The sequence below is a fragment of the Myroides sp. C4067 genome (assembly GCF_038039665.1).
GTDB classification, from domain to species: domain Bacteria; phylum Bacteroidota; class Bacteroidia; order Flavobacteriales; family Flavobacteriaceae; genus Flavobacterium; species Flavobacterium odoratimimum.
In genome coordinates this window covers 1-57,671 of the sequence record NZ_JBBPHJ010000018.1, presented here as the reverse complement: position 1 = coordinate 57,671, position 57,671 = coordinate 1, and the positions used below count along the sequence as shown (strand labels likewise).

The following is a 57,671-nucleotide window of genomic DNA, read 5'->3' as shown; positions in this document are numbered from 1 at the left end:
ATCTGTTTGAATTAGATAAATTAATTATAAACCAATCTAGTGTAGAATATACTACAACTAGCTCTGAAAATCAGTTTAAGGAGTTTAAAAAGATAGGACAAACTGCCGCAACATTAGCCAGTATATCATTGCTACAGGATATGAGGGTCTGTGAGAAAACCTTTTTTTTAGCTGAAAAAATTCGAATAAGAAAGATTAGTAATACAACAATGGATCAAGAGTTAAGATACTGCGCTAGAACTGTTTGTTTTTCAGAGCGAAAAGGCAAAGTATTATTAGATATTTTTGATAATCAGTCACAATTGGTTTATACCTCTGAGCTGGAATATGTAATTTTTAATCAGAATGCTTTTCAGCAAGTTTTCAGTGGTTTTTATACCCAGAGGATCCCTGTTAAAAATGACCTAGTATATCAAGAAGTGGAAATTGATTTAGGTAAGCCAGCGCATTTTAGTATTGATATTCCAGCATTTACCATAGAGCATTGTAAAGGTCACTTTGATAATTACCCTATAGTACCTGGGATTTTTATAGTAGGTAGATTGTTAGAAGGCATTGAAAAGTTCTTCAAACTTCATGATAAAGAGTTTCAAAATAAAACCTTAGTGGTAGATAACCTGGAAACATTTTTAAAAACAGCTACCCCTATTAATATACCCTTGCAATCTTTGGTTACTTATTATCAAGTATCAAGAGATAGTTACTTGTTTATTTGTCCTGTTGGTGATAAAAACACAGAGTATGGTTATTATATCATTACTATAAAGCTTTATTAAGTAAGCTACAATGTAGCCTTTAAAAAAGAAGATTATTTTAAGGTAAACTCAATGTTGATATTCTAAGGTATTTACCTTTTTAGATTGGAGAGGTGGTTTTAGGTATTAATTTTTATTATTATAAGATTGTTATAAGATTGTTATAAGATTGTTATAAGATTGTTATAATTGGTTTTGGAAAAAGTGTTTTTCTAAAACCAATTATTTTTTAAAAACAAAAAACACATCAATTATTACTAATGATGTGTTTAAAAACACTAATATTTGCAAATTTAAAGCGAACTTAGATGTGAAAATTACTTCTAATACTATGCTCTTTTTACATTTACGGCATTGAAACCTTTTTGTCCTTTCTCTACGTTATATGTTACATTATCACCTTGTCTAATGTCATCTTCTAAACCTGTAGCGTGAACAAAAATATCTTCATTTCCATTTGTTATAAATCCGAATCCTTTTGTTTCATTGAAAAATTTTACTGTACCTTCTTGCATAATCTTAATTATTAATTTAATATTTTAATTGTCCCCTAATAAAGTATTTACCTAGGGATTTTATCTTAGATAATTTATTTTATAGCCCTCTTAATTTATAAACTAGAAGGCTTTTTTTTAAATAGTTGAAGGTATAGTTGTAATATCCATCCATTCATACTTTTTGATATAATCATTTCTTCTAAGGTAAGATCATTTCTATGATCTTGGTGTTGTATTTCTATTCTATTCATATATATTGTTATTGGCTTGAAATTCTTTGTGAAATTCATAACCTATTTGTTTTTTATAATAAGATACTTTGGCTATTTAGTATAACTAAATGAATCTTTTTGTGTAAATATTTATTCTATTAACTGGATTTGTATTACTTACTTTAGTTAGATATAATCTTCTTAAATGCGTTGTGTAATCTAAACTCAATATTATAAATAAAGTATTAACTATCTAACTTTTTAATATGTTTGTTAAAAATAATATTAGTGGTTAGATTTAAGTCTTTTATAAGTTGTAAGACATAAAAACACCTAATAAATGGTTGTTTTTTTATTCCTATTATATAGAAGGAGTATTTTTTAGATACTTTAAAAGATGTTGATTAAATTGAAAAAGAACAACTTATTTAAATCATCAATTACTTTTATTAAAAGAGGATAAATATTTAAAATCATACAATGTCTATTTTTTTATTTACTTTAATACAGTAGAGGTGTTGTATAAAAGATAACCATGTTTTGAGTACATGAAATTTTGCTTTAAAAAATAAAAAAATGATTTTTTTAAAAGTGCTATTAAATAATAGAATTTATTTTATACTGAAGTTTAAAGAGTAATAAATTCTTAATATAGTGTAGAACTACTAAAATACATAATAAGCTATTATTTTGATTAAAAATTTCGCCTATTCATATTTACATCGGCAAATGTAAGTATATTATTTGTAATAAAAAAATAATTTTCATTATTTTACCTAAATATACTTTACCTATAAACAATAAGAACGTTATAATTGGTTTTGGAAAAGTACTTTTCTAAAACCAATTATTTTTAAAATCAAAAGCGTTATTTTGCTTACGATAATGCATTCTTTAGTAGAATCATAGATCATAGAAGACACTTGATGAAAAATAAAATTATAATAGGGCTTATAATAGCGTTGAATCTTTTTGTTATTGGTTATTATACTAATTTGCAACAAGAAGAAAAAGTACTAAGCAATTACACTACAGGGTTTAATGGAGTAGTTGTAGAGAAATTTAATCCTCGTGAAAAACTACCTCATACCTTTTTAAAAATTAGAATTCAAGATGATAAATTAATCAATGTATATCCCACTACTATCATTGGAAGCTATGCTGTAGTGGGGGATAGTATTATAAAAATGGAGAACTCAAATAAGTGTATTGTCAAGAAAAGTAATGGAGAGATAGAGCATTTTTCTTTTGAAGGTCAGTATATTGAATTTCTAAATGAGTAAGGAGAAAATCAACAATTAGAAATAAACATTACACAGATGAAAACAACAAAACCACTTGTAAGTAAAAGCTTTAAAAAGATAACACTCTTAGTTTTTACTTTGCTTACTTGTCTGCTGGCTTTTGGTCAAAACAACCAGATTAAAGATGTTATTTTAGTGGATGCGACACAGCTTAAAAATAAAGATAAAATTGCACAGCCTGTTCTGTTTAATAAGAAGGCAAATGAATGGATCATAGAGCTAAACCAGCATGATGTATTTATTTTTAAAGTAATTAAAGAAATAAAATTAGAAGATATTCCATCTGATTATAAAATTATTGCTCTTGATTCTTTTATTGATGATTCTATATCTAGATATGAGAAACTTAATGGGAAAAAACCAGAACCTCCATATTTTGGAGGAACGCATATAGAGACTATGATTTATAAAAACTTATATTTAAAGGTTAAAGATACTGAAGAACGATATTATAAGGTGTCGATACGATATGAGTGGAAGATTGCGTAATTAAAAATATGCCTTTTAATTGGAGTTTATCTTTTATAGCATGGTTGTGAAACCTTTACTGTAAGAACTCTTTTACTTGCTTCACAAAAGAATTAAATGACAACTATAAAGAAATCACTAAATAACAAGATAGAATGCAAATAAATATCAAATACATTATACTTTTATTATTTACACTTCAAGGCAGTATAGCTCAAATTAAAGATCCAATAATTCTGAATATAGACAATAATACTAGACTTAATGTCGATAAAAATAATAATTATAATTATGTCAGAATAATTATAGAAGAGGAAAATAGTCTGATTTCAAAAGTAACTTTAAACCATTTTAATTACAGTACTAGAATACAATATGATTTTAAAATTGTAGAAAAACTAAGTTCATTAGATACTGATATAAAATATAAAGAAATGGATATTCTTCTTTTTATTAGTTATAGTGATTGTAAATATCAAGAATTAATGGAATATCAAAAGAACAACAACCTGCCTCCTATATTACAAGGGGCATTTACATTTGATAATGTAATTATTAAAGACAGTAGAGATAAAAACAATATTAAATTGTATAGAACAATAAATAATAATATTCAAGGCTATTTAAATAAGCGTTTTGATTAGTACTTAATATAATTAATTATTATTAAAACCCCTATTATTGTACAACATCCACCTGAATATATAGAACGAATGACAAAACAATTGAATGTCAATAATATGAGAAACTATATTTTATCAATTACCCTATGTCTTATTGCTAATCTTTCATTAGCCCAAGTTAATATTACTGATACAATTGTTGTAAGCATAACTAAAGACAAAAGCTACATACTAGTAGAAGAAGAAAATAAAATCTCAAGTATTTTTTTGCCTTCAAATGATGGAGGAGCTCGTTTAGACACTTATGAATTTACATTTCTTGAAGAAGTACCTACTCATGCTTTTACAAAAGAATACTCTATAAATGATTTTGATAAGTTTATGTTAGACTACTACTATAATAATATCTATAATAAAAAATTTTTAGATCTTGGCAGAATGTATTTTGGTAATTATAATTTTACAAATCTTTTTGTTAGAGTAAAATCAGATAACGCAGAGAAACTATACAAGGTTAGATTTAACTACATATCCGTCTCATATTAATATAACCCTAATTTTATAGACTTATCTCTTATAATACAGTTTTGGAATCCTAAACTACTGTAAATCTTTTACTTGTTTTAAAAAAGCATTAGAATACAACTTAAAAGAATATAAAAATGCAAAAAACAAAACCACTTGTAAATAAACACTACTTTAAATTTATACTACTGCTATTAATACTAATTGCTTTCAAACCTTTATATGGCCAAAAAATAACAGTAAGAGAGGATCTTGTTTTAGATACTGATAAAGAGTTACTAAATAGTTCTACCGAGTGGTTTTCTTTCAATAAAAATAAAGAAAAATGGCAATATAAAAATAGTTCAGATAATTTCTATTTTGACTTAATCCAAGAAGTTAACTTAGATGAAATACCGAAAAATCATAAAGTAATATCTTTAAATCAGTTTAATCTTGATATTGAAGAACAATATAGACAAATTCATAAAGAAAATTACCAAGAAGAACTTTGGAAAAATATGTTTTCTTATAAAAGAAATTTCAGATATAGTAACCTATATATAAAATTGAATAAAGAAAACTCAATAAAGTATTACAAAGTAAATTTTAATTATCAGTGGAGTTCTCATTAGAAGTGTGTACTAAGCATAAAAAGGTTGAGTCAGGCTTTTTTTATTTTATCAGTTTAACATTGATTTACTGTAATAAGTAGTGTACTTTCATCAGAATATACATGTAGTATCCAAAAGCAAAATAGCCTCTGTTTAAGGGCTTTTTATTTCACCAACCTTTGATACTCAACCATTATTTTTTATATTAAAAGCTTTAGTTTACTTGTTTTGAGTTAGATATGTGCTTGTAATAAAGTAAAAAACAGAGTGATTGTTGTTTTATTATAGAAAAAGATAAGTTATGTTCAAATTTTTAATATTGTATTTAGCTGTTTATGGCTAAAAAAGTAAAAAAATAAAAAAATAATCTGTTTTTAATGATTTTTGACTTTATTGCAGAATTTAGTGTTTTTAAAATGTTTTAGTGAAAGATGTTTATTTTAAACAAGCTTAAGCTAAAGGTGCAATGCGAATACTTCAATAAAACAAAACCGCTTATATAGACATTCTGTTCCAAAATAGGACACACTACGTAGAAATACGTATTGAATTGAAAAATAGTGATTTGTAGCTTTGTTTTTCCCAAAATGCAATCATTATGAAAACTAAGTTTATTTTATTTGTTCGTTATTTTCTTGTTTTACTTTTTGTCTACGCAGCAATAAGTAAGCTTGTTGTCTTTGAAGAGTTTAAAGTACAACTCACTCAGTCCCCACTTCTAAGCGTTTATGCAAACACTATAGCCTACATGGTTATAATTGTTGAGATAAGTATCTCTTTGCTACTTGTCTTAGAAAAGACAAAGTTATCGGCTCTTTATCTAAGCTATGGTTTAATGGTTGCATTTTCCATTTACATCTACTTAATTCTAAACTACAGTGATTTTATTCCCTGCTCATGTGGAGGAGTACTTGAGAGGTTAAGCTGGAATGAACATTTATGGTTTAATATAATAATAAGTGTTGTAATTCTACTTGCCCTTTTCTTTGAAGAAGATAAACCAAAACGATTCTATTTTTTATCTATCGCAACCACACTTGTAAGTAGTAGTGTTATTATACTTGTTTTTTTATCCTCAGAACATATCATAAAAAAAGAAAATCCTTTTATAAGAAGATACCTGCCTCATGGGGTAGTACATGATGATACTTTAGATTTAAAAGTAAATACTTTTTATTTCTCAGGATATTACAAAGACAAACTTTACTTAGGTAATACTAAATCTCCACTTGTATTTATTAGTGTGGATTCTCTTTTGCAAAGACAAGACTACTTCATTAAAATAGATTCAACACATTTTCCTTATAGGTACTTAAGATTAAAAACAGTCTATCCTTATTTTTTCTTAGCAGATGGATCAATTCCAATTGTTTATAAAGGAGAGTTAAACTCTAATGAGAAAATAAAACAAACAGAAATATTTAGTTTTAAAGAAGCTTACTTTAACGATTTTATTGCAATTGATTCCACATCTATTGCAATCAAAAGTCAAAGTAGTCAGGACTACAAAAATGTATTAGGAATTATTAATTCTGAAAACACCCCAAGAGCGTTTATTGATGCTAGTATATTGGAGAGTGATTCCGATGGAGTCTTTGACAGTGATGGGAGTTTTAGCCTAAGTAAACAAAACAAAACTTTAATCTATACTTACTTTTATAAAAACCAGTACGTACTGACAAGTTCTGCTTTAGAATTATTAAAAAGGCAAAACACAATAGATACTACAAAATCACTTCATATAACCGCAGCAAAATTAGCCTCAGGAGAAAACAAGATGACAACTCCTGTTAGCCCTATAAATAAAAAAGTAGTAGTTAAAAACAATCTGCTGTTTATTGTATCAAACTCTCTTGGACAAAATGAGTCTAAGGCAATCTGGAGACAAGCTAGTATTGTTGACATCTACGACTTTGTAAAAGACAGTTATATCGCAAGCTTTTATATCTATCACCTAGGGCAAGAGAAGCTATCTGATTTAATTGTTACAGATCATTACATATATGGTCTATTTGATCAAAAACTTGTGCGTTATAGACTGGCCAAATCCCTGACAGACAAGTTTGATTAAAGTTTAGCTTGATCTTTAAAAACAAGCTACTAACCAATTTAAATTTTATTAAGATGAAAAAGTTTTTAAAATCAGCAGGATTGCCAATCGGTGTATTTGCTCTTGCTATCGGAAGTGCGTTTGCAACAAACGCAGTGAAAAACGCCCAAACAATTGTGCCTGCATATCAGAAAATGGATAATGATGGACTTGTTTGTGAGTTACGTGAAGCGACCTGTGATATCAATGGAACAGTTACTTGTACATGGATAGATGGTTCAAATACTTATGAGTTATATGCTGAGAAATTTGATGAGGAGTTAAATACTACAGTATGTACATTACCATTGTATCAAATAATAGAGCCATAATAATTAAGTTTTAATTATAGTAAAAGGGACTGTCTTTATGAGACAGTCCCTTGTTTATTTAAGATTTTTGTAAAATAAAAGATTGATAGTACTAATTTTTTAAAAACATTATAGTATTGTGAAGTGAGCACTTTGTTTAGTTATAAGTCATTTTTTCTTTTTCAAATGTAGTGTTGTATTTGATCCAATAGATTTCTTTGTTTTTTAAAAAATAATCAAACCAATTAATTAATTTTTTAGTAATATCTATTTGATTTTCTTTTTTAGATAATCCATGACCTTCATTTTTATAGAATAATGCCACATGGGGTACATTATAGCGTAATAAGGCTATGAAAAACTCTCTTTGTTGTTCCCAGTGAATATTTTCATCTTTTTTACCTGTGAAAGTAAGTATAGGAGTTTTAATTTGATCGACAAATAATATAGGGGAGTTTTTTAAATATAATTCTTTGTCTTCTTTAAAAGTTTTAGGCATCTTGTATTGCCCATTTTCAAATTGAAAGTAGAAGGGGGATATAAAATTCTCATTATAAGAAAAATAAGAACGGATAATATCAGAATTTCCTGATCCACTTACAGCACATTTAAATAGATCTGTTTGAGTTATAATAAAATTAGTTTCATATCCTCCATGAGAGAAACCAAATAATCCTAGGTTGTTTTTATCAATTGTTTTTTCCTTATGAAGCACTGCTTTTATTCCTTCTTCTACACAGTGAAGAGCAGATAATCCAGTACCTTGCTTAGTATCTAAAATATCTGGTAAGAAAATAAAATAGTCGTTTTCTTGTAGTAATGTAATATTAAAACCATCACTATTTAAATAAGTAGGATAAGTGAAAAAATTAGCTAATTGACTTTGAATTTCATAAATACGAGTAATCATTGGGTATTTTTCGTTTGGATTGAAGTTTTTTGGATAAAATAGGACACCTTTTAAATCATTGCCATATTTGTCCTTATAAGAAACAATCTTTTGTTTTTGCCAAGAGAAAAGTTCTTTAGGCATAGTATTTTTAAGAACTAGTTTAGTCTTGCCATTTTGATACATATAAATAGACTTAGGCATATCAAAGTTTTCTAAAGAATAAGTAATGGATTTAAAGTCATCACTGTACTTTATATTTGATATGCGATTTTTCGTATTATCAACCACTATATTTAGAGTTTCGTTGTCCAAAACTAAAAGTGATTGAGTATTTTCTTTAATATTCCATTTTTGAACAAGAATTAATTTGTCATTATTTGTAATAATGTTATAATGCAATTCACTGTTTTTTTTAAAACTAGGGTTGTTTGAAGAATTAACTATACTATAGTGAGTATCTATGTTGTTACTATTTATAAGTATTTTAAAGATTTTATTTTTAGTGTCATATCTGATAAGATTTGAATCAGCAGTAAAATAGAAATACCTTTCATCTTTAGACCAAATTCTAATTTGTGTCTTTCTAAATTCAAGATTGTTATTTTTTAGTTTATAAGTACTTTCAATCTCCTTACGATTAATATTATAGAAATTTAACGTATTTGCTTTAATGTATATGAAAAAATTTCCTTTAGATGATAAACTAGTTGTGGTAAAAGGTGATGTTTGTTGTTTTGTAATTATTGTAAGTTTATCATCTTTAATATTGTAAAGGCTAATATCTCGTGGTCTTGCTGACCATGAAAAAGTATAATCTAGATATTGGTTTGAATTAAATACAAGTAAATCGCTTTGCTTTAAAGAAATAGACTCATGATTATTTAGTTTTTGGGGTTGGGAAATTTTTTTATTAGTGTAATTAAAAATAACATGTGAATTTGTTCTTTTTTTTTGAGTAGTAGCATTGGATTTATTCAAAGCATCTCTTAAATAAAGATCATTAGTACTCCACATTTCAATTTCTTTTGAACTATAAGGAAGATAGTTTGATTTAGATGTTTGTATTAATTTAAAGCTATTATTACTAATTGCTTCTAAATTGTTATAATAAAAATTTTTATTTAGTAGTTGCTTTTTAGCATGATTGCTTTTGTAGTTGTAAAATGTTATAAAAGGATATTTATTATCATTTTTTGAGGTTGGTAAAAGAAAAACAATAGGGTATTTATTACTCCATCTAGCTTGTTTAATAGAGTATATTATCTCTGTGTTTATAGTTCTTTTTAAATCTGATAAATTAATAATTTCAACCCCTTTTTCTCGATTAGTATATTGGATAAGAAGATTTTGTTTGTCATCACTTACACTTGTAAAAGAAACTTGATCTTTTGGGCTTGTCCAAATTACTTTACTTTTATTTTGAAGTATTTTAATAAGGTTATAGGTTTTAGTGCTTGAATTTAAGTAAAATAAAAGCCCATAATCATCTATGATAATTGGTTCAGTTATATTAGAAATAATTTGACTCTGTAATGTATGTCCATCAAGTATTTCTATTTCTTTTTTATTGTTATTATAAGAAATTATTGAATTGTTATTGAATTGTTTGTAAATAGAATTTGATTGTTTACTTTTTATTAACTCCCCCTTGTTAAATATAAATACGCTATCTCTTGCAGAGTCAAATTTATAGTATTTATGTATAACAGCTATTTGACCATTTCTAGAAAGCATACTATTTCTAAGTTCACTATATTTTAAACTATCATTAATTGTTTGTGCAGAAAGAGATATAATACCTAATAGAAGAAGTAAAAAAGAGTATAATGCTTTAATATTAGTATTCATTTTGAGGATTTAGATTAGGGTTAATAAGGATTTCTTTTTCAGGATAGGGAAGAAGTGCGTGTTTGTCTTGCCAATTAGGTTTAGTGGCTTTTAATAGAGATAACTTATTATTTCTTTTTAAATCCAAAAAGCGTCTTCCATGTTCAAGGAAAAATTCTTTTTGACTTTCTTCAAGCATGACAATTAGAATTTGTTCTTTAGTTAAAGTATTAGTTAAAGGTGATAGACCCGCTTTTTGTCGTATAATGTTTAAATATGGAATAGCTTCTTTTTCTTTGTTTTGATAAATTAGAGCTTCGCATAATACAAAATAAGCTTCTTCTATTCTAAAAAGAATAGAACATTCGTCAGTATTATTAAGATGGTTTTTATATTTAAAGGCATAGAATCTATTTGAATTCAAGTATTCTTTCGTCCAATTTTTTTTTCTTAAATCATGATTGTCAAAAGAATTAAGTAGAGCTTTACTAAGTTTATAAGGTGCGTTATTTGAAAGCATTACGTAATTTCTTGCTTCGTAAGTAGCGGCTATTGACGAACTATTACTTAGTTGCCAAAGTGTACTTTTTGATGTGCTTTTGAAGGTTTTTGATAAATCAGTTTCTATACTATATAATGGATTACTTAGTATAGTTTTGGCTAGAGATTCTGTTTGATCATATTTTTTTTGAAGTAAATAGTTTTTAGCTAGTATAAGTTCTACAACCGCCTTGTTTGGGTAGTATTTGTTTGATGATCTATAACTATATGAAGTGATTTCATTTGCATGTAGTAAATCCTGTTCAATATGATCTAAAACTTCTTTATAACGCGTTTTTTTAATTGATGTATTTTCTTTATAATTTGTTGTAACTGTATAAGGAATATCTCCAAATATTTGAGTAAGTATTTGATAGTATATTGCTCTTAATATATAAGCATCAGCTAATAATTGATCTTTATCATTGGAATCTATACCATTAGAGTTTGATACTCTATTTATAAAATCATTAATTCCATATATATGAGCATAAGAGGTATTCCAAAGGGATAGAAGTACATTTTTAGTAGGATCTAATGTGTTGTTAAAAAGTAGAAAATTGTCTGATGTTACAGAAGAAGATATTGGCTCTAGTTCATCAGTGTAAAGACTTAATAATGTTCCTATTCCTTGATTTTTAGCAGTTAAAAAAGAATTTTCTCTAAGGTTAATGTATAGGTTAGTTAATACTGATGAAGCACTTTTTTTGTCTTTGAATACTTTCTCAGAATTTATTTGATCTGTTGGTAAATCTATTTCAATCATATGCTCACATGATTGAAACATTAGCATAAATGCCAATAATAAACTTATTTTTTTCATAATAAATAGTTTTAAAAAATTAGTTGAACGCCAAAAGCGTATGTTTTAAGAGGAGGTAAGTAACCAATTGTTGTAAATTCAGGGTCTAAACCAAAATAGTTAGTTAGTGTCCATAAATTTTGACCTTGAAAGTAAAGGTTTAATGATTCAATTTTAGTTTTAGGTAATTTAAGTAAATAGGATAAGGATACATTTTTAAGCCTTATATACGATGCATCCCCAACTATCATATTACTGTTTTTATAAGTTGTTAAGTTATTAGTAATGATAGGATCTAATCCACTGCTTAAATTTCCATAATCACTGTTAGGGTTAGTAGGAGACCAGCTATTGAGTATTTCAATAGGTTGGTTAAACATACTCCCTGGCAGGATTAAATTAAGGTTGTGATTGTAATTTACTTGCTTTACAAATTGAAATAAAAAGTCGAGTCTAAGACTCTTATAAGCAATTGTATTTTGTATACCACCATGATAGTTTACTTTTATTTCTTTTAAATGTTGTCTATCTGCTGGAGAACTAATTTTACCATCTTCATTATAATCTGTAAAAGTATAATTCCCTGTTAATGGGTCAATTCCCTTAAAATTGTAAAGTTTTAATATATTAGTACTTTTACCTATAAATAATCTCCCTGAATAAGTAGATCCTTCTAGATTTGGAAAGGAAAGTAGAGTGTTTTTAGGGAATGATATATTAAAACTAGTTGTCCAACTAAAGTCACTAGTTTTTATATTTTCTGAATTTAAACTAAACTCCCAACCTTTATTTTCAACTGTAGCTGGTAAATTATCTTGGATAGAAGAAAAACCAGTAGTTCCAGGAAGTGGTATTCCTACAAGTTGATTAGAAGAAGTATTTCTATAATAAGCAAGATCAAACTGCAATTTGTCATTAAATAAGGCAACTTCTAGAGCAGCCTCTAGCTTTTTAGTTTTCTCCCAACTAAAATTAGGATTGTAAAGTCTTGATGGGCTTAGTCCTGTTAATTCATCATATCTATTAGGATTAAGAGTATAAGTATCTAAATACTGGTAGTCGCCAATATTATCATTACCTGAAGTTCCATAACTAGCCCGAAGTTTTCCAAAACTAAGCCATGACAAGGTTTTTAAAAAATCTTCTTTAGAAAATATCCATGCTGCTCCAATAGCTCCGAAATTTCCAAATTTATTATTATCTCCAAATCTAGATGATCCATCACGTCTAGCGGTAAGGTTAAATAAGTATTTACTGTTGTAATTTAAGTTTAACCTTCCAAAAAGTGCTATATATTTATATTCTAAATTAGCTGATTGAATTATAGCTGTTGTTTTGGCTGCTGAAATATTAGAAATAAAATCATTGGTTTGAAAACCAGACCCAGATAGATGTAAAGCCTTAGTATTATTTTCTTGATAAGTCATACCAATTAAAGTATTTATAGATAGTTTATCTATATTAACAATATTGGTAAGTTGAGGTTCTAGAATGTAAGATTTATTATCTCTAATAGTATTTTCTGCTTTAGATTGTTCAGAAGTATAATTCTTACTAGGGCTATAGATTGTATGTGGAGTTAATCTTTTTTCTTCTGTGTTAGATTTATTATATCCTGCGTTTAGTTTTATGTGTGTATTTTTAAATAACTCATAGTTTAAGTTAATATTTAAAACAAGATTATTATTATCGTTTTCATAGGTCTCATGCATAGATGATACTGGATTTGTATCACCTGCAAACCCCCAGTTTAAACTTCCATCTGGATTGTAAAGACTTGGAGCATTTGGAGGTAGAGTAAGAGCATTTTTAGTTAAATCTGTAGCTATTAAATTGTTGTTCTGTAAAGAATAGTTGGTTGATGAGTTTAGTTGAAATCTTCCATCTTTACTGTTGTGATTAATATTGATTAAAAAGGTATTTCGTTTATAGCCTTTATCTGTTGGAAATACAGTTGTTTGCGTGCTTTGACTAGCAGATGCTGAAAAATGCGTTGTTTCACTTCCTGAGCTTACTCCTAATTGTATACTTTGATTTCTGGCTGTTCCACCAATAAGCTCTTTTTGCCAATCAGTATATCTATTTCTATCCCAAGTACCGTTTATGTCTAGTGCATCATCAGGATAGACTGTAATGCCATCATTTAAAAATGCTTGATCACGCATTTTATTAAACTCCTGTGTATTTAATAATTTCATTTTACTAGCTACTTTACTAAATGAAGTAGAAGAGGAAAGAGAGAAAGAGAGTTTATCTGATTTATTTTTCTTTGTTGTTATAAGAACTACCCCATTAGCCCCTCGAGAACCGTATATAGCTGTTGCATCAGCGTCTTTTAAAATCTCTATGCTCTGTATATCAGAAGGATTGATAGAATTTAAAACGTTGGTGTCACTCATAGGCAGTATAGAGGTAGATAATGTAGAGTTAACTAAGTTACTATTAGGAATTACAACTCCATCTATTACATATAATGGAGCATTTCCATTTATAGCATTGTTTTGATAAGGACGTAAACTATTTCTACCACGGATTTGTATATCAAAACCTCCACCAGGGACACCTGTGTTTTGAGTTATGTTTACACCAGCCATTCTTCCCTGAATAGCTTGTAAAGGATTGATAACAGGTTGAAGTTCGATATCCTTGGCAGTAACTCGAGCGATACTTCCTGTACGCTCGCGGTCTTTAACCGAGTAGTATCCTGCGTTTATAACTACTTCATCAAGCATGTCTTGATCCTGTAAAAGGGTAATGTTATAAACAGACTCACTAGTTATTGTGATTTCTTTAGGTTTGTATCCGATATAAGAAACAAGTAGAGTATCTCCTTTAGAGACCTGTAGAGAGTATTTTCCCTGAAGATCTGTACTTGTGGCTATATCTGTTCCTTTTATCTGTATAACTGCTCCTATAAGCACTGTAGTATTGTCTTTAACTACTCCGTGAATAGACTTTTTTTGATAATCTACATTAAATAGACTATCTTTAGGTACGGCATAGCCACAGGTAAAGGTAAGGCTAGTTAAAAGCAGTACAATCCCGTAACTGGTATTGGTTAAAAATTGAGTTTTCATAATTGTTATAGTTGAAAATGATACAAGAAGACTTTAAATCCTTAAGATTTTTATTGCCGTAGTACTTAAATAGGCCTTTGTATCAAAGGTTAGTTAATTGGTTTTTATATTTTGTTTTAATAGAACTATCTCCCTTTGCTCTTTAACATGTCTCCCAAAATGCATAACAAGAGCTCAGGGAGAATAGTCATGGACTTTTAGTATGACTTAAAATCCCTTTAAGCCATACAATGTGTTGTTTGTGTTTTGTGCCTACAGACTTAGCTACTTTTAAAACCTTCTTACTAGTTAATTTCAAACAAACCCAACTAATTAAGCAGTAGCCTGTAGACGTTTTTTCCATAATGTGATAGTGTTTTATTTGGTTAATAAATAGAACAGTGGAAAGTCTGTCATAGCGACATTTTCTTACTAACTAATCATTATTATGTCTACTAGTATACAAGGCATATTGTAACTAATAGGCAATAGAGGTCCTGTACGCATCCAAGAACTGTTCTTGGATCTAGCGTAAAATGTAATTTTACTTGGTAAACTATATGTGAATCCCTTAGAGTTAGGGCTAAGTTGTTTATGAAATCAAAGTCTTAAAAAAACATAACTCTAAGGGTAGTTACACAAGAGTCTAATCATAGGCTAAATGTGAATTTGGTTACTACTAATTGTTGTTTGTTGTAATAAATAATTGAAAAAATTTCGAATTGAATCATTCGATAAGTCCATTAAGGATAAGGTATTGTTAAAGTATTCAAAGTAAAGAATACTAAACAAGTTCACCTTGTTTGTTTTAAACCTTTATAGCCTAATTGGGAGACGGCTAAAAATTAAAGGTTTATGCAGTATGTTGAGGTATAGAACACTTGTTTCTAATACCTTAATTCTCTTGGATAGTCTAACACCTAGATGTTAGACTATCGCATTTTGTCATCTTTTATTTAAAAATTACTAGTTAGAGTAAGTTTTCTTTTTGGAAAACATTAAGAAAGGGTTTACTTTTAGAGTGCGAATCATTTAAAGAAAAACCAATCTTGCTTAAAAAACTAGTGTTTTTAAGTAAAGATGTAGTGTAAATAAATCAAGGAATCACGGCCTTTTTTTATCACACTATTTGTATGAGAACAATTTAGAGTTTAAACCTTGTACTGTTTTTTTTCTTTTTAAGAATCACAACAGTGAGTGGTTAAAACAAAAAATCGCTCACATAGATTATAATTTATAGGTCTTATGATGCAAAAGAAAAGGGAGAGCCCCTAACTGTACTAATCATAACACTTGATAAAACGACCACTGTTACAATTTTCCAGTAAGGAGCCCTCCCTTAAATGAGAAAGCAAATATATTACTTTTTCTTGAAAGGGCTATTCTTACTGTGCTCGAAGTGGTCGTTACTCAAGATTCGAGACTTATAAATATTTTTTATAAGCAGAGTTTACATAGTAGAGCTCTGTTTAAGATTTAAGGTAAAGATATGAATAATATTCCTAATTCCAAAAAATATTAAATAAAGAATATTCGGTATGCATAAAATAGGTGATTATATTGATATAAGAATGAATAAGTTAGGCTTTACAGAAGAAGTTGTAGCTACGAAGATGGATATGTCTCAAAGCAAGATTAATAAATTGAGAAATGGAAAAGTATCTAAATTAAGTGCTTTTACTTTTTATAAAGCTGTTATTGCTTTAGGTGGTGATTTTAATGAAGCGATAAGAATTGTTTTTCCAAATTTTCAAAAAGTAAAGCTTAAGAGAGTACCAGAGAAGAAAAGGAATCAATTCGGAGCTTTTATGTTAAAATTTGAGAATGTAAAAAACACACCTAAAATTATATCGATAAAGACTGGGATTTCTGAAGCAAGAATTTCGGATTTGTTCTTTAGAAAGGGGAGTCTTGACGCTTTAGAATTGCTTTTAATTGAAAAAGCAATAGATAAAGAACCAGGGGAGCTTTTTATGAATTATTTTCAAAACCAATAAATCTAATTATGTATGTACTATCAAAGAACTTTAAAGAGTTCATTCAGAGTCAAAAATCAGAGAATAATTCTGTAAATGAAATTATCTCTATTGTTGTATCAAAAGATGCTACAATTGATAAGCTAAAAAAATATTTAGTGGAACATGATGGTGTTTTAGAACGTATAAGAAATTCAGCTCTAGATTATTTGTTACTGTATGCTTATGATACCTTAAAGGATGATTGTATAACAGTAGAGGAGTTGAATGATTTTATTGCTTTAAAGAAAATATTTTCAATTAAACAAGGAAATTTCATAAGGTATAAAGAGTTTGAAATACAAGAGATTTTAAAACAACAATTCATTAGAATGTATTCTGATAAGTTTATAGATAACAAGGAGGCTATAACTCAAGTAAACCTTCAAATTATGTTTGACCTTAGTTATGATAAGTTTGAAGAGTTTAAAAAAGAAGAGGTGATATCAGCTCTTATTGGTGGAGCAGATCCTAGAAATCTAGACATATCAACCTTGCCTAAAGGTTTTGTTTTATAGTGAAATAGATTAATTATAACACTATCTCAAAAGCCATAATAAGCCAAATAATTCCCCTAGCTTCCTATTTGTCTATAGTAGCTTATTTAAAGTGTTTTTTGATGTAGTTTATTATAGTAATTAAAGAAAAAGAAAATTGACACAACAACACAACATACTAAAGTATTGGAGAGACATTGAGGTATTTAATTTACCTGGTTTTAATAAAGATGCTGTTTTATTAGATTTAAATCAGATCCTACCTTGGATGCTTGACCAAACAAAGACTAAAGATAATTATAAGTGGAGATACACACTTTATTTTGGTAAAATTGGCAATAGTAATATTATTAACTATTTAAATACATTACTTAAATCAGAACAGATTCAAGATTGGCAAGAACCAGTAACTGGTTTTAGCTGTTTATCTGCCTTAATACTTAATGAGAATGGATCAATAGAGCAAGATAGTTATATACTGGCTAGTTATATACTTGGAATTAAAGCTCTTAAAAGTGGTAAAGACTTATCTACTATATCTGAAGAACTAGAAAAGGTTAAGCAGGATTTTATAGAAAGACATAATATACTTGATAACTCTAGTGACTCACATCAAAAAGGTGATAAGCCTTTTTGTTTAACACAAATCCAAAACGAGATTGCATATCTTTCTTGGCTAGCTCCTTGGCTTAATTCTGATATTAAAGTGTTTGTTTTAAAAGAGCAAGTATATAAAGATAGTGAGGCTGTAATTAGTTTTTTAAATAGTTTTTTCCTTGATGATCTTAACTATTTAACTAGTATAAAAACTAGTGAATTCAGCCCTAGTTTAAAACAATATCTTACCCTTAAACCTAGTATTGATAAAAGAAGAGACTTAATAAAAGACAAACAGCATTTATTTAAGGCTCTTAATCCTTGCTATCTTACAATGGGAAGATGGCCTTCTAAAATTGAATATGGACTTTACTCGGCTCAAAGCGCGGCGGTAAACACAATCTTTAAAGACCTTAAAGACTCTGAGGGGATTCAAGGAGTAAACGGACCTCCTGGTACGGGTAAAACTACGCTATTGTTAGATGTTATTGCTGAGGTAGTTGTAAAAAGAGCTCTTGTGATATCAGATCTAGGTTGTGATTATATTTTTAATCAAGGACATAATGTTATACCTAAAGAAAACAGCTTTGATTTATATACTTACCCTCTTAATCCAAAACTTCAAAGAGATTTTGGAATTGTTGTGGCAAGTAACAACAATGCAGCGGTTGAGAATATAACTAAAGAGCTACCTTGTAAATCAAAAATAGATAATGAAACATTTTCAAAGGCTAGTTATTTTTCAAACTATTCCCAAAGACTTATACATCAGCCTAGTTGGGGAGTTTTAGCAGCAGCACTTGGAAATAGTGAAAATAGAACACTTTTTAAACAAGCCTTTTGGGAATCTAATGAAAAAGAAAGCCATTTTGGCTTTGAAGCTTTGCTTTATAGTGTTTATAAAAAGACAGATAATACTAATCTTTACGCTAGAGAATTTGAAAAGCAAAATCAAAAATTCAAATCCTTGATAAGCGAGTTTACTCAGTTTCAGAGCCTTTCTAGTGAGTTTCATGATTTACTGCCTCAGTGTATTGAAAATCAGAATCAAAAAGATAAACACCTGTCTGCGATAGCGTTAATTGATACAAAAATTAAGGATTGTGTAGATAAAGAAAAGATGTTATTAAATCAAAAACAGGAATTAGAAAATGATTTTAGTAAAATGGAATCTACTCTAGGGGTTTTATCACTTAGAAAACCTTCTTTTTTGTTTTTTCATAAACTTTTTAAAACCAGTGATTTTACAAGTTGGGATGCTCAAGCTAGTGAAATACTACAAGATTTTAATAAAATAAATAAACAAATATCTGATTTAAAAAATCAGATAGACAGCTGTTTAAAAAGCATAAAGGATTATCAATTAGAAAAAAAAGCACTAGGTCTTGAGATTGAAAAACTCGATGAGTTTTTTATCTATTATAATAATATTAAAAGAGAATTAAACCACAAATATGGCATTGATACTAATGATATTTGTGATTTTAAATTTTTAGACAAATCAATCAAGCAGATACATCTTTTAAACCCATATCACTCAAAGAAGATAGCGCATTTAAGAAGTGAGATATTTTTAACAGCTTTAAAATTGCATGAAAATGCGATTTTAGTTAATGCAAAGAAAATTAGAAATAATCTAAATGCATACTTTCAGCTAATACAAAACACGATAAAGACAGATGATAAAATCTATCAGAATCTTTGGGATACATTTTTTCTCTGCGTTCCTGTTGTATCAACCACACTAGCCTCTGTGGGGAGGTTATTCTCTAGTTATAGTAAGCAGCAAATAGGTTGGTTGTTACTCGATGAGGCAGGTCAGGCTACAGCTCAATCCGTTGTAGGGGTGATTCAAAGATCTAAAAGATGCGTAGTGGTAGGAGATCCATTACAGGTAGAACCTGTAGTTACAATGCCTGTAGAGCTTGTAAAAAGACTAAGACAGGAGTACAGGGTTGATATTGACTGGTCTTATTCTAAAACATCAGTACAACAATTAGCCGATAGAATCTCAAGATATGGAACTTATATGGATGTAAGTGGAACTGATAAGAAAATATGGACTGGTTTTCCACTTCGCACACACAGGCGTTGTGATGATCCAATGTTTAGAATTGCCAATGATATTGCCTATAACGGGCAAATGGTTAAGGCCACTAATCTAACTCCTGAGACGCAATCATTAGCAGTATCACAGTGGTATAATGTCAGTGATCAAGTAATACTTCAAGACAGACATGTTGTTATTGATGAGATAAGGCTATTAAAAGAAAAGATTTTTCAATTAAGAAGCTCAGGGTTTAATAAGCAGATTTATGTAATCTCTCCTTTTAAATCAATAGCTCGTTATTGTCACAATGAATTTTTATATGACAAAAAGATAGAATGTGGAACCATACACAGATTCCAAGGAAAGGAGGCAGATGTTGTGTTTTTAGTTTTAGGTGGTGATCCTAGATCACAAGGAGTAAGAAACTGGGTTAGTCAGAAACCCAATATGCTAAATGTAGCCTTAACAAGAGCAAAGAAAAGGTTTTATGTAGTTGGTAATAAAAATCTATGGGGTAATTGTGATTATTTTAATGTAATGGCTAAGGAGTTAAAATAGCTTTAGAGTATCTGTAATAAAAAATAAAAAACACAGTAGTATTTAACTTCTGTGTTTTTGTTTTTTTACTAGCCTAGTGCCTTGTAATTGTAAAGCTGTTTAAATACTGGTCTTATCCCTGTTTTTTCTTTTATATGTTTGCTTAACTTTTAAAAATTCTAATGACCTAAAATACAAACAATCGTCAATCTAAGCCTAATTACGCCCATAAATACCATAATGCTTTAACTGTTAGTTTTTATTATTAGTTTGCCCATATCTAATATTTATGGTCATGGAAAAAAATACTAATAATAAAATAATAGAGAAGAAAAAGACGGTATGGCACAGACATACTTTTTATTTAACTAATCAGCAACAAAAAGAGTTTAGTAGATTGCTTTTAAAATACAATATTAGTAATAAAACTAAATTTATTGCTTCTTGTATTTTAAATGAGTCTACTAAAGTTGTATTAGTGGATCAGGCCTCATTTGAATATCATGCAAGTCTTACAGGTTTAATTAATCATTTTAAAGCTTTTGGTATAAATTATAATACCCTTGTAAATAGACCTGACTTACCTTTAGATTCACAACCAATTTTAAAAGATATTGAAAAGACAACTTTAGAGTTTTCAAAAGTTTGCCAAGAGATTATAAAACTTACTTTAGAATTTGAGAGTAAGGTCTTACAGAAAATTAGGGATTATGGTAGTTAGAATAGTAAAGAGTAAAGATATTATAAAGGCTTTGGTTTATAATCAAAATAAACTAGATAATATGTGTGCTTGTATATTAGGAGTTAATAAAATAGCACTTCCTTTATATGAAATTCAGAATCCTAGCAGGTATTTTTATAGTTATTTTGAACCCTATTTACTCAATAATATTAAAACTGTCACTCCTATTAGACATACATCACTTAATCCCAACCCAGTGGATAAATTAGATGATCTAATGCTTTTAAAAATAGCCAAGGCTTATATGACAAAAATAGGCTATAGCGAGCAGCCCTATATTATTTATAAACACTTTGATCTTAAAAGAATACACCTTCATATTGTATCTATATCGGTAAATAGAAATGGATATCTAATTAATTGTGATTTTGATTTTTTAGTTGCTCAAAATGCGTGTAAGGAAATAATTAAAGAGTTTCAATTAACAGATTATGATAAAAGATATAAAAAAAAGAATGATTTAGATCTTAAGGTGGTAGATCATAGAGAGTCAAATCTAACCCAGCAAATAGATAGCGTTGTTAGTAGTTTACCTAAGTACTATAGTTTTGAGGATTTAAAGAGTTATAACGCGATTTTACAACTCTTTAAAGTAAAAGCTTTACGAGGAAAGGACTTATCTGATGATAAGTCTGAGCCTGTTATGTATTGCGCTTTGGATCATAACAATAAAACAGTTAGTAATATAGTAAGCTCAAGTAAACTTTCTTTAAAAGTAGATATAGGCTTTTTAGAAAAACACTTTAAAAAGTCCATTAAAACTAAAGACTTAAATATTGAAAACAAGGTTAGTGATCAAATACGATCATATCTTTCTCAAAGTAAAGATTACAAGCACTTTAAAAAACTACTCACTAACCAAGGAATTAATCTAGTTACTGATAATAAAGATAAAAGCAAGTTCTATTTTGTTAGTCATAAATATAGACGAGTTTTTTCTTTTTCTCATATTGATATTCAGCTGTCTAATAAATTAGATAACAATCCTTTTTTTAATACCCTTTTAAACAACTCTAAAAAGAAACAAGATCCTATTGAGAGACTTGTAAAACATAGATTTATTGAGTTAAATAAAGAGTTTGATAGCTTAAAGGTTCATCCTTGTTTTGAGTTTGTGGATAATTATTACAACTCTTATAATAAAGCAGAGTTTGTTAGTTTTTTTAATTTTCTATTTACTGGCCCAGTAGATGATTTAGATCAGAAACAGTTTATGAATCTTAAAAAGAAAAAACGCAAAAAGAAAAGACATACTCTTTAAAAGAGTGAAATACTTTATATGGGCATAATAGATATATGTAAGGGAAGTATTTAAAAAATAGGAGTGTTTATTTAAAATAAAAAGGTATGATAAGTATGTTCTTAGGTCTTTATTTTTTTGTTTACTTTTCAATTAAAAGTTTTGTTTCTTTTCTTTTAGGCAGTAAGTCTAAAGAGGGGTATACTGTATTAACTACTGATATTATTGGTAAAAGCACAACTAAAATAAACTACAAAAAGCTAAATAAAATTAGAAGATCCTCAGAGAGCCTAACGGATTTACTAGAAAAAAAACAGGGTGACTCTTTTAAAGAAATAGCAAAAAGACTCAAATAGTATGGTTTGTGTTTAGGCTTTGTTTTAAACAAAAAAAGAATAACTGTGTTTTTACCCAATTATAAAAACAAGTGTTTCTTATCGTTGTTATTTCTCGTTTTGTGTGTTTCTTGATTTGAAAAAAAAGATTAATCCAATAATTAGATTAAGTAAACTGATAAATATTTCTTTGTTTAACTCATCAAAGGGTTCATTTATAGTATTATAGCGATACACTAGATTAGTTAATATAAACAGTGATACAGTTATAAGTAGGTAACTTATAAAGCGTAGTTTTTTCTTCATTTTCTTTTTCGTATTGTATTAATTAACATGTCTTTAAATAGACAAACTTCATTAATGTGTTATAATTATGTGTTTTATGTATCAAGGTTATAATACATTGGTATTATGTAATTTTACTATACAAAAGTATGTTTTTAATTTAAATTAATAACTTTAAGTTATTGTTTTTTATAAATTATGTGCTTTATTGTTGTAATTTATCTTTAAATAGTGTTTGTAAGTTTTTTTAGTTGAATTGTATTTTTATTTAGCTTAGAATTACTTGAAGATTAGCACTTTTTAATTTTTTTTTGCTCTTTTTATAGCTTTACAGGTTATATGCTAGTTTATTTTTAAAAAGTATAGAGATAAATAGTACGCTTTTTAATTATCTGTAAATCAGATGCCAATTGGCTTTATAATTCAGAAAAAATTCGTATATAAGAAGTCGTTATCTGTCTTTTTACTTTTATCCTTTAAAGTCTTATTGTATCTAGTCTTGTGGCTAGTTAGTTTTAAAATTCTTATCAGTTTTATAAGAATTTCTGTTTTTTTCATGCCAATTGGCTTTACACCTTTTTTAAGCTTTTGAATTTTGTATGGTTAGCTAACAAGACTATTAACCATTAAAAATTTAAATCATGAATGTTACCCGTTTAGAATTCATCTCCTGGATGGAACGACTCTCTACAAAACTTGATGCTTTAAGTGAGCATATTGCCAAGGTTCAGCTCCAAACTTTAAATATCGATGGAGAAGAACTTTTAGATAATCAAGATGTTTTACAGATTTTAAAGATAAGTTCTCGCTCGCTTCAAAGATATAGATCTGATAAAAAGCTTCCTTATTACAGATTAAAAGGTAAGATATATTATAAGCTTTCTGATGTGCAGCAGTTCATACGAGACAGCTTTGCTGTTCCGGTAAGAGAGTAATAAAACGACTCTAAAGGTCAAACACATACCTTTTTGTGCCAAAAATAAGTACAAAATGATCTAGGAGATACTTTTAGGTATTAATCAATTAACCTATTAATTATGGAAGTAAAAAAAAGCAGTGAATCAAAACATGATATCTTACTTGTTAGTGATTCAAAGGATAACAAAATTAAAGCCGTACAGGGCTTAAGTGAAAACGGTAATCTTAAAAGTGCACCAATTAATAAGAATAATTTAAACTCATTTTTAAGATTAGATAAAAACGGGGATTTCTTTTCTAATTTTTTCACCAATTTCTTTTCTCAATTAAAAGACCCCACTAGGTTTAGTTTTTTTAGGGTTCCGGAGAATTTAGCCATTGGTCTGTCAAAGCAAATGCAAGGCGAGTTAGACTTAAAAAATTCTTTAAATCATCAGCTTTATCTATCGCATCAAGTAGATCCGAAGCAAATGATTCAAAGTATTGAAAATAGTACGAATAAGGATATAACCTCTTGTAAAGAATATAATCCATATAAATACAATATTGATCATATAAACTGGGAATCACTTAGTCAGATAGGACTCTCAAAAGAGAAACTCGAAGAGATGGATCTTTTAGAACCTTTATTAAAAGGATATAAAACAAAAGATTTAGTTCAGGTTAATCTTAATTTGGGATCTGCTGAGTTTTCATTAGATGCGCGTCTTGGACTTAAACATGCACCTAACGGAGAGGTTTTAATGACTCTTGAGGGAGTAAAAAAGTACCCAAATTTAAATGTACCTTTTCAAGGACATGAGTTTACCAGGCAGGATAAACACAATCTTTTAAAGACAGGTAATATGGGAAGGGTAGTGGAGCTTTTAGATCCTGAGACTAACTCTTATATCCCATCGGTTGTAAGTGTGGATAGATTAACCAATAATATAATGGTTACTAGTGTTGAGAAAATGCAAATTCCAACACATATAAAAGGAGTTGATCTTTCTGAGAATCAATTAAATGAGCTTAGACAAGGAAAAGCAGTTCTAGTTAAGGCTATGAGTTCAAGTAAAGGAAATCCTTTTGATGCTCATATTCAGTACAATGCCTCTAAAGAGCATATTGAGTTTTTGTTTGATAAGACAAATAAAAATAAGAAGATCTTAAATCCTGAAGACTTAAAGATCTTTAGAGGAAAGACCTTGGATGAAAATCAGTATAAAGAGCTCTTAGAAGGTAAGACTGTGGCTATTGATGGACTTATTGATAAAAGAGGCAAGCCTTATAAGGGTTTTATAAACTATGATAAAATAAACAATAGAACTAATTTTTCTTTCACTGATCCAAGTAACCCTAAGACCATAGAGAGTCAAACGCAGAATAATAAAGAGACTCAAAACAGAAAAAAAGGCTTAAAAATTTAATATGGAACTTATTATAACACAATCAGCAAGCGTGGCTAGAATTCTAGCCACGTTTTTTAATGCGAACAATAGGCATTTTGATTATTATAGCTCGCAGACTCATTTAGTTATTTGGATAGATGATTGCATGGTAGATTTAAAGCCTTTAAACTTTAAACAAGATAATGACTCTTTTGGAGCTAAAAACTTCTTTGATTATAAATTAAAGCTTGTAAAAAGGACTAATAAAAACATTCCTTGTGTTGTTCAAAGTAAAAAAGTGCAGTTAATAAAGCGTCTCATCCTTAAATCTAAATCTATTGTTATTGCCACAGAGCCAAGTAAGGCCCAAAGAAGAAAGTTTGAGTATTTCAAAGAATTCTTTAATATCACCTTGCCTTGTAAAACCCTATGGCTTTATAGTTTAGAGAAATCCTTTTTAAAAAATCACTTATGTTTAGATAATACTACTTCTTGTTTTAAAACTTATTATAACAGGGATCTTGTCTTTAAGATTGTTCAAAATAGGTTAAGTAGGTATTATTACAATCAAACAGGAACAAAAATTAAGCTAGGTCTTATTAAAACTGCTCTTATCGCTTTGTTGTCTAAAAAACATCTAAAGAGTGAGGCTAGTAAACCTAAAACTCTCTATAGAGTAAGTGTCGAGCTTAGTTTTAAGGAGAAACTATTTTTTTGCTTTTTTGAAAAAAAGTATAAAAAACTAAAACAAACAAAGAACTTATCTGGTTTACTTAATAAAGATTCAAAAGTAGAGATAAGCGAAAAAAACATACAAACTCTAAGGCAAAAGCAGTTACTTTTATATGATTTTATAAGTCTTATAATATGCGTTAATAAGTTATATGGATTTTCTTTTAGTAAAACAAAACAGGCCTTGCTTAGTCTTTACAGACAAAGATTTATTAGTTATCCCCTTACTTTAAATAATTATCTGCCTAGTTGGTATAAATCAAGTATACCAAGATTATTAAACGCCTTAAGAGATTATCCCTTGTTTAAAAAAGAGCTGTTAACTTTAAAATTAGCTAGGCTTAATTATAAGGACGTAATAGTAGATAGCGATTTAAAAACTCACGGCATTATACCTACTTTAAAGATTCCAACTTGTTTAAATACGTGTGAAAAAGTAATCTATCAGTTGATAGTAAAAAGAACAATAGATTGTTTTACCCCTAAAGAAGATGTAAAAAAAGTTAGTTTAAATCTCTTTGTAGATGATGCAGGTCTTGATTTACCCTTAGAGATTTACAAGGGAGAGTTCTTAAAGGATAATTTGGTAAACCGAGTTGATACTCTAGAGCAGCTTAATGGTATGAAAGTCTTTAAAATAGAATCTGTAAATATTACAACACACACAAAAAAGCAGAATGCTTTGTTTAGTATAGAGGGTTTGTTTAAAAAACTAAAAAAAGATTTTATTAAAACCTTACACGAAAACGCAATTGCGCATATGCATTTTTGTTATTTTACAGATCTTTTTCTTGGTCTTAGTTTAACCCTTGATCAGTTAATAAAACAAGAGTATTTGTATATAGACAATAAAAAGCTTGTTTGTACAAACAAGGCTCTTGATTATTATTTTAAAACAAAAGATTTACCTGTTTCTAGCTTTGCTTATTTATTTGATTTTGAGGTTTTATTTTTCAAGGCAAATCAAGCAGAGATAGACAAGCAGATGTTTTGTAAAATCAGTTGTGAAAAGCTTAAGGAGTTAAGCCAAAGCATCTCTTATTTAAAAGAGTCAAAAGAGCCTTTAAAAGGATCTTGTCCTATGTGTTTAGGTAGTAAATTTGAGCTCAGCTATCAAAGGCTTGTTTGTTTAAATAAAACTTGTAGTTGGACTATACCTAGATTAGTCTTTGAAGTACACCTATCTAAGCAAGAACTTGAGGAATTACTAGAACTAAGAAAAACAAGTAAAGTATTTATCTTTAAAGCGCGAGATAACATTTGTTTTAAAGCGTATTTGTTTTTAGATAAAAACGCAAGGCTTATGTTTGATACAGTTAAATAATATTTTAGCTAAAAGATAGAGATAGTTTGTTTTAAAACACCTATCTCTATCTTTGTTTAATTTACTTGTTGTTATTAAGTAAGTGTACTAAATCTGGATCGTTTTCAATGCGTTTAATTTCATTTTTAACCAACAGCTCAACGTCTTTTTTTATTTGATTGTAATTATCTGTAATAGCTCTATCTAGGTGATCATTGCCTTTGTAGTCTGTAAAAGAGGTAAGAGTTGGTATTTTTTTATAATTCATTTCTTGATTTTTTATCCTATCAGAATCTATTAGTATTTGTGCGTGGAAAAACTTTTGCTTTATTTTTTGGGAAAAATCATCAGATACAGCCCCAACAAACATCCCTTGACTTAAAGAGGATATTTTAGAAGCGGGGATAAGCATATCGAGCTGAGTGGAAAAAGAGGTGGATCTATCTTGCCTAGTAATAGATATGCTTTGGCGTTTTTGAAGTATTTTTCCAAAACGCTCAGATAAGCTCTTGGCTGTATCTCCAACTACTTGACCAGAGAAGATGTTACCCACCGTGTTTTGAATGACTTTGCTCTCTTTGTCTCCATAGTCTCTTACTAGTTGAGAGAAATCCTGAAAACCTAAGCACACCGCTACTTTATTACTTCTAGCCGTTGCAATTAAATTATCAAGGCCTCTGAAGTAAATAGTTGGAAGCTCATCTATTATAACGCTACTTTTTAGCTGGTCTTTTTTGTTTATCAGCTTTACAATACGAGAGTTGTAAAGGCCAAGGGCGGCGGAGTAAATGCTCTGGCGATCTGGATTATTTCCCACACAGAGAATCTTGGGCTCTCTGGGATTGTTAATATCAAGGGAGAAATCATCTCCACTCATAACCCAATATAGAGAGGGAGAAATCATACGAGATAGCGGAATTTTTGCCGATGCGATCTGTCCTTGAAGCTGATCTTGAGCTCCTCCTTGCCAGGCGTCCATAAAAGGAGAGAGATAGTTCTCTAAGGAGTCGTACGAGGTTAAAATAGTAAAAACATCTTTGTAGGGTTTGTTAAGTAGCTCAATTGCATGAGGAAAGGTGCAGTGTTTACCGTTTTTGTAAATCTTTAAAAACCATATAATAGCCGCTAGAAGGATAATTGGTGATTCTACAAAAAAATCACCTTGTTTTTGTATCCAAGATCGGTTAAGATTAAGCATAATGGTGTAAGCAGATTCATATGCGTCGGAGATATCTGTTATAAACTTAGGGTTTATTGGGTTACATCTGTGGCTTTTTCTTGGATTATCAAAGTTTATAACATAAAACTTAGGCGTTATTTTGTATTTATGGGCATTTAAAAGAAGATGGTTATAGGCAATAGTTGAAAGATCATCGTATTTAAAATCATAGATATACATGGCAAAGCCTTTTTCTATTTGCTGCTTGATAAAACTGTTTATAACCGCATAGGTCTTACCCGAACCTGGAGTCCCTAGAACAATTGTTGCCCTAAAGGGATTAACTACATTAATCCATCCATTATGCCATTTTTTTTGGTAGTAAAATTTAGTTGGAAGATTAACCGAATACGGGTTTTGCAAAAGTCGAGTCTCTTGATAAAAACTTTCATTCTCTAAATTAAAAACATCTTCTAAAAGCTCTTGATTTATAAGTCTACTTAAATATGCTCCCGATACAAGAAGTAGTATATACCCGATTGATAAAGTTGTGATGTATAGGATATTTGCAATAAGTAAGTTTATTTTTAAAAGAAAAAAGTTTAAAAAGAAAAGTCCAGCTCCCATTAAAAATAAAATAGCTACTTTCTTTAAAGTGATTTTTTGATTTTTTACCCCTTTGTTTCCCAAAAGACTTAAAGCTAGAAGTAAAATAGAAAATAGCTTTGTGTAGATAGGATAGACAAATAAACTTGCTTTAGCGTTAAATCCTAAAAGGATTTTATCAATCACAGGGTGGGTTAACCCAAGACGTATAAATAAGGAGTAACAGAACCAGTATATGTGCAGAAGTAGTATAATAATACTAACGGCTCTTAAAAAAGATAAAATCTTTGAAAGGGCTCTTAAATCATCTTCGCTTTGCATAGTTTTATATCTTTAAAAATTAGAATATTAAAAATATAGGTTATTGCTTCTTTTTTATCTTATTGACTCTTAAAGGGTTTGTTTGTCCTTAAAAGACAAGACTATATTTTATATTAAACCAACTAAAAGTGCTATAGGTTTTCAGCTTTGGGGAAGTCGTGAAGATTTAAGTGAACTGTATGACTCTTTTTCTATTTTCTTTAATGATCAAATCTATGATTCGGAATTAGAATTTGATTCTTGTGATAAAATTATAAGTGGGGTTTTATATTAAGATTAGAAAAGTCTTTAATGATAGTAGATTAAAGCGAAAATCGGGCCATTTAAGTGATAGTGAATCTGTTTAATGTATCTCCGTTTATTGACATAATGCTATTTTTGCCGTGTACTAAGCTATTTTTAAATAGAAAAATAGATAGAATAGGAGTGTTTTTTGATTGAATATACACCAGGAGAGTTGTAAGAGAAAAATGATATAATCATTAAGAGTTAACTCAAAGCTAACTCTTAATGAATTATAAAATAAATCTCAGTCTTTTATATGCTTTATCCTATGGGTTAAACTCGTTTGTTTTTATTGATTTCATCTTGAAGCTGTCTTCTGATTTTTTGTTCTCGCTCTAAGGATGATTTTTTATATTCTTCAAGTTCACTTTCTGCTTCGATTTGTTTTCTACAGGCATCCTTTGTGTTGGTAAAACTTTTCTTGAATTGGATAAATAAGATACCTAAAACCAATAGGAGTATTAAAATAATAGACCAAACTATTGTTTTAAAAGTACTTTTATGGGTACTGATACCTATAAAGTCAAGATTGTTTTCTTTATCAATTGCAATTGTTAGGTTTTCTTGAAGAACTTGTAATTGACTGGATAAAGAATCTATGGATTTTTTTTGTTCTATAAGAGAATTCTTATTCTCTCGTATAGTAGTTTGTAGGTTGTTTATCGAATCCTTTACATTTTGTTGTACTTGTTGTAATTTATTTTTCTCTACTACCTTGTAATTTTGCCAATTATTTGATTGGCTAATTAGTGTGTTAAATTGGTGTTCTATTGTATTTGTATCGCTTTGTGAGTAGCTTGATAAGGTAAATGTTAGTAAGGTGGCAGATAAAATAATGGCTTTTTTCATTAATTAAATTTTTGAATAAGATTTGTCTATAGGCATATATAAAGATTGAATGATTTATTTAAATTAAACGTAAAGATATTTAGAAAAGTATATACTAACCCATTAGTGTCCGATAAAACTTATTATCAAGGGGTTATTTCGTTGTAATATCTTGATAGTAAGCTTTATATTTTTTTTAGCTTATGGTCAGCCTAAAAATAGGCTGTCAAAACAAAGAGAGTTGTTTTATCTCTTTATCTTCAATAATCCAATCTTGCTTAGGATTTTCTAAGAGATATAATAGTTTAATGTAGTTAAACAGATGAATCTTACAAAAACTCACAAAGTTTGAGAAAGCCCAACTTCTTTTAAACTTCTTCTTAATCACAGATATGAGTAAATTTACTATCAAAACACAGTATATCTGTATTTTAATTATCTCCTAAAAAGTACTTTAAAGGAAAATTTTGTTTAAGCTGTTTAAAGATAAGTTCTATTTGTCATCTCAGTTTGTATAAGACAGCTATCATATCCGCTTTTATTTAGAAAAGATTAGTTATCAACTTGAACTTCCTCTTATGCTTTCTATTAAAAAACTTTAGCTTGCGCAGTTTAAGCTTCGTTGTACTGTTGTTTTCTTTAATAAACCTACTTATAGCAGTATGTATCCTATAAATAAACTACTAATGTATAGACTAGCTACTAGAGATGAGTTTAGAAAGAAAAGTGATGCTCCAATACAAAATAGAATAATAATTTTCTTTAAGGTGATTTTTTGATGTTTAACTTCCCTGTTTCCCAAAAGACTTAAACCTAGAAGTAGGATAGAAAAAAGCTTCGTGTAGATAGGATAGACAAATAAACTTGATTTAGCGTTAAATCCTAAAAGGATTTTATCAATCACAGGGTGGGTTAACCCAAGGCGTATAAATAAAGATTAACAGAACCAGTAAATGTGTAGAAGTAGTATAATAATACTAATGGCTCTTAAAAAAGATAAAATCTTTGAAAGGACTCTTAAATCATCTTCGCTTTGCATAGTTTTATATCTTTAAAAATATAGGTTGTTGCTTCTTTTTTATATATTACTGGTAATGATAGGTTTTGTTTGTCTTTAAAAGACTGCTTTTTTTATGATTAACTCAAGTTTCGCACCAATTTACTTTCACGTAGTAGGTTGATATTTAAAGTTGTAATTATTGGATAAAAGCCCAAAGGATTCAATATTATCAATTATTCTGGTTGTAATATCATGAATATCAATAGACTCTACTAGTTTTTCCAAAAAATCAATTATTAAGGCTACTACAGCTAATAACCTAACGTTTAATTTGTTTTCAATATAATCTTGTTTGAGGTCTTTAAATAGACCTCCAATAGTTTCATAAGCCTCCATTCTATAACGGATACTTATGAGTAAATACTGTACAAACACAATAGTTGTTTGCGCTATCTGAACATCAAAGTTTGTCGATTGAGATTTATCAAGTCCAAAAAGCTGTTTAGTTTCTTTGAAGAATACCTCTATCGACCATCGGATGCTATATATTTCTATTGTTTTGACGAATTTTAATGATGTATCTGTAGTTATTAATGTATGCCATTTACCATTAACGCCACGTTTTGAAACAAATACAGCCACATCAAGCCCATCAATACTAGCTGTATAAGAGTGATAATAATAGTTGAATTTACGACATCTTTTAGGTTTTTTGTCTTGTTTTTTTAAGCTGTGAAATCGTTTTAATCTCCGACTGAGCTTCAATTTTACTATTGTATTTATACATACCAATAATATGAGTTTTCCCACAGATACTACGTAGTTTTTTAAGTAAACTAATACTTGTAAACCAAGTATCGATTAAAATATAATCTACTGGTATTTTGCGCTTTATTGCTCTTGAAAACATTTTTACTAATACATCTGTCTTCTTTTTGTTGAGTTCTAAATATCTTTTTTTAGCAATGGCTTTTGAGCATCGAGGAGTCTTTTTTTGAGCTTGCCGTTGTTTTGCAGTTAAACCATATTTCAGTTTTGACTTTTTGCTTTCACGGTGTAAACTAAAATCTACTGGAATAAATACGCTACCATTCCAATATCCTGCTACTAAAATCATGTATCCCAAGTAGAAACTCTTTGATACATGATTGTATATTTTTGAAACACCTTCAATTGTTTTACCTGTTTTAGCAAGGTCAGAATCATCAAAAATCAAGCATTTTGTAGCATCTTTTTCAGGTGTAAAAAGTTCTTCTTTAAGTAAATATTGCATGACAAACTAAAATAAGAATGATCTCCAGTCAATGTTTTGATTCGACAATAGACGGTAGTAAGAATCTTTACCACAGTTATTTATATCAGCGTCTTTATTCTTAGATAAAGAAAACACAGAACTAATACCGATAATGGGAAGTATTAAAAGTATGGAAATTAAGTTCTTAAATGTATAACCCGATTTTTTACACCAATCAAACTGTTTTGAAATCTTATTAAAACCTAATATGTTTAAATGTGAATTTAAATATTCACAACTCAACCAAACCTTTTTAAATTTCGCTTTTATTTCTTGAACTTTAGTAATATCTTCGTATTGTAGCATGTTTTGTACTTTGTGTGTCCACAACTTAAAGATACAATAAAACCAAGGGATTAACTTGGTCTACATGCTACTCTTTTCACTTCTATATACCCTGAATTTAGGGTGCGAAACTTCAGTGATTAATTTAAAAAGTAAATAGAAGTTTGTCTTTGTAGAGAAAAGGTGAGTTTACTTGGTGAATTAAAACATGTAGAGACTTAAGATATTAAGTGTGATATTACAAGTTAAAGCATTGCAATTATTAAAAAAAAATATAGTAACATCTTAGAAAGTGTGAATTCAACTTAAAAAACTATAGAAGTGTATTAATGTATCACATACCTAAGATGGCTAAATTCGTAACTAGTAAAAATGGATAGACGTAGTCTTTACTAACAAAAAACACCACTCCACACAAAAAGTGAAGTTTTTATTCGCACCAATATTTTAAAAGTGTACATTTGTAACTTGCTGTTAGAAAAAGAAGACAATAATTGACAATTTTAATTATTTGATAGCATAAAGTATCACTGAATATAAAATAATTACACATTAAAACATGACTAAAGTACTGATCACAGGTGGAGCAGGATTCATTGGATCTAATTTGACAGAATATTTTTTAAGCAAAGGATATTTTGTACGTTGTTTAGACAATTTCGCAACAGGGCATAGACATAATATCGAGCCTTTTTTGTTAAATGAAAATTATGAATTAATCGAAGGAGATATCCGTGATTTAGAAACTTGTCATCGCGCAGTAAAAGGGATGGACTATGTTTTACATCAGGCAGCATTAGGTTCGGTTCCTCGTTCTGTAAAAGATCCTATTACTTCTAATGATGTAAATGTGTCAGGATTCTTAAATATGCTAGTAGCCATGAGAGATGGAGGAGTGAAGCGTATGGTGTATGCAGCTAGTTCATCAACTTATGGAGATTCAGAAAACTTACCTAAAGTGGAAGACATTATCGGAAAACCACTTTCTCCTTATGCAGTGACGAAGTATGTAAACGAATTATATGCTGATGTATTTGCAAGAACATATGGTATAGAGACAATAGGGTTACGTTACTTCAACGTATTTGGTCGCCGCCAAGATCCAAACGGAGCTTATGCTGCTGTTATTCCTTTATTTGTTAAGCAATTAATTAAACACGAGAGTCCTACCATTAATGGTACAGGTGACTATTCTCGTGACTTTACCTATATTGATAATGTGATTCAGATGAATGAACGTGCAATGTTAACGACGAATCCTGATGCGATTAATACTGTGTATAATACAGCAGTAGGAGATAGAACTACCTTAAATTCATTGATTGGTTATTTAAAAGACAACTTAGCAAAGTGTGATGCTGAGATAGCTAATGTAGAGGCGGTACATGGCCCTAATCGTGTAGGAGATATTCCTCACTCTTTGGCTTCTGTAGATAAAGCAAAAACGTTATTGGGATATGAACCAACACATACCATAGATAAAGGATTAGCTGAGGCTGTTCAATGGTATTGGGAGAATTTGAAGTAGATGAATTATTTATGTTTGCATAAAGTATATTTGATTTTAAAAATAGCTTGTGTTAATAAAATACAATTTTAATGATGGATAAAAGTATAAAAGAAGATCTGTATCGATATGTAGGGGGATATAGTGTAAGTAAGTGTTTGAAAACTTATTTTTTTATTCCTGGATTTAGATATATGTATTGGTTTCGTCTTGCGAGTAAGAACCCTAAGAATATTTTTTATAAATTAATACATAGAAAGCTAAGTTATAAGTTTGGAATACAGATTCCTATAGGAACTAAAATAGGTAGGGGATTTTATATTGGACATTATAATTGTATCGTGGTTAATCAAGGGGCTATTATAGGAGATAATGTTAACATTTCTCATGGTGTGACTATTGGGCAAGTAAATGTAGGTGATAAAGAAGGTGCACCAATTATAGGGAATAATGTTTATATAGGACCAGGAGCTAAAATAATAGGAGCTATTAAGATTGGAAATAATGTAGCTATTGGAGCAAATGCAGTAGTAGTGAAAGATGTTGAAGATAATTGTATAGTAGGAGGTATCCCTGCAAAAGTATTGTCTATGAAAGGATCAGAAGGATATGTAAACCGCACTGTTTAAATCAAAAAGTAAAACAAAATAATAAGAGGATAATTGATTTAAGAAAAATTTAAAACTTAAATAAAAAAGTCAATTAACTAAAAAAAATAGATATGAGTACACAACATAAAATTGCAGTTATTGGATTAGGATATGTAGGATTGCCTTTAGCAAGATTGTTTGGAACGAAATTTCCTACAGTAGGATTTGATATTAACAAAGGACGTATTGGAGAGTTAAGTGAAGGAAAAGACAGTACGTTAGAGGTAGAGAATGAGATTTTACAGTCTGTATTAGTGGATAAAAATCCAGTATTACATCATGGAGATAAGGGGTTATATTGTTCTTATGATATGGGAGATATTACAGATTGTAATGTATATGTGGTAACTGTACCAACTCCTGTAGATAAGCACAATCGTCCTGATTTAACGCCTCTATATAAGTCTTCTGAGACAGTAGGTAAGGTGTTGAAAAAAGGAGATATTGTGATTTATGAGTCTACTGTATACCCAGGGGTAACAGAAGAGGAATGTGTACCTGTATTAGAAAGAGTTTCAGGATTAAAATTCAATGAAGATTTCTTCTGCGGATATTCTCCAGAGCGTATTAATCCTGGGGATAAACAACATACTGTTGAAAAAATATTAAAAGTAACTTCAGGAAGTACACCTGAGATAGGAGTAGTGGTAAATGATATTTATAAAGCTGTGATTACAGCAGGGACACATTTAGCACCTACAATTAAGGTGGCTGAAGCTGCTAAAGTGATTGAAAACTCACAGCGAGATATCAATATTGCTTTTGTAAATGAGCTAGCGAAGATTTTCAACCTATTAGATATTGATACACATGCAGTATTAGAAGCAGCTGGTACGAAGTGGAATTTCTTGCCATTTAAACCAGGATTAGTAGGTGGTCACTGTATAGGTGTTGATCCATACTATCTAGCACAAAAAGCAATGGAAAAAGGATACCATCCAGAGATTATCTTAGCAGGTCGTCGTTTAAATGACTCTATGGGAGAGTATGTCGCTTCTCAAGTGGTAAAAACAATGATTAAGAAAGGAATCAATGTCAGTAAAGCAGAAGTATTAATGTTAGGGGTGACATTTAAAGAAAACTGTCCGGATGTACGTAATACGAAGATTGTAGATGTAATTGGAGCCTTAGAAGATTACGGAGTGAAAGTAACAACATATGACCCATGGGCTAATCCTGCAGAAGTAATGCATGAGTATGGAGTAGTGAGCTATAATAAAATAGAAGCTATTCAACCAAGAGAAAACCAGGCTACAGATCACCGCTATCCAGCAGATGTAAAACGTTATGATGCTATTGTATTAGGGGTTGCTCATAAAGAGTTATTGGCATTGGATATTACTAGTTTGAGAAAAGAAATATCTGTTGTCTATGATGTAAAAGGTGTATTAGAAGGTGAAATAGATAGTAGATTGTAGCAGTGAGTTTAATCAATAAAATAAAGCAAAAATTTAGTAGTAAGGATGCAAGAGCTCTTTTAGAGAATTTTGTATCATTATCAGCTTTGCAATTGGTGGGGATGATTTTACCCTTAATTACTTTGCCTTATGTCTTAAGGGTGTTAGGGTTTGAGAAATATGGTATCATCGTTTTTGCTGCTTCGTTAATTGCATATTTCCAGTCGCTAACAGATTTTAGCTTTCGTATTACAGCAGTACGCGATGTCGCTGTTTTTAAAAATAGTCCACAAAAACTAAATTTGATTTATAGTAAAGTAATACTTATTAAAGGGATATTTCTAGCTTTATCACTTTTAATTATTGCTTTAATTGTATTACTAACTACTTCTTTTTATGAATTCAAAGAGATTTATGCTTTAAGTTCATTACTGTTAGTAGGATATGCTTTGTTTCCAGAATGGTTCTTTCAAGGAATTGAAAAAATGCGTTATATTACTTATTTAAACTTAGGGATTAAGTTTTTTTTTACTATTTGCATTTTTGTGTTTATCCGAGAAGAGCGAGATTATTGGATTTACCCGTTATTGCAAGGGTTAGGATTTATTGGGGCAGGAATTATAGGACAATACTTATTAGTTAGAAAGTATAAGTTACAGTTGATTTGGCTTCCTAAAAGAATTATTAAAGATACGATTAAAAGTAATTTTCCTTTATTTATTAACCAGTTTGTACCTACTTTGTATAATAATACTAGTACTTTTTTATTAGGTATATTAGGAACAAAGTCGTTAGTTGGTATTTATCAAGCTATTTTAACAGTTGTTAACTTAGGTATTACTATTATTGATGTATTCTCTAGGGTTTTCTTCCCTTATTTAAATCGAAAAAAAGGCATGTTTCCTAAGTACAAAAAGATGTTGCTTAGTGTTAGTGTCTTAATGAGTATCTGTATTTTAGCTGGATATCAATTGATTTTTTGGTATTTAGATATTGATTATGAATATGCTTTTGTTGTATTACTATTATTGGTAATAGGATTAAATGGGTATACATTCTCTAATATATTTGGATTGAATTATTTTTTAATTAAGAGAATGGATAAGTTAGTGATGAAGAATACAGTAAGAGCGTCTTTATTAGGTTTTGTGTTAGCTTTTCCTCTGATAACTTATTTCGGTATTATTGGAGCGGCTATTAATTTAAGCTTTGGACGATGGATGATGGGTGGTGGATTATTTCTTAAGTATATTAAGATGAAAAATAATATAAACCAATAATGGTTAAGTTGTAGATTTTTAAAGTAAACTAAAATATTATATTATGAAAACAGTAGGATTTCCAATTAGTCAAAAAAAGAATGAAAAAAGAAGATGTTTAATTCCTAATGATATTAAATATATTAAAAATAAAGAATATATCTATGTAGAGGAAGGGTATGGTGATGTACTTGGTTATACTAATGAAGATTACTTAAAGGCTGGTGTACATATAGTATCAAGAGAAGAAGTATTGAGTAAAGATATTATTTGTGATGGTAAAATTGGAGATGCTGCATATTTGGATAAATTAAATGGACAGACTATATATGGCTGGGTACATGCTGTGCAGAATAGAGATATTACAGATATTTTAATTAATAATAAGTTAACTGCTTATGCTTGGGAAGATATGTTTGAAGATGGTAGACATACTTTTTGGCGAAATAATGAAATTGCTGGAGAAGCAGCTATTATGCACGCTTATACTTTACATGGATTATTTCCTTATGATACAAAAGTTGCAATTATAGGACGTGGAAATATAGGTAAAGGAGCATTAAAGATTTTGACTTTTATGGGGGCAGATGTTACAATGTATGATCGCAAAACAGAAAAATTATTTCAAAAAGAATTGCATTTATTTGATGTTGTGGTTAACTGTATTCTATGGGATACTTCACGTACAGATCACATTATTTATAAAGAAGATTTGAAACGTATGAAAAAAGGTGCATTGATTATTGATGTTAGTTGTGATCGTAATGGTGGGGTAGAAACTTGTATTCCTACTTCTATGGATAATCCTATTTATGTTGTAGATGATGTTGTTCATTATGCTGTAGATCATACTCCTTCAATTTTTTATAAAACTATTTCGAAAAGTTTAAGTGAGGAGGTTTCTAAGACAATAGACTACTTGATTGAAGAAAATACTAATACTGTATTAAAGGAGGCTTTGATTATGAAAAATGGGGAGATTATTGATCAAAGAATTGCTGCATTTCAAAAGAGATAATTATGTTGCGTAGTGTATTAAAAAAGATTGTGTTAGTAACACCTTTTCTTTATTCTAAATATAGAGAGAAGATGCTTAAAAGTGGAAATATTGTTTCTTATAATAAACATTTAGAGGATATAGAAATAGCTAATAAAGTTTTATTACAAGAGAATCTTGATTTAGGGAATTATCAAGTAGCTTTAGTTAAGGATGCTTTGTTTAAAGGAGATGAAAATTTTATTTCCCCTAGATCTTATTTTCCTAAGTATGAGCGTTTTTTAAGAAACAATCAGATTAAGTATGAGTTTTATAATATTTTAAGTTCTGATTGGTTGGAAGAAGCTAAAAAGTATGATTTAATTATCTGGCATACTGCTTCTGATCCATGCACGCAAAAAATAGCCAAGAGTAAAATCTATGTTTTAGATAAAATATTGAATAAGAAGTGTTTGCCTTCTTATGATGAAATATGGGGGTACGAGGATAAAGTGAATGCTCATTACTTTTACAAGGCTCATGATTTGCCAGAAATACCAACTTTTGTTTCTCATGATAAAAATGAAATCATTAATTTTCTAGAGAAAACAAAGTACCCTATTATTTCAAAGTTAACTACGGGGTCAGCTTCTTTTGGAGTTGAAAAGATTAGTAATAAGAATGTGGCAATGAAGTTTGTTGATAAGGTGTTTAGTGATAAGGGGGTAAAGACTTATTTCCCTTTTGAACGACAAAAGAATTATGTTTATTTTCAACAGTTTATAGACGATGCTACCTATGATTTGCGTGTAATAACAGTGGGAGATAAAGCTCTAGGGTATTATAGATTTCCAAATGAAGGAGATTTTAGAGCTTCTGGAGCGGGTAATTATGCAAAGAAAGAAATTCCTAAAGAGGCGTTAGATTTGGCTTTTAAAGTGAAAGAGCTCTATGGTGCTAATTTTTTAGCAACAGACTTACTGTATAGTGATAAAGATAAGAAATACTATATTATAGAAAGCTCTATTTTTATTGGAGTAGATACGCCAAATCAACTAGAGATAGATGGTATACCAGGTTATTATAAGAGAAATTCAGACTCTAATTATGATTTTGTAAAAGGAAAGTATTGGATTCAGGAATTGACTTTAAAAGAGTTAATTGAAAAAGAAATTTTTTAAATATTCACCAAGTATTGGTTTATTTATATTGATAAAGTTGGAAGAAAGTATTAAGTATGATTTTAACAAGTAGTTCTAATAAAAGTTTACAAACAAATGAATATAAATATTCATTGTTAGCTTTCGTGTTTTTTTTAATATCACCGATTTTTTGTTTACCATTTGTTTTATTTTCTATTTATAACAGAGAACGTTTTTCTTTATTTGTATTAGCCTTATTTTTTGGTGTGTTAACATATTATTTAATTCCAACTTGGGAATTAGATATCTCTAGGTATTATATTCTATACCAAGAGATATTGAATGTTGACTATAGTGGATTTAAGACTATATTAGAGAGTCAAAATGATTATGTTTTTTTCTTTATTTATTTTTGTTTTTCTCGATTAGGTATTGGATTCCAAACTTTTTTATTGATAATTTCTGTAATTTCATTTTATTCATGCTTTAGAATAGGTGACTTTGTGATTAGAAGATTAAATCCTTCAAGACAATCATATTTTGTCTTAATGATAAGTTTTGTTTTGAGTTTACCTATTTTATCAATGATTTCTGTTACGAGATTTTCGTTAGGTTTTCTTTTTTTTATGCTGTTTATTTATAACCATTTAAAAAAAAATAATAAAGTTTCTTACTTCTTTTTTACTTTGAGTTGTTTTACTCATTTTGCTTTTTCAGTGTACCTTCCATTTATTATTCTTTTCTATTTTTTTACAAATAGAGTTAAGATTAATACGATGCTAATTACTATCGGGGTGATAGTGATTTTTTTTAGTGTAAGTGGTAGTTTGATGATTTTTCTTCAATATATACCTTTCTTGGCAACTAAGGCACAAACATATTTGACTATATATGAAGATACAAATATTAAAATATTATCTAGTATGCTGATATTGCCTGTTTTTATTTCTTTGTTTTTTTATATGAAATTTTATCGTGCTATATCATCAGATTTATTGCAGATTTTCTTGGCAGTATTTTTAGTTGCTTTAGTTTGTATCCCTACAAATATGATTATTTATGATCGTTATATTCAAGTTTTTAAACCTGTTTTTGCTCTAACACTAATGGCAACTTGTTATAGCCCAGGTATTAAAAGAAGGAAAGAAATATTACTTTTGAGAAAGATAGCTTTAGTAGCAACATTTTTGTATGGGATGTATTATTTTTATACATTTTATATTATATATAGAGAAAGTTTTAGAGGTTTTCTTAGTTTAGGTAAGTTATTACTTGTCTCTATTCTGGAATCAACATATACACAACGTGATTTTTATTAAATGAAAGAAAAAGAAAAAATAGTATTAGTAACAGGACTTTATCCGTTGTTTAAAGGAGGTGCAGAATATCAGATGCGTTTAATAGCGGATCGCTTAAAGGAGGAATATGAAATTGTATTTCTGTACTTAGGTGATGTGCCTGGTCAGCGTGTAGAAAAGACAACTAGTCAAATAGTAGATGGGTATAAGGTATACTTTATTAAAAGTTGTACAAAACTAGACACATTGACGCTAAAGTATACTTATGGACGAAGAATCTATGAAATACTTCAAAAGGAGAAACCAGCTTTTGTGTATCAGCGTGTATTAAAGTTTATGTCTTATTATATTTCTAAATATCAAAATGAGCTAGGGTATAAGCACTTTATACATGTTGCAGACTTGTTTACGTTACAGTTTAATACTGATACGTTAAGAGGTAAATTTAATTATCACTTTTTTCAAAAAACTGTTGAGAATAAGAGTAGATTTATTGTACAGACAGGAGAACAACGGGAAGCTTTAGCTACTTTAGGAGTAACGCCTGTACTTCAAGTTTACAATATGCATCCAACGTTAGATAATACAGTGTTGCAATATATAGAGAAGAAAGTAAAGTCAAAGGTAGCTCATATTGTATGGGTAGCGAATATAAAACCAATAAAGCAATTAGAAGTGTTTGTAGAGTTAGCAGAGAAGTATAGTGGTAATCCCAAAGTACATTTTGATATTATAGGGAGTATTCAGGATGCAATATATGCTAATCCTATCATAGAACGTATAAAAGGTTTGTCTAATATTACTCATTATCAAGGAAAAAATAATGAATTTGTTAATGAGTTTTTGTTAAAAGAGGGTAGTCTTGTAGTTAATACAAGTGTAAGTGAGGGCTTTTCAAATGTGTTTATTCAGAGCTGGTTAAGAGGTATACCTGTATTGTCATTAAATTCTGATCCAGATAAGGTATTTGATAAACATCCTGAATTAGGGAGTTGTGTATATGGAAATGGAGATGCTTTAGAGGCTAAGGTAGGGGAATTATTGAATAAAGAAAGCTATCAGTATAATGCTCAACGTTGTTTTGAAATAGGGAATGATTTGTTTTCTTTTGAGAATATAGGTAAAATTAAAGAACTTTTACAATAGTAGTAGATGAAAGTATTATTGATATCAAGAGGTATTCCTTCAAAAAAGGATCCGATGTGGGGAAACTTTGAGTTAGATCAGGCAAAAGCTATTCTAGGACAAGGTCATGAGGTTATTTCTATGTCTGTAGATCGAAGAATTCGATTGTATTGGCGTACTATTGGTATTACTTCAACCACAATAGACGGAGTAAAAATGTATAATTATTTTTTTCCATTGCCATATCGTGTATTGCCTCGTTTTATTCATAATTATTTTGTAAATCGTTTTGCTAAGAAGCTGTATCAACATATAGAAAAAGTAGAAGGAAAAGTAGATGTGATACATGGACATTATTTACCAAATATTAGAATAGGGACTTATCTGAAAAGTTTGTTTAATATCCCTGTTGTTGGTACAGAACACTGGAGTGAATTAAAAAGAAAAAAAATTAAAAGTAGTGTATATGCTGATGCTAAAGAGGCATATCCTGCTGTGGATAGATTAATAACAGTATCTGCGCCCTTAGAACGCATTGTAAAACGAGAATTTAATGTAGAGTCTGAGTTTGTTGGTTGTGTGATAGACAGTGTTTTTAGTTATGTGCCAGAAAAGAAAGATGAAATATTTCGTTTTATAGCAGTAGGCTCTCTATTTAAGATAAAAGGTTTTGATACAGCTATAAAAGCATTTGCTAAAGCTAAACTACCAGCTAATGTTCACTTTCATATTATAGGTAATGGAGGAATGGAAGGGACTTTACAGCAGCTGATACAGTCTTTAGGGGTAGAGAATCAAGTGTTTTTAGAAGGTAGGAAAACGCGTGCTGAAATAATGGATTTTATGGCAAAATCATCAGTATATGTCTTATCTTCATTGTCAGAAAATTTTGCTACAGCATGTATGGAAGCATTATCTGCTGGTGTACCTGCTATTATGACTAAATGTGGAGGACCAGAAGACTTTGTGGATGATACAAATGCTGTGATGGTAGAAGTGGGAAATGTGGAAGAGATGGCTAAAGCAATGAATTATATGTATCAAAATATTGATCAATATAATCAGGAGGAGATTTCTAGGAATATAAAGAAGAAGTATTCACCTGAGGCGATTGGTGGACAACTAAGTAAAATATATAAAGAAATAAAAAAAATATAGTTATGATTACGGTACTAGTAACTTGTGTAGGTTCAGGTGTAGGTCAATCTGTGATTGATTCGTTAAACCTAAAGAGAGAATGTAAGATAATCGGATGTGATGGTAATCCTAATGTTTATGCTCATAGCTACTGTGATGAGTTTATCATTGTGCCAGGTTTATATTCAGAAGGTTATACGCAACATATCTTACAGTTGTGTATTGAGAATAAAGTAGATATTTTAGTTCCTGGTCACGATCATGAGCTAGTGTTGTTTGCTAAAGAGTATGACTTGTTTAAATCTGCAGGTATTGAAGTTGTTGTTTCAGAGCCAAAAGTAATCGCTATTAGTCGTGATAAACAAGATTGGTATAACTTTTTTGCTCCATTAGGATGTAAAATAGTGCCTACAGTTTCTGTTACTGAGTTTTTAGCAAATCCAGATGAGAGTATTTTACCTGCTATTGTAAAACCATGTGGAGGTTCTGCTTCTCAGGGAATTTCGATTATAAATGATTTATCTGAGTTAGAAGGATTGAACGGAGACGATATTATTCAGCCTTACTTGTTCCCTGAAGAGACTGATAAGAATTACAAACAGATTACAGATGCTGTAAGGAAAGGAAAGTTCTTACAGATGTCAGAGATTTCGATTCAGTTGATTTTTAATAAACAATCTAAGTTCTCTGGAATTTTTATTTCTAAGAATTCTTTAAAAAATGGTGTTCCTGTATATGTAGATCCGATTAATCCGGATGATTTTGCCTATACAGACGAAATTATGAAATTCGTGCCTATCTTAGAAGAGCATGGAGTGAAAGGACCTGTGAATATTCAAGGTAGGGTAACTCCAAAAGGGTTGTTTTTCTTCGAAATGAATATGCGTTTTACAGGTATAACAGGTAATCGCGCTTTATTAGGATTTAATGAGGTTGATTATTTAGTTCGCGATTTCTTAGGAATGAAATGTGAATTAGATAACTATGCATATAATAAAGTAGGAGTTAGACAGGTAGCATGTACCACTATTCCAAGACAAGGGATTAGACAAGAGAAAGAAACAATTACTATTCTAGGAGGAGGAAGTAATATTGGGCAAATGTTTGTGTTAAATTCTCATGAGTTGTATAAACGAGTTAATCTAGTTGTCAGAGAAAGTTCTTTATCTAAGTATAGACTTTTGTTTGGCAATATTAGTAATGTGCGTTTAATCGTTCAGGATGATATTAATTTAGAACAAGTACTTTGTCAAACAGATGTGCTGATAAACTTTGTTAGTGCATTAGCTTATGAAGAAGATAAATTAAAATACGATGCTGTATTATTCTTGCAGAAAATGACTGTAAAAATAGCGAAAGCACGTATTAATAAAGTGATTAATATATCTTCTCAATCTGTTTATCCTCAGTATGTCAATGAGAGTAAAACAGAAGGTTATCCAATAGCGTATAATAATAGTTATGCTTTTCAAAAAGTAATCATTGAGAATCTGTTTAGTTCTATTAAAGAATTTTCTCCGTTATCAAATATAGTTTCTCTTCGTTTACCACGAGTTATTATTCCTAGCATTGTTGGTCAGGCAGGCTTCTTTGGGAAGATGATTCAAGATTATTTAGAAGGTAAAACTGTAAAAATAGAGTATCCTGAGAATAATACAAATCTAATTCACGTAGATGATGTATTAAATGCATTGTACTTTGTGATAGGTAAAATGGATGAGCAACAGTTTCCTCAGGCAGTTAATTTGAGTGGTAAAGACATCAATTTAAGAGAGTATATTAGTTTGGTAAAGGAAAATGTGGTAGGAACAGGAGAGTTTATTTTAAATGATAGTAAAGAGATAAAAGCTTCTTCATTAGTGAATGGTAATCTAATTAAAGATTTAGGTTGGTCTGCTAAATATACTATTGTGGATATCATTAAACAATTAAAGTAATGTATAGAGGGTTTGTTAAAAGGTTATTAGACTTTTGTATTGCTCTAATTGCTTTTTTGGTTTTTAGTCCATTGTTTATTGTATTAGTTATATTTTTAGCTGTAGCTAATCAAGGGGCAGGGGTATTTTTCTTTCAAGAAAGGCCAGGTATTCATCGCAAGGTATTTAAGGTAATTAAATTCAAAACGATGAATGATAAGAAAAATAGTGAAGGTAAGTTACTTCCAGATGTGCAACGTATTACAAAAGTAGGTAAATTCGTTAGAGCAACTTCTTTAGATGAATTACCACAATTGATTAATGTTATTAAAGGAGATATGGCTTTAGTAGGGCCAAGACCTTTATTAGTGAAATACTTACCCTTGTATAATGAATCTCAAGATAGAAGGCATGAGGTTAGACCAGGTATTACAGGGTGGGCACAGGTAAATGGAAGAAATTCTATTTCGTGGACAGCAAAGTTTGAATTAGATGTATATTATGTAGATCATTTAAGTATGATGTTAGATATTAAAATTCTTTTACTTACAGTAAAAAAAGTATTTATGAGAAGTGGAGTGAATGCAGGTGATAATACAACGATGGAACCTTTTAGAGGAAATAATTAGAATAAAAAAAGAGGGAACAATTGTTCCCTCTTTTTTTATTTACTTTTTAGTTTGTTAAACATTTCTAGTAATTGTTCTGTAAAAATTCTAGAAGTGTTTTTTTCTACTCTATTTACGGTAATCCAAGTTTCATATCCTCCTTTTTTATGTTGTTCAGGGGTAGGTAAGTATCCCCAATGACCATTAGCTAAGCCTATAGTGAATGAATTTTTAAAAGGGTTTCTTTGTTTTAATTCTAATCCTGTTTCCACAAAAACTTCAAAAGGAATAGTGCTAATGGCTAAATCGCCTAAGCGTATTGCTTGTAATGGGACTACAAAAGGTTTAGAATAATTTTTTTTATAATAACCTACTCTAGTAGAGAAATATTTTTCTTCAGGATGGAATACTGTAGATGTAGATTTATTAGCTGCTATACTTTTTATATTGGAGTCTAGTTGAGTATCCATTTTTCTTGGATATACTGTTATATCTTGATAGTCTATTTCAATAGGTATCCATGATTTAAATTCGAGTTGTTTATACTCTTTGCTAATATCTTCTGCTATATCTTGTGCTACGCTTTCCATTTTCTGATAGTATGGATATGAAGGTAAGACTTTACTGTAATCATGGTTATTGATATCCCCTGATGTACCGTTAGACATAATACCTACAAAATTAGGGTTGAGTGTGTTGTTATTTAATAATTTATTAATAGCAATATCAAAAGCCCCATAATAATCAGCAGACAATTCGTTAGGTTTTATACCTCCAATATAATGTAAAGAGTAATTTGCTAGAATTGCTAATGGCGTATCATCTGTTTTTTGAATCGCTATAAAGTTTATTTGTGGATCTGTCGGGCCTGCGGGTTTTATTAATTGACTTCTTAGAGCATTACCAGGGTTCATTTTTACAGAATCTACTCCACCTAAAGGGTTTACATTAAGTTCCTTGGTATACCATCTTCGGTTAAAAACATGTTCAGGTTTATTAATTTTTCCCCAAGCTATTTTTCCAGGTTGTAAGTTTTCAGTAGCAGTGATTATGCTCTCAGTAAGTTTACTAATTAAAAAATTTTGGTAATCAGTAAGTTTGTCATTGTTAAAGTTTTCAGCAGAAACATTAGCTATGATACCAGAATGTGTATGTGTGGAAGCAATAACTATATTTTCAATAGGGAAGTCAGTTAATTTGTGTATTTGCTTTTTTGCTTCATTAATTACAAACTGAGCAATGCCTTGAGAGTCAACTATTATGAAAGCGATTTTATTTGATTGGTTATCTAATATAATTGTTTTTGCATATAGAGAATCGTGTACTGTTTTATTTTGCAGGAGGTCTTTATTTGTTGGGGTAATATTGGTTTTTGTAACTCCTGCAAATAGCACTTTTTCTTTTGCAAAACTAGTACTTAATGATACTAAATAGATTGCAAAAATAACCAAGAGGTTTGTTCTTTTTTTCTTCATTGCTTTTGTTTTATAACCACACTTTTTTAGGTCTTAAGTCTCTTTTATTGAAGTATATTTCAACTCCTTTGTTTTGACAATATTCTTTTGCGGTATAGTTTTTCTTTTTGTATTCAGGGCCTAAAAAACGAATATCTATTTTAAAAGAACGTATAATGTCTTCTAAATCTTGTTCGGATTGATAAGGAATAATTTCATCTACATATTTACAAGCTTTTAAAGAGATATATCTTTCTATCAAAGTGTAGTCTTTAGAAAGGGGTAATTCAGTTTCTATTTTAGGATTAGTATTAAGCCCAACGATGAGATAATCACATTGCTTTTTGGCTTCCTCTAACATTTGAATATATCCTGAGTGTAAAAATTTAAAGGCTAAAAATGTTATTCCTACTTTCATATTGTTGTTTTGATGTATGAATAGCAAAATTAGCTTTTAAATTTAATAATAAGGATTGTTTCTCGCACAAAAACAAGGATAGTGCTTACTCAAAATAATGATATAGTCACCCATTAATTATAATTCGTTATTTACTTAAGAGTATCTTTGTTCAGTATAAGGAAATAAGTTATTGCTTTGTAATTAATGTATAATTTAGGAAACTGGAGAATGAATAGGTAATATACTATTAGTGTCTTATAATAGTAGTTATTATTTATAAAAAAACTTCTAATGTAATTACATAAAACTTGTTACCTTTAACCGTTCAAAACAGAATAAAAAACTACAACATAATGAAATCAAAAATTTGGTTATCTTCACCTCATATGGGAGGACAAGAGCTGAAATATATACATGAGGCTTTTGATACGAACTGGGTTGCTCCATTAGGACCTAATGTAAACGGATTCGAAGAAGACTTAGAATCTTTCTTAGGAGAAGGAGTGCAGGTAGCGGCTTTAAGCGCTGGTACAGCAGCTCTACACATGGGATTAATTAACCTTGGAGTAGAGGCAGGAGACGAAGTAATCTGTCAAACGATGACGTTCTCTGCATCGGCTAACCCAATCGCATATTTAGGTGCAAAACCAGTATTTGTGGATAGTGAGGCAGATACTTGGAATATGTGTCCGGTAGCGCTAGAAGAAGCAATAAAGGCACGTACAATAGCAACAGGTAAAAAACCAAAGGCAATCGTTCCAGTACATTTATACGGAATGCCTGCTAAAATGGATGAGATTATGGCTGTGGCTAAGAAATATGAAGTACCTGTACTAGAAGATGCTGCAGAAGGACTAGGAAGTACATATAAGGGGCGTCAGTGTGGTACATTCGGTGAGTTAGCAGCATTGAGCTTCAACGGAAATAAGATTATCACCACTTCGGGTGGAGGAGCTCTGGTATCTCAAACTAAAGAGCACAAAGAACACACTGTGTTCTTATCTACGCAAGCACGTGATAATGCACCTCACTATCAACATTCACATATCGGGTATAACTACCGTATGAGTAATATCGTAGCGGGGATTGGACGTGGACAGATGGAGGTATTAAATGACCGCATCGCAGCTCGTCGTGCGAATAATAAGTTCTACCAAGAGTTGTTTAAAGATATTGCGGGAGTTACTGTATTTGTAGAGCCTACGGCTGATTTCTTCTCTAACCATTGGTTGAGCTGTATCACGATCGATGAGGCTGTAGCAGGTAAGAATAGAGAGCAATTGCGTTTGGAGTTATTAGAAGAGAATATTGAGACTCGTCCATTGTGGAAACCTATGCATATGCAACCTATCTTTGAGAATGCGCCATATTATGGAGGTCAAGTAGCAGAGCATTTATTTGATTGTGGGTTGTGTTTACCTTCTGGAAGTAATCTAACAGAGGAAGAAAGAGAGCGTATCGCTGTGGCAGTGAAAGCGTTTTTTAAATAGGTGATTTTGTGAAGTCACAGTTTTGTTTTTTTGTGATTTTGAAAGTTGCAGAAGAATAAAACTGAAAGTATATAGAAAAGCTGTTGTCTTTAGACAATAGCTTTTTTTGTAAAAGTCGCCTTTGGCTAGGAAGTTGTTTGCTTCGTTTAGTAGGAGTTGGTTGAGTGAAGTGATAAACCACCTCGCTCTGTGGGTAGCCTTCTCTAGTGGAGAATGTGTTGTGTACTGAATAGACTTGACATGCATACCTCATGCTGTAAGTAGAAAATTCTTAATCTCTTATTTTTCTAAGGGGGTTTCTTGTTCCACTTTATTAGGGCATACTTTCTGTGTAGTTGTTTTACTCAAAAAAACAAGATATTCACCCATTGTGATGGACATTACAAGGGATAAATGATTATATTTACAAAATCAAAATTACTCCAAAAGCAAGAAACACCTCTATATAGGTGTTTTTGTTGTTGCTATAGTTTAGGAAAAGATATAGGAATTGGAGGGAATAAAATTGTTTATTGTTGTTAAGGAAAAAGATAGATGAGCGAATTATTTAAAACGCAAGAAATTACATATAGCAGAGGGGAGGCTATCAAAGTATACAAGGACAAAGATATTGCTTCGGCTTATGTAGCACAGCGTATAGCTAAAATTATAAAAGAAAAACAAAATAAGGGAGACCGTGCGATTATAGGATTGGCAACAGGATCTACTCCAAAAGGGGTGTATAAAGAGTTAATACGCCTTCACAAAGATGAGGGACTAAGCTTTAAAAATGTGACTACCTTTAACCTGGATGAGTATTATCCAATCTTGCCAATAGATGATCAGAGTTATGTGTCGTTTATGAAGCATAACCTATTTAATCATATCGATATTGATCCAAAGCATGTACATATCCCTGATGGGACTTTATCTCTAGAGGGAATACAGGCATACTGTGATTTATATGAAAAGAAGATTGTAGACTTTGGAGGACTTGACTTGCAATTATTAGGTATTGGTCGTACAGGTCATATTGGATTTAATGAACCTGGTGCTATACTAGAGTCTAGAACACGTCTGGTAACCCTGAATGATATTACGCGTGAGGATGCAAAGGACGACTTTGGAGGGAAGGATAAAGTACCTACACAGGCCATCACAATGGGGGTACAAACCATCACTCAGGCTAAGGAGGTAATCTTAATGGCGTTAAGCCAACGCAAGGCAGAGATTATAAAAAAAGCATTAGAAGGAGAAATCTCGGCTGATATACCTGCTACTTTCTTACAAAGATTGTCTAATGTAGAGTATATATTGGATAATGAAGCGGCATCGCTTTTATCTAGAACTGAGTAGGTGATATTAGAGAATGGGAGTATCTTTTGAGGAATTAAAAATTAGGAATTGTTGTCTTGCAAGTATAGGGTATATTTATCACGGATTATAAATCTGCGATAACAAAGATTATAGAGAAGCTGTTGTCTTAAGACAATGGCTTTTTTCATTTTATTAAGCGATAGTGCGTATTTAGAACAACTTAAGAGAAAAAAGGCTATATGTAATTTAATGCCAAGGCACACATTGTTAATTCCTCACTCTTAATTGGAAGTTCCCAGTTTTCTCAAAATAGGTGTTGACTCAAAAAAAAGATAGTTTCGACATTTTGATATTGTTAAAAAAGATAAAAAGACTATCTTTGATGGTTAAAGAAAAAGATAAACTGTAAAAATAAATGAAAATATTAGTTACTGGAGGATTGGGATTTATAGGATCTCATACCGTAGTAGAATTACAGCAAAAAGGATATGAGGTAGTTATCGTAGATGATTTGTCTAATTCTTCTATCGAGGTACTAGATGGTATCGAGGGGATTACTAAAGTACGCCCTTTGTTTGTGGAGTTGGATCTAAGAGATGGAGCTGGAGTAAGTAAACTTTTTGCAGATTATAAGGATATTACAGAAGTGATTCACTTTGCAGCTTCAAAGGCTGTGGGGGAGAGTGTAGAAAAGCCTTTAATGTATTATGAGAATAATATCGTTCCTCTACTGAATCTATTAAAAGAATTAGATAAGAAAGAGAAGAGTCATTTTATCTTTAGTTCTTCATGTACAGTCTATGGACAAGCGGCTGTAATGCCAATTACAGAACAGGCTCCAGTACAAAAGGCGTTATCTCCTTATGGAAATACTAAGCAAATCGGGGAGGATATTATCACAGATGTGACTCGTGTAAGTAATATAAGCGCAGTATTATTGCGTTATTTTAATCCGATTGGGGCGCATGCTTCAACTTTGATTGGTGAACTTCCTAATGGAGTTCCTCAGAATTTGATTCCGTTTATTACACAAACCGCTATTGGGTTGCGTCAGGAGTTGTCTGTATTTGGAGATGATTATGATACGCCTGATGGTACTTGTATACGAGACTATATCCATGTGGTGGACTTGGCCAAAGCGCACGTGGCAGCACTAGATAGATTGATAAAAGAAGAGAATGTAGATAAGGTAGAGGTATTTAATGTAGGGACTGGGAAAGGATCTTCTGTAATGGAAATTATTCAGGCTTTTGAAAAAGTATCAGGAGTTAAGCTTCCCTACAAGATTGTAGCTAGAAGAGATGGTGATATTACCCAGGCTTATGCTTCTACTACCAAAGCAAATGAAGTGCTAGGATGGAAGACAGAGTTGTCATTAGAAGAGGCGCTAGAGAGCGCTTGGAAATGGGAACAGAAGGTGCGTAATCGTTAGTCAGTTTGCCTGGATGTAATTCGCGTGAAGTATAAAACTTAACTTTAACAAAATAGAATAATATTAATACAGCAATAGAGAAGTAAAAACAATTTATAACAATTCGTCCTTTTACTATCGCTTATAAAAACTCTATTGCTTTTTTTATAAGAGCCCACCTTTTGGTGGGTTTTCTTTTTTAATCCCTTTTTGTGTGTCTACTTACTAGTTCGCGTGGAGTTTAGGTGTAAATCTTTGCTAGCGATTTTTTGTAATATATAAATTGTTTTGGTTAAAAATAAGAATGTTTTATATGTGTTTTTTGTCGCGTACTTAGGTCCGTGATAATAAAAAATAAGCTTTTACGGTTTTCCGTAAAGAATGAATGTTTTCTATTGTTACTTTTGTCAGCAGTAAGGTACAAGAGGAGCTATCCTTATTACTCACTCTTATTTATATTTTCCCAAAAAATAAATAACCTTTTACCTTACCCTAATAAAAAACCTTTCTTTTATAAGAGAGGTTTTTATTTAAGTATAGAAAACCACCGCCTTTGGCGGTGGTGATGTTTTATAGGCTTGTACTATAAAACATTTAAACAGTGAGTAAATATAGAAAATTAACGCATGTATATTACAAATGTGATTATCACATAGTTTTTACACCCAAGTATCGCTTCCAAATTTTGGAAGGAATGGTAAAAAGTTTGATAGAATATGATATTCAATTGATTAGTAGTTGGAAAGGTGTTCAAATACAAGAAATGAATATTCAGAAAGATCATATTCATTTAGTATGTTCGATTCCCCCCAAAGTATCTATCAGTGAATTTATGGGAATTCTTAAAGGTAAACTAGCTATAAAACTCTTCAAAACATATCCAACATTAAAACAGAAGCCATATTGGGGTAATCATTTTTGGTCTCGTGGATATTTTGTTAGTACAGTAGGATTGGACGAAGATATGATAAAACGATATGTCAAGTATCAAGAACATAACGATAATCAATCGTAATGCCCCTTTGGGGCTAATCTGAAAAACAAAGCCACCATTTTTAATGGTGGTTTTTTACTTTTTATAATATCATTAAGGAAATATCCTTTAATAAATATTTGAATCCCTTTATTAGTTTAGAATAGATATAAATAAAAAGCTTGAATCAGCCTCTTAGATAAGAATAAATTGTTAATTTTAGCCCGTATTAGGTATAGAAAGTATGAAAAAAATAATAGTAACAGGTTTTGCATTGTTGTGTTTAGGGGTTTATGATCATTATGGGCAGACAATCTCTACGCGTAGTGCAGTAAGGTCAACCTATGATCTAGATAAGGCAACTAGAGAAATTAATACATATACAACAAAAGCTGCTCTAAATAAACAAGAGGCTTTTCTGGAGGCTGAGAAAAGAAATCTACCAACAAGTGGGATAAATGCCAGAGGAAATTATTTTGAGCTTAGTGGTATAGATAAAAATGGGATTTTGCTTTATAAGTCTACTCTGAACTATGGTTCTAGATTAACAGCTAGGGTGAATGCTATTCAAAAGGAGGTTGGCGTTAATCAATACTTAGAGGGAGAGGGGATGACTGTGGGGATTATCGACGGACTACCTTTATTAGATACTCATCAAGAGTTTTATACAACAACTTCTAATACAACCTCGAGAGTAACCTTAGGAGAGTCTGTACCTACTCTGACTACATATAATGCTAAAGGGCATCAAAAAAGCCGTTTTCACGCTACTCATGTTGGAGCAACGATGGTTGGGCTAGGATATAATAACAAAGCTCAAGGAATCGCTCCTAAAGCAAAACTAGTGAGTTATTCATGGAATAACGATTATCGCAAGATGGGACAAATGGCCTCTGGTGGGATGTTAGTTAGTAATCATTCTTATGGGTATAACTACTTTGATGATTATGGGTATTTAAATGAGCCTAGTTTAGTGAAGAATTTTGGGGCTTATTCTGAGCACAGTAGAGAATTTGACCGGGTAGCTTATTTATTTGCTTATTATCAGCCTGTCATAGCAGCAGGCAATGATGGGGAGTTTCACTATAATGTCTATGGTGGGAGTCAAAAGGAAAACTGTAATTGTGATTTGTTAAATGATTCTTCTGTATCTAAAAATGCTGTGGTAGTAGCTGCTGTAGAACAGGTCGCTCAGTATACTGGGCCTTCTGATGTAGTGCTGGCTAGCTTTAGTAGTCAAGGGCCTACTAATGACTTTAGGATAAAGCCTGATATCTCGGCTAAAGGGGTAGATGTATTATCAGCTGCTTATCGCAATCCAAGTCCTTTATATGGAGCGGCTGAGACGAGTCTATATGCTTATAGTGATGGTACATCAATGGCTGCTCCTGCTGTTAGTGGAGTGTTTACCCTATGGCAAGAATGGGCTATTTATGCCTCTAGTACTAATATGCCTTTTAAATCAGCTACCTTGCGCGCGCTGATGGCACATACAGCTGATGAGGCAGGTCGTGCTGCGGGGCCTGATCATTTATTTGGTTGGGGAGTGATTAATGCTAAGGCTGGTGTGGATGTCATGCTAGCGGCAAAAGATAAGCGTAGTACCTATATCCTGGAGAATGAACTAAGAGAGCAACAAAAATATACTCACGAAATCCAAGTAGGTGAAAAGACAAGTAAGATGGTGGTAACCTTGGCCTGGACAGATCCGCCTGGTGTTGTAACGTATCAAAACTCAGATGAGAACTATAAAATAAATAATGGTGACCTGGTCAATGATTTAGATGTAGTGGTTAGAAAAGGGAAGGATACTTATTATCCGTGGAAGCTAAATAAGGATTTTAATGACCTTAGAGCGATCCAAGGAGTCAATGATGTAGATAATATTGAAAAGATAGAATTATACGATGTGCAGCCTGGAACCTATGTAATCGAGGTCACTCATAAAGGAAAATTAGATACAGGTAAACAAGAATATTCTCTAATTAGTACTGTAGGGGAGTTTGACGATTTACAAGAAAGTAAAGTAGAGACAAAGCAAGTGGTGAGGTTATGGCCTAATCCTGTGGTGGATCATCTATATGTATCTTTAGATAAGACATACAATGGCAAGGTGGTCGATATGAAGGTGTATGATATAAATGGACGTTTAGTACTAAGTAGTTCTGAGACTGTACAACAAGAAAAAGTGAGTATCAATATGGCAAGTCTTAATTCTAATATCTATGTAGTAGAGGTAAAAGCAGACAACCTCTCTAAGACTGTTCGAATCGCTAAAAGATAAGAAGATAGTAATATATAGTAAAAGCACGAAGGCGAACCTTCGTGCTTTTTTGTTTTTACTTCACTTATCGTAAAAACAAGTATTAGTAGGTCAAAGAAGTATTTCTTTTTGTCAAGTAATGGATGTCTGCCTTTTGGTAATTCTGAATATAAAATCGTATGGAAACTCAACTGGGTTGAGTGTTATCAAAATTACTAAAGGCATGCATTCCATCTTTATTTCAATATTCTAACGCTTTGTAATAGGTAAAGTAAAGAGTATAAGAACAATTATGAAAATTAGTTTTAATGATTAGAATATCATTTGATGTAAATTTAGTGTTTTAAGATATTTTTGTGTTAAAAAATATTTATAATTAAATGTTTTATAGTTAATAGTTTGTGTTTTTGTAATATTGTTTTGTTTATATCTGTTTTGGTAGGAGTATTCTTTTCTTAAGTCGGTATTCTTTAGAGATATTTCAGTTGTTTTTAGTATAAATCGTATAAGAATAGAATAGTTAATGTTTAGTGAATATTTTTTGAAATATTGTGGTATTTGATTTCATTTGTTGTGTACTTTTTATAAATAGAGGATATAGTTTGAATATTGCCTTGCTATCAAGTGGTATTTTGCCTTACTAACAAAATAATAGTTTGAAAGTAAAACAGTTAGCAATATGAAAAAGAAAGTAATTTTAGGGGCTTTTATACTGATGGCCTCTTTCGCTAGTGCTCAGACTAAAGTGAGTAGTACTAGTATCGGTATTAATCTGGGGGGATTAGTATCTCTAGTGTATGATGATGTGTCTACCTTAGGCTTAAAAGATAATCAGTGGAGAAAGATCAGAGAGTATCAGAGTGATTATGAAAGAAGATATAGTGATTGGGCTAGTGCTAAGCATTATAGAGAATATGAACTAGATCGCAAAAGAGAAGAGTTATACAAAGAAATCAGAATACAGATAGGTGATATCTTAACTGTAGAACAACGTGAGAAATGGAATACAGGTGACTACCATTATAAACATTATCACCCTTATGATCACAAGAGAGAGCATCACTACAGAAAAAGTAATAAGTATAAAAATAAACACAATAAAAAGTATAATCACAAGCATAGACACGATGATTGTGATTAGAGATTAAGGAGTCTGCTCTATATGGGGCAGACTCTTTTTTTATGCGCTAAGTAAGGGAAATTAGATATACAGATAACCGTTAAATCTTACGCAGGAGTAAACAAATAGCGATACCTATATAAAAGAGCAACTCTAATTTATAGAAAAAGTATTAGGCCTACAATTCAATAAAAAAGCAGTAGTTTATAGCACTCAAGTATTAGACTCTTCCTTTTTAAAAACAAGGAAAATTAGAGTTATACTAAAAGCTTATTTAAATTAAATACAGAAGTATTAATAAGATATATTAGATTATTCTTAACAATCAGTAAGTAATATAGACTCAAATAAAAATAGGTTTATTTTACTTTTTTTCTCTTTTAGCACTAAGTTATTATGTTATTATTCTTAATATGAGAATGTATGATTATCAAAAAAACATAATCCAAAATGGCTGTTTTTTTTGTGTTAAAAAAAGTATATAATCATGCTAATACGACGAAAAAATAGACCCAGAGTAGTTTTTGACTGTAAAAACAACAAAAAATCTATTGTAGAAAATGTAAAATCCCTACAAAGTGCAATAAATCACCTTGTGTGATTATAGGCAGTATGGCAAAAAGAATATTAGTTTGTGTTTGACAATATGTGATTTTTGTTTTTTAGAAGACTTACCAAACAGAGTTATTTATAATTTTTATAAATAGAGTTAATTTATTAATTAGTATTTATTTTTTGATATTAATTTTGTGTTTGTGTTGTTATTTTGTTTTTTCTGCTAAAAAATATACTTATTGTTAATAATAGTGTATTATTTGTAATTTTACAAAAGTTAGTTATGAAGAAGTAATTCATAAGAAAAAAGTAAAATTATGATTAAGAAAATTATTCCATTAACAGCACTTTTCTTCAGTGGTTATGTTACTGCTCAAGTTGGGGTTGGAACAAAAAAACCTGCAGATGCAACAATGTTAGATGTAACTGCTACTGATAAAGGGGTTTTATTACCTAGGGTAAATTTATTAAGTCAGACAGATAATACTACTGTAAAAGGAAAACTAATAGAAAGTTTGCTTGTTTATAACATAGGGTCGAGTAATTTAAAAGCTGGTTTTTATTATTGGTTTCAAAATAAGTGGACTCCATTATTGTCAGGAGCTACTTTTACAGATACCACTAATAAATCTTTTACAATTAGTGAGGATCAAGAAAGATTAGTTATTACAGATACTGAAAATAATAAAGTTGAACTAGAGATTAAGGATATCGCTAAGAACAGCGTATTTGTTACTAACCTTACAGAGAACAGTGAGTTTGTAACAAAACTTGTAGAGAACAAAGAGTTTATAACAAAAC

43 protein-coding genes and 3 pseudogenes (1 of these 46 running past the window's edge) are annotated in these 57,671 nt (G+C 30.3%); 35 read left to right on the top strand and 11 right to left on the bottom strand.

Annotated features, from left to right (window positions below; translation table 11 throughout):
- A protein-coding gene (locus AABL87_RS12940) for a hypothetical protein (protein WP_016649211.1) crosses the window boundary here: on the top strand, nt 1-776 show its 3' portion. The gene continues 40 nt to the left of window position 1, outside the view; the window shows 776 of its 816 coding nt (coding positions 41-816); its start codon lies beyond the left edge, outside the window; it ends in the stop codon at nt 774-776.
- A gap of 308 nt (nt 777-1,084) precedes the next feature.
- Here AABL87_RS12940 and AABL87_RS12935 read toward each other — a convergent pair whose 3' ends face one another.
- Both AABL87_RS12935 and AABL87_RS12930 read right to left on the bottom strand, forming a co-directional pair.
- A complete protein-coding gene (locus AABL87_RS12935) occupies nt 1,085-1,270 on the bottom strand; it encodes a cold-shock protein (RefSeq protein WP_041892443.1) in 186 nt (61 codons plus the stop codon).
- Between the two features lie 95 nt (nt 1,271-1,365).
- Nucleotides 1,366-1,503: a hypothetical protein gene (locus tag AABL87_RS12930; RefSeq protein WP_162264448.1), complete on the bottom strand. Its 138-nt coding sequence runs from the start codon at nt 1,501-1,503 to the stop codon at nt 1,366-1,368.
- Between the two features lie 887 nt (nt 1,504-2,390).
- On the opposite strand from AABL87_RS12930, the gene AABL87_RS12925 reads away from it, so the two are divergent.
- The 7 genes from AABL87_RS12925 (at nt 2,391) to AABL87_RS12895 (ending at nt 7,398) form a co-directional block, all read left to right on the top strand.
- The gene (locus tag AABL87_RS12925; protein WP_059051129.1) at nt 2,391-2,747 is read left to right on the top strand and encodes a hypothetical protein; all 357 of its coding nucleotides are present in this window, start codon (nt 2,391-2,393) and stop codon (nt 2,745-2,747) included.
- Between the two features lie 36 nt (nt 2,748-2,783).
- Nucleotides 2,784-3,257 (top strand): hypothetical protein, encoded by a 474-nt coding sequence (locus tag AABL87_RS12920; RefSeq protein ID WP_286382430.1) that lies wholly within the window; start codon nt 2,784-2,786, stop codon nt 3,255-3,257.
- 134 nt (nt 3,258-3,391) lie between these two features.
- Nucleotides 3,392-3,880 carry a hypothetical protein gene (locus tag AABL87_RS12915; RefSeq protein ID WP_341277461.1) on the top strand — a complete coding sequence of 163 codons (489 nt, stop codon included), beginning with the start codon at nt 3,392-3,394 and terminating at the stop codon, nt 3,878-3,880.
- A gap of 69 nt (nt 3,881-3,949) precedes the next feature.
- A complete protein-coding gene (locus AABL87_RS12910; RefSeq protein ID WP_235811662.1) occupies nt 3,950-4,405 on the top strand; it encodes a hypothetical protein in 456 nt (151 codons plus the stop codon).
- Nucleotides 4,406-4,521: 116 nt separating this feature from the next.
- Complete coding sequence (locus AABL87_RS12905; protein ID WP_286382431.1) at nt 4,522-4,998, top strand: hypothetical protein; 477 nt, start codon at nt 4,522-4,524, stop codon at nt 4,996-4,998.
- A gap of 577 nt (nt 4,999-5,575) precedes the next feature.
- Nucleotides 5,576-7,048, top strand: a complete 1,473-nt coding sequence (locus AABL87_RS12900) for a MauE/DoxX family redox-associated membrane protein (RefSeq protein WP_341277460.1) — start codon at nt 5,576-5,578, stop codon at nt 7,046-7,048.
- A 53-nt stretch (nt 7,049-7,101) separates the two neighbouring features.
- Nucleotides 7,102-7,398, top strand: a complete 297-nt coding sequence (locus tag AABL87_RS12895) for a DUF6520 family protein (protein WP_326381561.1) — start codon at nt 7,102-7,104, stop codon at nt 7,396-7,398.
- A gap of 136 nt (nt 7,399-7,534) precedes the next feature.
- Here the strand turns inward: AABL87_RS12895 and AABL87_RS12890 are convergent, their stop codons facing one another.
- Genes AABL87_RS12890 through AABL87_RS12880 form a run of 3 tightly spaced genes read right to left on the bottom strand, consistent with a single transcriptional unit; the run spans nt 7,535 to nt 14,515 of the window.
- Nucleotides 7,535-10,117, bottom strand: a complete 2,583-nt coding sequence (locus AABL87_RS12890) for an alpha/beta hydrolase family protein (protein WP_326381562.1) — start codon at nt 10,115-10,117, stop codon at nt 7,535-7,537.
- Nucleotides 10,107-11,459 (bottom strand): RagB/SusD family nutrient uptake outer membrane protein, encoded by a 1,353-nt coding sequence (locus tag AABL87_RS12885; protein ID WP_326381563.1) that lies wholly within the window; start codon nt 11,457-11,459, stop codon nt 10,107-10,109. Before AABL87_RS12885 ends, AABL87_RS12890 begins: the two co-directional genes overlap by 11 nt.
- Before the next feature lie 11 nt (nt 11,460-11,470).
- A complete protein-coding gene (locus tag AABL87_RS12880) occupies nt 11,471-14,515 on the bottom strand; it encodes a SusC/RagA family TonB-linked outer membrane protein (RefSeq protein WP_341277459.1) in 3,045 nt (1,014 codons plus the stop codon).
- A 1,517-nt stretch (nt 14,516-16,032) separates the two neighbouring features.
- Between AABL87_RS12880 and AABL87_RS12875 the strand changes: the two genes are divergently transcribed.
- From AABL87_RS12875 to AABL87_RS12835, 9 genes are all read left to right on the top strand, one after another.
- Entirely contained in the window at nt 16,033-16,491 is a 459-nt protein-coding gene (locus AABL87_RS12875) for a helix-turn-helix domain-containing protein (protein WP_016649227.1), read from the top strand.
- An 8-nt stretch (nt 16,492-16,499) separates the two neighbouring features.
- Entirely contained in the window at nt 16,500-17,027 is a 528-nt protein-coding gene (locus tag AABL87_RS12870; protein ID WP_286382438.1) for a hypothetical protein, read from the top strand.
- Nucleotides 17,028-17,163: 136 nt separating this feature from the next.
- Complete coding sequence (locus AABL87_RS12865; protein ID WP_341277458.1) at nt 17,164-20,211, top strand: ATP-binding protein; 3,048 nt, start codon at nt 17,164-17,166, stop codon at nt 20,209-20,211.
- Nucleotides 20,212-20,485: 274 nt separating this feature from the next.
- Nucleotides 20,486-20,911 carry a plasmid mobilization protein gene (locus tag AABL87_RS12860; protein WP_041892411.1) on the top strand — a complete coding sequence of 142 codons (426 nt, stop codon included), beginning with the start codon at nt 20,486-20,488 and terminating at the stop codon, nt 20,909-20,911.
- Nucleotides 20,901-22,193: a relaxase/mobilization nuclease domain-containing protein gene (locus AABL87_RS12855; protein WP_326388019.1), complete on the top strand. Its 1,293-nt coding sequence runs from the start codon at nt 20,901-20,903 to the stop codon at nt 22,191-22,193. The genes AABL87_RS12860 and AABL87_RS12855 overlap by 11 nt, the downstream gene beginning before the upstream one ends.
- An 86-nt stretch (nt 22,194-22,279) precedes the next feature.
- On the top strand, nt 22,280-22,528 hold the full coding sequence (locus AABL87_RS12850) for a hypothetical protein (protein ID WP_326388021.1): 249 nt from the start codon (nt 22,280-22,282) through the stop codon (nt 22,526-22,528).
- 905 nt (nt 22,529-23,433) lie between these two features.
- Nucleotides 23,434-23,727, top strand: a complete 294-nt coding sequence (locus AABL87_RS12845) for a helix-turn-helix domain-containing protein (RefSeq protein ID WP_006258064.1) — start codon at nt 23,434-23,436, stop codon at nt 23,725-23,727.
- 102 nt (nt 23,728-23,829) lie between these two features.
- Nucleotides 23,830-25,119 carry a DUF4099 domain-containing protein gene (locus tag AABL87_RS12840; RefSeq protein ID WP_341277457.1) on the top strand — a complete coding sequence of 430 codons (1,290 nt, stop codon included), beginning with the start codon at nt 23,830-23,832 and terminating at the stop codon, nt 25,117-25,119.
- 1 nt (nt 25,120) lies between these two features.
- Nucleotides 25,121-27,136: a DNA topoisomerase gene (locus tag AABL87_RS12835; protein WP_341277456.1), complete on the top strand. Its 2,016-nt coding sequence runs from the start codon at nt 25,121-25,123 to the stop codon at nt 27,134-27,136.
- Nucleotides 27,137-27,197: 61 nt separating this feature from the next.
- Here the strand turns inward: AABL87_RS12835 and mobC are convergent, their stop codons facing one another.
- The 4 genes and pseudogenes from mobC to AABL87_RS12815 all read right to left on the bottom strand — a co-directional run bounded on the left by mobC (nt 27,198) and on the right by AABL87_RS12815 (nt 32,914).
- Nucleotides 27,198-29,201: a conjugal transfer protein MobC gene (gene mobC / locus AABL87_RS12830; protein WP_341277455.1), complete on the bottom strand. Its 2,004-nt coding sequence runs from the start codon at nt 29,199-29,201 to the stop codon at nt 27,198-27,200.
- Between the two features lie 558 nt (nt 29,202-29,759).
- Entirely contained in the window at nt 29,760-30,335 is a 576-nt protein-coding gene (locus tag AABL87_RS12825) for a hypothetical protein (RefSeq protein ID WP_286419786.1), read from the bottom strand.
- Between the two features lie 631 nt (nt 30,336-30,966).
- Nucleotides 30,967-31,353, bottom strand: a pseudogene (locus AABL87_RS12820) (YWFCY domain-containing protein).
- A 126-nt stretch (nt 31,354-31,479) separates the two neighbouring features.
- Nucleotides 31,480-32,914, bottom strand: a pseudogene (locus tag AABL87_RS12815) (IS4 family transposase).
- Nucleotides 32,915-33,452: 538 nt separating this feature from the next.
- Between AABL87_RS12815 and AABL87_RS12810 the strand changes: the two are divergent.
- The 11 genes from AABL87_RS12810 (at nt 33,453) to AABL87_RS12760 (ending at nt 45,929) form a co-directional block, all read left to right on the top strand.
- The gene (locus AABL87_RS12810; RefSeq protein WP_341277454.1) at nt 33,453-34,421 is read left to right on the top strand and encodes an SDR family oxidoreductase; all 969 of its coding nucleotides are present in this window, start codon (nt 33,453-33,455) and stop codon (nt 34,419-34,421) included.
- Nucleotides 34,422-34,492: 71 nt separating this feature from the next.
- Nucleotides 34,493-35,029 carry a serine O-acetyltransferase gene (locus AABL87_RS12805; protein ID WP_341277453.1) on the top strand — a complete coding sequence of 179 codons (537 nt, stop codon included), beginning with the start codon at nt 34,493-34,495 and terminating at the stop codon, nt 35,027-35,029.
- 92 nt (nt 35,030-35,121) lie between these two features.
- A complete protein-coding gene (locus AABL87_RS12800) occupies nt 35,122-36,468 on the top strand; it encodes a nucleotide sugar dehydrogenase (protein ID WP_341277452.1) in 1,347 nt (448 codons plus the stop codon).
- A 2-nt stretch (nt 36,469-36,470) separates the two neighbouring features.
- The gene (locus AABL87_RS12795; protein ID WP_341277451.1) at nt 36,471-37,727 is read left to right on the top strand and encodes an oligosaccharide flippase family protein; all 1,257 of its coding nucleotides are present in this window, start codon (nt 36,471-36,473) and stop codon (nt 37,725-37,727) included.
- Nucleotides 37,728-37,770: 43 nt separating this feature from the next.
- The gene (locus AABL87_RS12790; RefSeq protein ID WP_341277450.1) at nt 37,771-38,724 is read left to right on the top strand and encodes a N(5)-(carboxyethyl)ornithine synthase; all 954 of its coding nucleotides are present in this window, start codon (nt 37,771-37,773) and stop codon (nt 38,722-38,724) included.
- 2 nt (nt 38,725-38,726) lie between these two features.
- Nucleotides 38,727-39,863: a hypothetical protein gene (locus AABL87_RS12785; RefSeq protein WP_341277449.1), complete on the top strand. Its 1,137-nt coding sequence runs from the start codon at nt 38,727-38,729 to the stop codon at nt 39,861-39,863.
- Nucleotides 39,864-39,919: 56 nt separating this feature from the next.
- The gene (locus AABL87_RS12780; RefSeq protein ID WP_341277448.1) at nt 39,920-41,143 is read left to right on the top strand and encodes an EpsG family protein; all 1,224 of its coding nucleotides are present in this window, start codon (nt 39,920-39,922) and stop codon (nt 41,141-41,143) included.
- Nucleotides 41,144-42,268, top strand: a complete 1,125-nt coding sequence (locus AABL87_RS12775; protein ID WP_341277447.1) for a glycosyltransferase — start codon at nt 41,144-41,146, stop codon at nt 42,266-42,268. It abuts the gene before it with no gap.
- A 6-nt stretch (nt 42,269-42,274) separates the two neighbouring features.
- Nucleotides 42,275-43,405 carry a glycosyltransferase family 4 protein gene (locus AABL87_RS12770; protein WP_341277446.1) on the top strand — a complete coding sequence of 377 codons (1,131 nt, stop codon included), beginning with the start codon at nt 42,275-42,277 and terminating at the stop codon, nt 43,403-43,405.
- Nucleotides 43,406-43,407: 2 nt separating this feature from the next.
- Nucleotides 43,408-45,321: an NAD-dependent epimerase/dehydratase family protein gene (locus AABL87_RS12765; RefSeq protein WP_341277445.1), complete on the top strand. Its 1,914-nt coding sequence runs from the start codon at nt 43,408-43,410 to the stop codon at nt 45,319-45,321.
- Nucleotides 45,321-45,929 (top strand): sugar transferase, encoded by a 609-nt coding sequence (locus AABL87_RS12760; RefSeq protein WP_286465232.1) that lies wholly within the window; start codon nt 45,321-45,323, stop codon nt 45,927-45,929. The genes AABL87_RS12765 and AABL87_RS12760 overlap by 1 nt, the downstream gene beginning before the upstream one ends.
- Before the next feature lie 35 nt (nt 45,930-45,964).
- Here the strand turns inward: AABL87_RS12760 and AABL87_RS12755 are convergent, their stop codons facing one another.
- Nucleotides 45,965-47,383, bottom strand: a complete 1,419-nt coding sequence (locus AABL87_RS12755; protein ID WP_286465235.1) for a neutral/alkaline non-lysosomal ceramidase N-terminal domain-containing protein — start codon at nt 47,381-47,383, stop codon at nt 45,965-45,967.
- Between the two features lie 10 nt (nt 47,384-47,393).
- Nucleotides 47,394-47,780 (bottom strand): adenylyltransferase/cytidyltransferase family protein, encoded by a 387-nt coding sequence (locus tag AABL87_RS12750; protein WP_286465238.1) that lies wholly within the window; start codon nt 47,778-47,780, stop codon nt 47,394-47,396.
- Between the two features lie 335 nt (nt 47,781-48,115).
- Here AABL87_RS12750 and AABL87_RS12745 point away from each other — a divergent pair, with 335 nt between their 5' ends.
- From AABL87_RS12745 to AABL87_RS12715, 7 genes and pseudogenes are all read left to right on the top strand, one after another.
- Entirely contained in the window at nt 48,116-49,252 is a 1,137-nt protein-coding gene (locus AABL87_RS12745) for a DegT/DnrJ/EryC1/StrS family aminotransferase (protein WP_286465239.1), read from the top strand.
- A 534-nt stretch (nt 49,253-49,786) separates the two neighbouring features.
- Complete coding sequence (nagB, locus tag AABL87_RS12740) at nt 49,787-50,587, top strand: glucosamine-6-phosphate deaminase (RefSeq protein WP_286465241.1); 801 nt, start codon at nt 49,787-49,789, stop codon at nt 50,585-50,587.
- Nucleotides 50,588-50,963: 376 nt separating this feature from the next.
- The gene (gene galE, locus AABL87_RS12735) at nt 50,964-51,980 is read left to right on the top strand and encodes a UDP-glucose 4-epimerase GalE (RefSeq protein ID WP_286465243.1); all 1,017 of its coding nucleotides are present in this window, start codon (nt 50,964-50,966) and stop codon (nt 51,978-51,980) included.
- Between the two features lie 580 nt (nt 51,981-52,560).
- On the top strand, nt 52,561-52,974 hold the full coding sequence (gene tnpA, locus AABL87_RS12730; protein WP_006261444.1) for an IS200/IS605 family transposase: 414 nt from the start codon (nt 52,561-52,563) through the stop codon (nt 52,972-52,974).
- 202 nt (nt 52,975-53,176) lie between these two features.
- On the top strand, nt 53,177-55,216 hold the full coding sequence (locus tag AABL87_RS12725; RefSeq protein ID WP_341277444.1) for a S8 family serine peptidase: 2,040 nt from the start codon (nt 53,177-53,179) through the stop codon (nt 55,214-55,216).
- 658 nt (nt 55,217-55,874) lie between these two features.
- Entirely contained in the window at nt 55,875-56,336 is a 462-nt protein-coding gene (locus AABL87_RS12720) for a hypothetical protein (protein WP_006258037.1), read from the top strand.
- Between the two features lie 851 nt (nt 56,337-57,187).
- Nucleotides 57,188-57,671: pseudogene (locus AABL87_RS12715) on the top strand (hypothetical protein); the annotation flags it as partial.

Excerpts from the sequence above, each read along its gene's own strand:
- AABL87_RS12935 (WP_041892443.1), bottom strand. The coding sequence starts at position 1,270 with ATGCAAGAAGGTACAGTAAAATTTTTCAATGAAACAAAAGGATTCGGA.
- AABL87_RS12930 (WP_162264448.1), bottom strand. The coding sequence starts at position 1,503 with ATGAATAGAATAGAAATACAACACCAAGATCATAGAAATGATCTTACC.
- AABL87_RS12925 (WP_059051129.1), top strand. The coding sequence starts at position 2,391 with ATGAAAAATAAAATTATAATAGGGCTTATAATAGCGTTGAATCTTTTT.
- AABL87_RS12920 (WP_286382430.1), top strand. The coding sequence starts at position 2,784 with ATGAAAACAACAAAACCACTTGTAAGTAAAAGCTTTAAAAAGATAACA.
- AABL87_RS12915 (WP_341277461.1), top strand. The coding sequence starts at position 3,392 with ATGCAAATAAATATCAAATACATTATACTTTTATTATTTACACTTCAA.
- AABL87_RS12910 (WP_235811662.1), top strand. The coding sequence starts at position 3,950 with ATGACAAAACAATTGAATGTCAATAATATGAGAAACTATATTTTATCA.
- AABL87_RS12905 (WP_286382431.1), top strand. The coding sequence starts at position 4,522 with ATGCAAAAAACAAAACCACTTGTAAATAAACACTACTTTAAATTTATA.
- AABL87_RS12900 (WP_341277460.1), top strand. The coding sequence starts at position 5,576 with ATGAAAACTAAGTTTATTTTATTTGTTCGTTATTTTCTTGTTTTACTT.
- AABL87_RS12895 (WP_326381561.1), top strand. The coding sequence starts at position 7,102 with ATGAAAAAGTTTTTAAAATCAGCAGGATTGCCAATCGGTGTATTTGCT.
- AABL87_RS12890 (WP_326381562.1), bottom strand. The coding sequence starts at position 10,117 with ATGAATACTAATATTAAAGCATTATACTCTTTTTTACTTCTTCTATTA.
- AABL87_RS12885 (WP_326381563.1), bottom strand. The coding sequence starts at position 11,459 with ATGAAAAAAATAAGTTTATTATTGGCATTTATGCTAATGTTTCAATCA.
- AABL87_RS12880 (WP_341277459.1), bottom strand. The coding sequence starts at position 14,515 with ATGAAAACTCAATTTTTAACCAATACCAGTTACGGGATTGTACTGCTT.
- AABL87_RS12875 (WP_016649227.1), top strand. The coding sequence starts at position 16,033 with ATGCATAAAATAGGTGATTATATTGATATAAGAATGAATAAGTTAGGC.
- AABL87_RS12870 (WP_286382438.1), top strand. The coding sequence starts at position 16,500 with ATGTATGTACTATCAAAGAACTTTAAAGAGTTCATTCAGAGTCAAAAA.
- AABL87_RS12860 (WP_041892411.1), top strand. The coding sequence starts at position 20,486 with ATGGAAAAAAATACTAATAATAAAATAATAGAGAAGAAAAAGACGGTA.
- AABL87_RS12855 (WP_326388019.1), top strand. The coding sequence starts at position 20,901 with ATGGTAGTTAGAATAGTAAAGAGTAAAGATATTATAAAGGCTTTGGTT.
- AABL87_RS12850 (WP_326388021.1), top strand. The coding sequence starts at position 22,280 with ATGATAAGTATGTTCTTAGGTCTTTATTTTTTTGTTTACTTTTCAATT.
- AABL87_RS12845 (WP_006258064.1), top strand. The coding sequence starts at position 23,434 with ATGAATGTTACCCGTTTAGAATTCATCTCCTGGATGGAACGACTCTCT.
- AABL87_RS12840 (WP_341277457.1), top strand. The coding sequence starts at position 23,830 with ATGGAAGTAAAAAAAAGCAGTGAATCAAAACATGATATCTTACTTGTT.
- AABL87_RS12835 (WP_341277456.1), top strand. The coding sequence starts at position 25,121 with ATGGAACTTATTATAACACAATCAGCAAGCGTGGCTAGAATTCTAGCC.
- mobC (WP_341277455.1), bottom strand. The coding sequence starts at position 29,201 with ATGCAAAGCGAAGATGATTTAAGAGCCCTTTCAAAGATTTTATCTTTT.
- AABL87_RS12825 (WP_286419786.1), bottom strand. The coding sequence starts at position 30,335 with ATGAAAAAAGCCATTATTTTATCTGCCACCTTACTAACATTTACCTTA.
- AABL87_RS12810 (WP_341277454.1), top strand. The coding sequence starts at position 33,453 with ATGACTAAAGTACTGATCACAGGTGGAGCAGGATTCATTGGATCTAAT.
- AABL87_RS12805 (WP_341277453.1), top strand. The coding sequence starts at position 34,493 with ATGATGGATAAAAGTATAAAAGAAGATCTGTATCGATATGTAGGGGGA.
- AABL87_RS12800 (WP_341277452.1), top strand. The coding sequence starts at position 35,122 with ATGAGTACACAACATAAAATTGCAGTTATTGGATTAGGATATGTAGGA.
- AABL87_RS12790 (WP_341277450.1), top strand. The coding sequence starts at position 37,771 with ATGAAAACAGTAGGATTTCCAATTAGTCAAAAAAAGAATGAAAAAAGA.
- AABL87_RS12785 (WP_341277449.1), top strand. The coding sequence starts at position 38,727 with ATGTTGCGTAGTGTATTAAAAAAGATTGTGTTAGTAACACCTTTTCTT.
- AABL87_RS12780 (WP_341277448.1), top strand. The coding sequence starts at position 39,920 with ATGATTTTAACAAGTAGTTCTAATAAAAGTTTACAAACAAATGAATAT.
- AABL87_RS12775 (WP_341277447.1), top strand. The coding sequence starts at position 41,144 with ATGAAAGAAAAAGAAAAAATAGTATTAGTAACAGGACTTTATCCGTTG.
- AABL87_RS12770 (WP_341277446.1), top strand. The coding sequence starts at position 42,275 with ATGAAAGTATTATTGATATCAAGAGGTATTCCTTCAAAAAAGGATCCG.
- AABL87_RS12765 (WP_341277445.1), top strand. The coding sequence starts at position 43,408 with ATGATTACGGTACTAGTAACTTGTGTAGGTTCAGGTGTAGGTCAATCT.
- AABL87_RS12760 (WP_286465232.1), top strand. The coding sequence starts at position 45,321 with ATGTATAGAGGGTTTGTTAAAAGGTTATTAGACTTTTGTATTGCTCTA.
- AABL87_RS12755 (WP_286465235.1), bottom strand. The coding sequence starts at position 47,383 with ATGAAGAAAAAAAGAACAAACCTCTTGGTTATTTTTGCAATCTATTTA.
- AABL87_RS12750 (WP_286465238.1), bottom strand. The coding sequence starts at position 47,780 with ATGAAAGTAGGAATAACATTTTTAGCCTTTAAATTTTTACACTCAGGA.
- AABL87_RS12745 (WP_286465239.1), top strand. The coding sequence starts at position 48,116 with ATGAAATCAAAAATTTGGTTATCTTCACCTCATATGGGAGGACAAGAG.
- nagB (WP_286465241.1), top strand. The coding sequence starts at position 49,787 with ATGAGCGAATTATTTAAAACGCAAGAAATTACATATAGCAGAGGGGAG.
- galE (WP_286465243.1), top strand. The coding sequence starts at position 50,964 with ATGAAAATATTAGTTACTGGAGGATTGGGATTTATAGGATCTCATACC.
- AABL87_RS12725 (WP_341277444.1), top strand. The coding sequence starts at position 53,177 with ATGAAAAAAATAATAGTAACAGGTTTTGCATTGTTGTGTTTAGGGGTT.
- AABL87_RS12720 (WP_006258037.1), top strand. The coding sequence starts at position 55,875 with ATGAAAAAGAAAGTAATTTTAGGGGCTTTTATACTGATGGCCTCTTTC.